The organism is Acinetobacter gyllenbergii CIP 110306 = MTCC 11365, from assembly GCF_000413855.1.
GTDB lineage: Bacteria > Pseudomonadota > Gammaproteobacteria > Pseudomonadales > Moraxellaceae > Acinetobacter > Acinetobacter gyllenbergii.
In genome coordinates, this window is sequence record NZ_ATGG01000028.1 from 57,672 (window position 1) to 115,342 (window position 57,671).

The 57,671-nt window shown below is 43.9% G+C and carries 55 protein-coding genes, 2 tRNA genes and 2 pseudogenes (1 of these 59 only partly in view); 12 read left to right on the forward strand and 47 right to left on the reverse strand.

Annotated elements, in window-relative coordinates:
* Positions 1–22: 22 nt before the first annotated feature.
* The 3 genes from F957_RS04010 to guaA form a co-directional block, all read right to left on the reverse strand.
* A complete protein-coding gene (locus F957_RS04010; RefSeq protein WP_016542563.1) occupies positions 23–952 on the reverse strand; it encodes a LysR family transcriptional regulator in 930 nt (309 codons plus the stop codon).
* A 127-nt stretch (positions 953–1,079) separates the two neighbouring features.
* A complete protein-coding gene (locus tag F957_RS04005; protein ID WP_004656575.1) occupies positions 1,080–1,862 on the reverse strand; it encodes an ANT(3'')-II family aminoglycoside nucleotidyltransferase in 783 nt (260 codons plus the stop codon).
* A 58-nt stretch (positions 1,863–1,920) separates the two neighbouring features.
* Complete coding sequence (guaA, locus tag F957_RS04000; RefSeq protein ID WP_016542562.1) at positions 1,921–3,489, reverse strand: glutamine-hydrolyzing GMP synthase; 1,569 nt, start codon at positions 3,487–3,489, stop codon at positions 1,921–1,923.
* Positions 3,490–3,933: 444 nt separating this feature from the next.
* Here guaA and F957_RS03995 point away from each other — a divergent pair, with 444 nt between their 5' ends.
* The gene (locus F957_RS03995) at positions 3,934–5,160 is read left to right on the forward strand and encodes a DUF445 family protein (protein WP_171061146.1); all 1,227 of its coding nucleotides are present in this window, start codon (positions 3,934–3,936) and stop codon (positions 5,158–5,160) included.
* Positions 5,161–5,209: 49 nt separating this feature from the next.
* Here F957_RS03995 and F957_RS03990 read toward each other — a convergent pair whose 3' ends face one another.
* Together F957_RS03990 and F957_RS03985 are read right to left on the reverse strand one after the other, a co-directional pair.
* On the reverse strand, positions 5,210–5,581 hold the full coding sequence (locus tag F957_RS03990; protein ID WP_016542561.1) for a NirD/YgiW/YdeI family stress tolerance protein: 372 nt from the start codon (positions 5,579–5,581) through the stop codon (positions 5,210–5,212).
* A 133-nt stretch (positions 5,582–5,714) separates the two neighbouring features.
* A complete protein-coding gene (locus F957_RS03985) occupies positions 5,715–6,131 on the reverse strand; it encodes a DoxX family protein (RefSeq protein ID WP_016542560.1) in 417 nt (138 codons plus the stop codon).
* 237 nt (positions 6,132–6,368) lie between these two features.
* On the opposite strand from F957_RS03985, the gene F957_RS03980 reads away from it, so the two are divergent.
* Positions 6,369–7,007, forward strand: coding sequence for a DedA family protein (locus F957_RS03980; protein ID WP_016542559.1), 639 nt, complete (start codon positions 6,369–6,371; stop codon positions 7,005–7,007).
* A gap of 13 nt (positions 7,008–7,020) precedes the next feature.
* Here F957_RS03980 and F957_RS03975 read toward each other — a convergent pair whose 3' ends face one another.
* The 5 genes from F957_RS03975 to F957_RS03955 form a co-directional block, all read right to left on the reverse strand.
* Positions 7,021–7,611 carry a LysE family translocator gene (locus F957_RS03975; protein ID WP_016542558.1) on the reverse strand — a complete coding sequence of 197 codons (591 nt, stop codon included), beginning with the start codon at positions 7,609–7,611 and terminating at the stop codon, positions 7,021–7,023.
* Positions 7,612–7,820: 209 nt separating this feature from the next.
* Positions 7,821–8,210 carry a hypothetical protein gene (locus F957_RS03970; RefSeq protein ID WP_016542557.1) on the reverse strand — a complete coding sequence of 130 codons (390 nt, stop codon included), beginning with the start codon at positions 8,208–8,210 and terminating at the stop codon, positions 7,821–7,823.
* 9 nt (positions 8,211–8,219) lie between these two features.
* The gene (locus tag F957_RS03965; RefSeq protein ID WP_016542556.1) at positions 8,220–9,062 is read right to left on the reverse strand and encodes a ParA family protein; all 843 of its coding nucleotides are present in this window, start codon (positions 9,060–9,062) and stop codon (positions 8,220–8,222) included.
* Positions 9,063–9,146: 84 nt separating this feature from the next.
* On the reverse strand, positions 9,147–9,536 hold the full coding sequence (locus F957_RS03960) for a SirB2 family protein (protein WP_016542555.1): 390 nt from the start codon (positions 9,534–9,536) through the stop codon (positions 9,147–9,149).
* A 9-nt stretch (positions 9,537–9,545) separates the two neighbouring features.
* Positions 9,546–9,854: a BolA family protein gene (locus F957_RS03955; protein ID WP_016542554.1), complete on the reverse strand. Its 309-nt coding sequence runs from the start codon at positions 9,852–9,854 to the stop codon at positions 9,546–9,548.
* Positions 9,855–10,043: 189 nt separating this feature from the next.
* On the opposite strand from F957_RS03955, the gene F957_RS03950 reads away from it, so the two are divergent.
* Positions 10,044–10,116, forward strand: a tRNA-Gly gene (locus tag F957_RS03950).
* A 41-nt stretch (positions 10,117–10,157) separates the two neighbouring features.
* A tRNA-Gly gene (locus tag F957_RS03945) sits at positions 10,158–10,233 on the forward strand.
* A gap of 65 nt (positions 10,234–10,298) precedes the next feature.
* Here F957_RS03945 and F957_RS03940 read toward each other — a convergent pair.
* Positions 10,299–10,670: a rhodanese-like domain-containing protein gene (locus F957_RS03940; RefSeq protein ID WP_016542553.1), complete on the reverse strand. Its 372-nt coding sequence runs from the start codon at positions 10,668–10,670 to the stop codon at positions 10,299–10,301.
* A gap of 222 nt (positions 10,671–10,892) precedes the next feature.
* Complete coding sequence (pdxR, locus tag F957_RS03935; protein ID WP_016660534.1) at positions 10,893–12,398, reverse strand: MocR-like pyridoxine biosynthesis transcription factor PdxR; 1,506 nt, start codon at positions 12,396–12,398, stop codon at positions 10,893–10,895.
* A gap of 288 nt (positions 12,399–12,686) precedes the next feature.
* Between pdxR and F957_RS03930 the strand changes: the two genes are divergently transcribed.
* Genes F957_RS03930 through F957_RS03915 form a run of 4 tightly spaced genes read left to right on the forward strand, consistent with a single transcriptional unit; the run spans position 12,687 to position 16,976 of the window.
* Positions 12,687–13,082: a nuclear transport factor 2 family protein gene (locus tag F957_RS03930; RefSeq protein WP_016542551.1), complete on the forward strand. Its 396-nt coding sequence runs from the start codon at positions 12,687–12,689 to the stop codon at positions 13,080–13,082.
* 12 nt (positions 13,083–13,094) lie between these two features.
* Positions 13,095–14,522, forward strand: a complete 1,428-nt coding sequence (locus F957_RS03925) for an NAD(P)/FAD-dependent oxidoreductase (RefSeq protein WP_016542550.1) — start codon at positions 13,095–13,097, stop codon at positions 14,520–14,522.
* 60 nt (positions 14,523–14,582) lie between these two features.
* Positions 14,583–16,022 (forward strand): amino acid permease, encoded by a 1,440-nt coding sequence (locus tag F957_RS03920; RefSeq protein ID WP_016542549.1) that lies wholly within the window; start codon positions 14,583–14,585, stop codon positions 16,020–16,022.
* Positions 16,023–16,079: 57 nt separating this feature from the next.
* Positions 16,080–16,976: an EamA family transporter gene (locus tag F957_RS03915; protein ID WP_016542548.1), complete on the forward strand. Its 897-nt coding sequence runs from the start codon at positions 16,080–16,082 to the stop codon at positions 16,974–16,976.
* A 111-nt stretch (positions 16,977–17,087) separates the two neighbouring features.
* Here the strand turns inward: F957_RS03915 and F957_RS03910 are convergent, their stop codons facing one another.
* The 7 genes from F957_RS03910 to F957_RS03880 all read right to left on the reverse strand — a co-directional run bounded on the left by F957_RS03910 (position 17,088) and on the right by F957_RS03880 (position 25,688).
* Positions 17,088–18,449: an MFS transporter gene (locus tag F957_RS03910; RefSeq protein WP_016542547.1), complete on the reverse strand. Its 1,362-nt coding sequence runs from the start codon at positions 18,447–18,449 to the stop codon at positions 17,088–17,090.
* A 117-nt stretch (positions 18,450–18,566) separates the two neighbouring features.
* Positions 18,567–19,592 carry an enoyl-CoA hydratase/isomerase family protein gene (locus F957_RS03905; protein WP_016542546.1) on the reverse strand — a complete coding sequence of 342 codons (1,026 nt, stop codon included), beginning with the start codon at positions 19,590–19,592 and terminating at the stop codon, positions 18,567–18,569.
* A 12-nt stretch (positions 19,593–19,604) separates the two neighbouring features.
* Positions 19,605–20,378, reverse strand: coding sequence for an enoyl-CoA hydratase (locus F957_RS03900; protein WP_016542545.1), 774 nt, complete (start codon positions 20,376–20,378; stop codon positions 19,605–19,607).
* 21 nt (positions 20,379–20,399) lie between these two features.
* Positions 20,400–21,527 carry an acyl-CoA dehydrogenase family protein gene (locus F957_RS03895; protein ID WP_016542544.1) on the reverse strand — a complete coding sequence of 376 codons (1,128 nt, stop codon included), beginning with the start codon at positions 21,525–21,527 and terminating at the stop codon, positions 20,400–20,402.
* Positions 21,528–21,537: 10 nt separating this feature from the next.
* Positions 21,538–23,187: an AMP-binding protein gene (locus F957_RS03890; RefSeq protein ID WP_016542543.1), complete on the reverse strand. Its 1,650-nt coding sequence runs from the start codon at positions 23,185–23,187 to the stop codon at positions 21,538–21,540.
* Positions 23,188–23,268: 81 nt separating this feature from the next.
* Positions 23,269–24,159 (reverse strand): 3-hydroxyisobutyrate dehydrogenase, encoded by an 891-nt coding sequence (mmsB, locus tag F957_RS03885; protein WP_016542542.1) that lies wholly within the window; start codon positions 24,157–24,159, stop codon positions 23,269–23,271.
* 11 nt (positions 24,160–24,170) lie between these two features.
* Complete coding sequence (locus tag F957_RS03880; protein WP_016542541.1) at positions 24,171–25,688, reverse strand: CoA-acylating methylmalonate-semialdehyde dehydrogenase; 1,518 nt, start codon at positions 25,686–25,688, stop codon at positions 24,171–24,173.
* Between the two features lie 165 nt (positions 25,689–25,853).
* Here F957_RS03880 and F957_RS03875 point away from each other — a divergent pair, with 165 nt between their 5' ends.
* Positions 25,854–26,735: a LysR family transcriptional regulator gene (locus F957_RS03875; RefSeq protein WP_016542540.1), complete on the forward strand. Its 882-nt coding sequence runs from the start codon at positions 25,854–25,856 to the stop codon at positions 26,733–26,735.
* Positions 26,736–26,800: 65 nt separating this feature from the next.
* Here the strand turns inward: F957_RS03875 and F957_RS03870 are convergent, their stop codons facing one another.
* From F957_RS03870 to F957_RS03855, 4 genes are all read right to left on the reverse strand, one after another.
* Positions 26,801–28,237: an amino acid permease gene (locus F957_RS03870; RefSeq protein ID WP_016542539.1), complete on the reverse strand. Its 1,437-nt coding sequence runs from the start codon at positions 28,235–28,237 to the stop codon at positions 26,801–26,803.
* A 190-nt stretch (positions 28,238–28,427) separates the two neighbouring features.
* On the reverse strand, positions 28,428–28,787 hold the full coding sequence (locus F957_RS03865; protein WP_016542538.1) for a RidA family protein: 360 nt from the start codon (positions 28,785–28,787) through the stop codon (positions 28,428–28,430).
* A 9-nt stretch (positions 28,788–28,796) separates the two neighbouring features.
* Positions 28,797–29,900 (reverse strand): alanine racemase, encoded by a 1,104-nt coding sequence (alr, locus tag F957_RS03860; protein WP_016542537.1) that lies wholly within the window; start codon positions 29,898–29,900, stop codon positions 28,797–28,799.
* A 23-nt stretch (positions 29,901–29,923) separates the two neighbouring features.
* A complete protein-coding gene (locus F957_RS03855; RefSeq protein ID WP_016542536.1) occupies positions 29,924–31,180 on the reverse strand; it encodes a D-amino acid dehydrogenase in 1,257 nt (418 codons plus the stop codon).
* Positions 31,181–31,319: 139 nt separating this feature from the next.
* On the opposite strand from F957_RS03855, the gene F957_RS03850 reads away from it, so the two are divergent.
* On the forward strand, positions 31,320–31,787 hold the full coding sequence (locus tag F957_RS03850; protein ID WP_004773316.1) for an Lrp/AsnC ligand binding domain-containing protein: 468 nt from the start codon (positions 31,320–31,322) through the stop codon (positions 31,785–31,787).
* 62 nt (positions 31,788–31,849) lie between these two features.
* On the opposite strand, the gene F957_RS03845 is transcribed toward F957_RS03850, so the two are convergent.
* From F957_RS03845 to F957_RS03775, 17 genes and pseudogenes are all read right to left on the reverse strand, one after another.
* A complete protein-coding gene (locus F957_RS03845; protein ID WP_016542535.1) occupies positions 31,850–32,215 on the reverse strand; it encodes a ribonuclease E inhibitor RraB in 366 nt (121 codons plus the stop codon).
* 136 nt (positions 32,216–32,351) lie between these two features.
* A complete protein-coding gene (locus F957_RS03840) occupies positions 32,352–32,825 on the reverse strand; it encodes a GNAT family N-acetyltransferase (RefSeq protein WP_016542534.1) in 474 nt (157 codons plus the stop codon).
* A gap of 24 nt (positions 32,826–32,849) precedes the next feature.
* Complete coding sequence (locus F957_RS03835) at positions 32,850–33,515, reverse strand: RluA family pseudouridine synthase (protein ID WP_016542533.1); 666 nt, start codon at positions 33,513–33,515, stop codon at positions 32,850–32,852.
* Between the two features lie 96 nt (positions 33,516–33,611).
* On the reverse strand, positions 33,612–34,064 hold the full coding sequence (locus F957_RS03830; RefSeq protein ID WP_016542531.1) for a hypothetical protein: 453 nt from the start codon (positions 34,062–34,064) through the stop codon (positions 33,612–33,614).
* A 570-nt stretch (positions 34,065–34,634) separates the two neighbouring features.
* Entirely contained in the window at positions 34,635–35,522 is an 888-nt protein-coding gene (locus F957_RS03825) for a DMT family transporter (protein WP_016660536.1), read from the reverse strand.
* Between the two features lie 72 nt (positions 35,523–35,594).
* Positions 35,595–36,296 (reverse strand): hypothetical protein, encoded by a 702-nt coding sequence (locus F957_RS03820; RefSeq protein WP_016542529.1) that lies wholly within the window; start codon positions 36,294–36,296, stop codon positions 35,595–35,597.
* 123 nt (positions 36,297–36,419) lie between these two features.
* Positions 36,420–37,121 (reverse strand): hypothetical protein, encoded by a 702-nt coding sequence (locus F957_RS03815; RefSeq protein ID WP_016542528.1) that lies wholly within the window; start codon positions 37,119–37,121, stop codon positions 36,420–36,422.
* A gap of 42 nt (positions 37,122–37,163) precedes the next feature.
* Positions 37,164–37,739, reverse strand: a complete 576-nt coding sequence (locus F957_RS03810) for a DUF4126 domain-containing protein (protein ID WP_016542527.1) — start codon at positions 37,737–37,739, stop codon at positions 37,164–37,166.
* Between the two features lie 127 nt (positions 37,740–37,866).
* Positions 37,867–38,010 carry a zinc ribbon-containing protein gene (locus F957_RS21290; protein WP_004637424.1) on the reverse strand — a complete coding sequence of 48 codons (144 nt, stop codon included), beginning with the start codon at positions 38,008–38,010 and terminating at the stop codon, positions 37,867–37,869.
* Positions 38,011–38,140: 130 nt separating this feature from the next.
* Positions 38,141–38,559 (reverse strand): annotated as a pseudogene (gene vapC, locus F957_RS22095) (type II toxin-antitoxin system tRNA(fMet)-specific endonuclease VapC).
* Positions 38,559–38,789: an antitoxin gene (locus tag F957_RS03800; RefSeq protein WP_016542525.1), complete on the reverse strand. Its 231-nt coding sequence runs from the start codon at positions 38,787–38,789 to the stop codon at positions 38,559–38,561. The pseudogene vapC and the gene F957_RS03800 overlap by 1 nt, the downstream one beginning before the upstream one ends.
* Positions 38,790–39,017: 228 nt before the next feature.
* Positions 39,018–39,092, reverse strand: a pseudogene (locus F957_RS22145) (hypothetical protein); the annotation flags it as partial.
* A 54-nt stretch (positions 39,093–39,146) separates the two neighbouring features.
* Positions 39,147–39,632 carry a hypothetical protein gene (locus F957_RS03795; RefSeq protein ID WP_016660538.1) on the reverse strand — a complete coding sequence of 162 codons (486 nt, stop codon included), beginning with the start codon at positions 39,630–39,632 and terminating at the stop codon, positions 39,147–39,149.
* 76 nt (positions 39,633–39,708) lie between these two features.
* Positions 39,709–42,327, reverse strand: coding sequence for a Fe/S-dependent 2-methylisocitrate dehydratase AcnD (gene acnD, locus F957_RS03790; protein ID WP_016542524.1), 2,619 nt, complete (start codon positions 42,325–42,327; stop codon positions 39,709–39,711).
* Positions 42,327–43,484: a bifunctional 2-methylcitrate synthase/citrate synthase gene (prpC, locus tag F957_RS03785; RefSeq protein WP_004656677.1), complete on the reverse strand. Its 1,158-nt coding sequence runs from the start codon at positions 43,482–43,484 to the stop codon at positions 42,327–42,329. The genes acnD and prpC overlap by 1 nt, the downstream gene beginning before the upstream one ends.
* Positions 43,485–43,754: 270 nt before the next feature.
* Positions 43,755–44,639, reverse strand: a complete 885-nt coding sequence (gene prpB / locus F957_RS03780; protein ID WP_016542523.1) for a methylisocitrate lyase — start codon at positions 44,637–44,639, stop codon at positions 43,755–43,757.
* Positions 44,632–45,342 (reverse strand): GntR family transcriptional regulator, encoded by a 711-nt coding sequence (locus F957_RS03775; RefSeq protein WP_005186499.1) that lies wholly within the window; start codon positions 45,340–45,342, stop codon positions 44,632–44,634. The genes prpB and F957_RS03775 overlap by 8 nt, the downstream gene beginning before the upstream one ends.
* Before the next feature lie 453 nt (positions 45,343–45,795).
* Here F957_RS03775 and F957_RS03770 point away from each other — a divergent pair, with 453 nt between their 5' ends.
* Positions 45,796–47,010: an amino acid aminotransferase gene (locus F957_RS03770; protein WP_005200881.1), complete on the forward strand. Its 1,215-nt coding sequence runs from the start codon at positions 45,796–45,798 to the stop codon at positions 47,008–47,010.
* A 59-nt stretch (positions 47,011–47,069) separates the two neighbouring features.
* On the opposite strand, the gene dld is transcribed toward F957_RS03770, so the two are convergent.
* The 4 genes from dld to lldP all read right to left on the reverse strand — a co-directional run bounded on the left by dld (position 47,070) and on the right by lldP (position 52,674).
* Positions 47,070–48,776 carry a D-lactate dehydrogenase gene (dld, locus tag F957_RS03765; protein ID WP_016542521.1) on the reverse strand — a complete coding sequence of 569 codons (1,707 nt, stop codon included), beginning with the start codon at positions 48,774–48,776 and terminating at the stop codon, positions 47,070–47,072.
* A 310-nt stretch (positions 48,777–49,086) separates the two neighbouring features.
* Positions 49,087–50,238 (reverse strand): FMN-dependent L-lactate dehydrogenase LldD, encoded by a 1,152-nt coding sequence (gene lldD, locus F957_RS03760; RefSeq protein ID WP_016542520.1) that lies wholly within the window; start codon positions 50,236–50,238, stop codon positions 49,087–49,089.
* Positions 50,235–50,987, reverse strand: a complete 753-nt coding sequence (gene lldR, locus F957_RS03755) for a transcriptional regulator LldR (protein ID WP_004801820.1) — start codon at positions 50,985–50,987, stop codon at positions 50,235–50,237. The genes lldD and lldR overlap by 4 nt, the downstream gene beginning before the upstream one ends.
* Before the next feature lie 19 nt (positions 50,988–51,006).
* A complete protein-coding gene (lldP, locus tag F957_RS03750) occupies positions 51,007–52,674 on the reverse strand; it encodes an L-lactate permease (protein WP_171068323.1) in 1,668 nt (555 codons plus the stop codon).
* A 380-nt stretch (positions 52,675–53,054) separates the two neighbouring features.
* Here lldP and F957_RS03745 point away from each other — a divergent pair, with 380 nt between their 5' ends.
* Positions 53,055–54,425 carry a phosphohexomutase domain-containing protein gene (locus F957_RS03745; RefSeq protein ID WP_016542518.1) on the forward strand — a complete coding sequence of 457 codons (1,371 nt, stop codon included), beginning with the start codon at positions 53,055–53,057 and terminating at the stop codon, positions 54,423–54,425.
* Positions 54,426–54,476: 51 nt separating this feature from the next.
* On the opposite strand, the gene galE is transcribed toward F957_RS03745, so the two are convergent.
* The 3 genes in view from galE to F957_RS03730 are tightly spaced (at most 2 nt apart) and all read right to left on the reverse strand, a layout consistent with a single transcriptional unit that may run on beyond the window.
* Positions 54,477–55,493 (reverse strand): UDP-glucose 4-epimerase GalE, encoded by a 1,017-nt coding sequence (galE, locus tag F957_RS03740; RefSeq protein WP_016542517.1) that lies wholly within the window; start codon positions 55,491–55,493, stop codon positions 54,477–54,479.
* The gene (gene pgi / locus F957_RS03735) at positions 55,486–57,159 is read right to left on the reverse strand and encodes a glucose-6-phosphate isomerase (protein WP_016542516.1); all 1,674 of its coding nucleotides are present in this window, start codon (positions 57,157–57,159) and stop codon (positions 55,486–55,488) included. The genes galE and pgi overlap by 8 nt, the downstream gene beginning before the upstream one ends.
* Positions 57,160–57,161: 2 nt before the next feature.
* Positions 57,162–57,671 carry the 3' end of a nucleotide sugar dehydrogenase gene (locus tag F957_RS03730; RefSeq protein WP_016542515.1) on the reverse strand. Its footprint extends 750 nt past the window's final position, so 510 of the gene's 1,260 nt are visible here — the last part of the coding sequence; the start codon falls outside the window, past its right edge; the stop codon is at positions 57,162–57,164.

The window sequence follows — 57,671 nt, forward strand, 5'->3', positions numbered from 1 at the left end:
TTCGATTTTTCCGAACAGCATTTTATGATGACTGCTGCAAAATGCGCTGAATCTGGCTATCCCAAGGCGTAGGATGGCCTATTTTTCTGGATAGAAAATCGACCAAAGCTTGAATTTTAGGAGAGGCTCGATTCGACATACGGTAAACCACTGAAATATTGCCTCCCGAAGGCGAAAACTCAGGCAAGATCACTTTAAGTTGCTGCTGGCAAATGGCTTCTGCGGCGAGAAAGCTTGGTAAAATCGCAATCCCCAAGCCAAGCTTGGCAGCTTCCAACAATTGATGACCACTATCTGTACGTAGATAAGGTGAAATGCGAAAAAATGCCTTCTTACCATCGACAGGCAGTTGCCACATAGCATGTGGTTCTCGGGACAAATACAACAGACCACGGTGTCGCAACAGTTCATTGGGATGTGTTGGTCTTCCATATACTTGTAAGTAGTCTGGACTTGCACAAATATAATGATGATTCGGTGCTATGGTTTGACTGATTAGATTGGAATCGGGTAACTCCCCCATCCGAATCGCCGCATCATAATGACCATTATTCAGATTGACGAAATGATCACTCGACTCAATATCTAGCTTGAGTTCAGGATACAGTTGCATAAATTCGGCTAAATAAGGCGCAAGATATTGAATATTAAACGCCTGCGGTACCGACAAACGAAAACTGCCACTTAAATGCTCATGCCGAGCGCTGATCGACTCTTCCAAGTCACTTAATTCAGCTAGAATCTTGCTGGACTGCTGATAAAATTCCTGCCCAACCTCGGTGAGCAACATGCTTCGACCACGATGAATCAGTGCGGCAGATAAACGCTGTTCCAATTGCTGAATCCGTTGACTCACCACCGATTTAGTAATGCCCAAACGTTTCGCAGCGTGAGTAATACTACCGGCCTCAACCACTGCAATGAATGTCTGCATTTCAACAATCTGATTCAAAAGGCACTCCCTATCTGGGTTTGATCATAGACGAATGTTAGGTCTAATCACGCCGACTTGAATAGTCTGTTCTTGCAATACTCGGTCTCATCTATGCAACAATTCAAGTACCGTCCCTTAATGTTTATTATTTATGTCTTTTTTGTTCTAAAAGCACTTTTATATTCATACTGAGGAAGTCAACAACAGGACCTAAAGCCTGATGCTGTTGTTGCCAGTTTTGCTTGCCTATCTCACCTTTATATTCTTGGATCATGCGCTGCAAAACGGGTTGATGCTGCGGCGGTAACTGAGTCATTATCCAGTGTGCGGCTTGATCTTTAGGCACAATCTCATTCGTCATCAAGCTAAAATAAATACGGCATAAGGCTAAAATCTGATTACGTTCATCAGCATCCTCATCCCAATGCGCCACAATTGAGGGATAGGTGTCTGCCATTGCCTGCCAGAGTTGCTGTTCAGGAATTGCCGTTGACCACTGTGTCAAACTTGGCCCCAACAAACAACGATGATGTAGTTGTGCTTTCTTCAGCAAAATACTCAGATCGGGGTCTGTATGGCCGCGAAGCAAGGCACCTTGGTTTAATTCCTCCCGTAACCACTCCCCAAATTGCAGTTCGTAGCTGAGTGGGTAACTTCCCGAAAGAATTTGTGCTTTCAGTACAATGGTGACTTCAAGTGCACGCTGTGTAGCCCCAATTGGATACGAAATTTTTAATAAGGTTTCTGCCAGTTGCTGTCGTTGCTGGAGTGTCAGTGCTTGACTCACCACAACCAAAACATCCAGATCACTTTCTGGACCTAGCCCGCCATCAACGGCTGATCCATACAAATAAATTGCAAAGAGCGATTCACCCAAAAGCTGCTGTAAAGACCCTGTTAATTGTTCGAGTTGCAAGGTTTCGGACATGCTGGACCTCTTTTTCAATCGCATAAAAAAAGGCAGGATTTTCATCCTGCCCTTCATCTTATTCCCACTCAATCGTTGCTGGTGGTTTAGATGACACGTCGTAGACAACGCGTGAAACATCTTTAATCTCATTCATGATACGAGTTGAGATTTTATCAACCAATTCATATGGAAGATGTGCAAAGCGTGCTGTCATAAAGTCAACCGTTTCTACCGCACGAAGTGCAATCACCCATGCATAACGGCGACCATCACCAACAACACCCACTGATTTTACAGGTTGGAATACCGCAAATGCTTGTGCAGTTTTGTCGTACCAACCGCTATCACGCAGTTCTTGCATAAAGATGTCGTCAGCAAGACGAAGAATATCAGCGTATTCTTTCTTCACTTCACCCAAAATACGCACGCCCAAACCTGGGCCTGGGAATGGATGACGGTAAATCATGCTATGCGGTAAACCAATGGTTGTACCTAATTTACGTACTTCATCTTTGAACAAGTCACGTAATGGTTCAACCAATTCAAATTCTAGGTCATCAGGTAAACCACCCACGTTGTGGTGTGATTTAATTACGTGTGCTTTACCTTGTTTGCTTGCAGCAGATTCGATTACGTCTGGATAAATCGTCCCTTGTGCCAAGAATTTCACACCATCAAGTTTACGTGCTTCTTCTGCAAATACTTCAATAAATTCACGACCAATGATTTTACGTTTTTTCTCAGGATCAACTTCACCTGCCAAAGCAGACAAGAAACGCTGTTCAGCATCGGCACGGATGACGCGAATGCCCATGTTTTCTGCAAACATTTGCATCACTTGATCACCTTCGTTTAAACGAAGTAAACCATTGTCTACAAATACGCAAGTTAACTGGTCGCCAATGGCTTTGTGCAATAACGCAGCAACCACAGATGAGTCCACACCACCAGACAAACCTAACAGAACTTTTTCATCACCAATTTGTGCGCGTAACTGTTCTACACGTAAATCGATAATGTGTTCAGGCGTCCACAGACCACGGCAACCACAAATCTGATGTACAAAGTTAGACAGTAATTCAGCACCTTTTGCAGTGTGAGTCACTTCTGGATGGAACTGAACACCATAGAAACGACGTGCTTCATCACTCACCGCAGCGAACGGGCAGCTTGGTGTACTCGCAGTCACTTGGAAGCCTTCTGGAATGGCACTGACTTTATCGCCATGGCTCATCCAAACATGAAGTTGGTTTTCACGATCTTGCAAGTTACCAATCAATTGATCACGTACTAGAATATCTACTTCTGCATAACCAAACTCATGTACTGTACCTGGCTCTACTTTACCGCCAAGTTGTTCAGACATGGTTTGCAAACCATAACAGATACCCAACACTGGTACGCCTAATTCAAATACAACTTGTGGTGCGCGTGGGCTTCCTTCTTCATGTACGCTTTCAGGGCCACCTGATAAAATAATCCCCTTCGGATTAAACGCACGAATGTCTGCTTCAGACATATCGAATGCATACATTTCAGAATAGACACCCGCTTCACGTACACGACGTGCAATGAGCTGGCTATATTGAGAGCCGAAATCCAAAATAAGGATACGATCTTCAGTAATTTGAGTATTGGTCGTCATGGTTCATCTTAAAGGCAAATGAATTAAGCGCCATATTCTAACATTTTTCACGCTTTGGCGCATCGCAATTCATCATCTATCTTATTTTTTCATTGGATTGAGCAATCGACACTGATATTTAAACTAAAATTTCACAGCAAAGCACAAAATAAGGAGTATTAAATCAACAATTCTTGCCCATTCTGCTCAACACAAAGCAAAAATTGGTGCTAAGATGACGAGTCAAGATATGCATTACCATGGAAAGGTATTCAATCGACAGCATCGTTGCCTTTTTATACGATCGTGATGTCCTGATTCAAAGGAAAAATAAAAGGGTAACTCAAAAAATTAAGGGTCCTGATGTTTCATCAATGGCCGAAAATATTTCACTATCATCTAGCGCTTGCCCGACCACGAGCAACAATTAGGACTTGAAGGACCAATAAAATAATGTTTCAAGAAATGATTGCGGATTTTCAACAGAATTTCTGGTTATATATTTCAATCCCCTTTATCAGTGGCTTTATTGGCTATGTGACCAAGGTCATTGCCATTCAAATGATGTTTTCACCACTTGAATTTAAAGGATTGCGATTATTTGGGCTTCCACTCGGATGGCAAGGGATTGTTCCCCGTAAAGCAGAGAAGATGGCCACCACAGCAGTGGAGTTAATGACCTCCAAGCTGATTAAACCCGAAGAAATTTTTGCCCGACTCGACCCCAAACGTATTGCCCAAGAAATTGAAAAACCATTGATGGCAGCAGCTGAGGACATTACCCGAGAAGTAGCACAACAATACCAACCTGGCCTATGGGAAGGCATGCCTGAGTTTGCACGACAAAAACTGATTAAGCGTGTCCAAGCCAAAGCGCCAGAAATTGTTGAACATATTATGAGTGAAGTGCAGAAAGATGTTGCCAAGTACTTCGATATCAAACATATGGTGGTCAATAACCTGCTCAAAGACAAACGTTTGCTCAATGAAATCTTTAAGAAAGTGGGCAAACAGGAATTTAAATTCTTTAGTAATGTCGGTTTCGTGTTTGGTTTTGCAATTGGTGTGGTACAAATGCTGTGCTGGATCGTGACTCAAGGTAAATATCCATGGATGCTGCCGATGTTTGGTGGCTTTGTCGGCTTCTTTAGCGACTGGATGGCCTTGCAAATGATGTTCCGTCCGTTATACCCAAAAAAGATCATGGGCTATACTTGGCAAGGTCTGTTTATTAAACGTCAAAATGAAGTGGCTGCCGACTATGCCGCATTGATTTCCAAACAATTACTCACCTCACGCAACATGATGGAAGAGTTGTTCTCAGGCACACATTCAGACAAAGTGATTGAGTTGGTCAGCCGCCAAGTCAAACAAGAAATTGATTTGCAGGCTGGTATTGTGCGTCCTTTGGTGGTCTATGCAATTGGCGGTGAAAAATACCAAAATCTGAAAGCCGAAGTGGCGGAACGTATTCTCAAGCAACTGCCAGACACCATGCGTTATGTCGAATCATATGCTGAAGATGCCATGAATGTGCGTAATACCTTGGTTGAACGTATGCAGAAACTGAGTCCAGAAGAGTTTGAAGGCATGCTACGTCCTGCATTTAAAGAAGATGAATGGTCATTGATCATTGTCGGGGCGGTACTAGGTTTCCTCGTCGGGGAAATGCAAATCCATTTCATGCTCTAAAACATCAGACATAAAAAAAAGGAAGCCTGAGCTTCCTTTTTTTATGTCTTTATCGATGCGCATATTTTTCAATTTTAATGACTTCAATATCAGTTGGCTTATAGCGATGGGTATCCACCTCACCGACTAAACGTACATGATCACCGACTTTCAACCCTGCTTGACGCCAAAGATCATCATCAATTTCGACGCCGATGCTGCCGCTCGAATCTTTAAACTCATAATGATCACTTTGCAGGTGCTTGCTAATTTGGCCAGTCAGGGTAATACCCGTTTCATCGGCCAATTTCGCGACTTGACTCACCGACACTACATTCTTTGCCGCTTCCTGTAGTAATACATGATCATCTTTACCTGCCCATGTCAGTGTCGATAAACTTGTGAAAACTACAATCACGCAACCCAAAAGCATTTTTTTCATTGTCATGTCCTATTTGTTTTAACCATTTATGATCTAAACAGAAATAAGCCGCAATGTCGGCTTTCGTTTGTAAGCAAGATGCTTTAGGCAAAATTTAACCCCGTTGTGAACAACGGGGATTGATCCCGAGCTATTATTTTTCAATTAAATGGTCAAGGCTAATACGACCTGCGCCATAGAGCATCAACATAAAGAAACCACCCGCCATCGCGAAGTTCTTCATAAAATTAATCGCATCTTCTGCACCAGCATGGAAGATAAAGGCTGTAATAATACTAAAAAGACCTAAACCCAAAGATGCAAAACGTGTTTGGAAACCAAATAGTAGAGCCAAGCCACCACCAAACTCAACCAAGATCACTAACGGTAATAAGGCACCCGGAACCCCCATCGATTCCATATAACCCGCTGTACCCGCATAACCTACGATCTTGCCCCAACCTGCAACAAGAAAAATATAAGCCAATAACAAACGCGCAATCAAAGTGACAACATTGGCCACGCCAGACTGTGTTACGATATTTTTTACAACAACATTCGGATTAAACATAATCAATTTCCACACTGTTTGTTTTTTAACATGCTAGCAGTTTATGTAGCTTTAATTTTGCAATAAACACCAATTTAGTTAACATATCGTTCCTTATTTGCAACAATAAAATACCTTTTCTCGCTTTAAGACCCGCTTAATCTGTTCTAAAAAGTTACCAATTAATTTGCTTTTTATACTGACATTCTACAGAGGCACTGCTAGGATTTAGTCCACATTCATAGTGTTAACCCCTCCATGGAACTCATTGATTTTATTCTGCACGTTGACGAACATCTTTTAGAATTTATTACCAATTATGGCGTGTGGATTTATGCCATTTTATTCCTGATTATTTTTGTTGAAACTGGTTTAGTGGTGATGCCATTTTTACCTGGTGACAGCTTATTATTTGCCGCAGGTGCTTTAGCTGCATCTACAGGTGCAATGGATCCATGGGTACTCGGTGTTTTATTGTTTATCGCAGCCGTACTCGGTGATACTTTGAACTATCATATTGGCCGTTACGTGGGTCCACGCGTATTTGAAACCAATTCACGCTTCATCAATAAACAACATTTGCTTAAAACCCAAGCGTTCTTTCAACGTCACGGCGGTAAAACCATTATTTTTGCCCGCTTTGTACCTTTTGCGCGGACCTTCGCTCCTTTTGTGGCGGGTGCTGGCAGTATGAACTATAAATATTTCTTGACCTATAATGTTGTGGGTGCATTTTGCTGGATCGCATCGTTCATTACGCTTGGCTACTTATTCGGCAATATGCCAATCGTGAAAGATAATTTTACCCATCTCATTTTCGGTATCATTATTATCAGTGTGTTACCGGGCATCATTGGCTTTATTCGTCAGAAAATGAAAGCTGCTAAAGCCCAGTAAACCGAAGGTGCTGTTAAAAGAAACGTAATAGCATCGGTAACATACAAATAAGCAATAGCATGGCCGACCCTTTGTATAAATGGTCGGCTTTAATTCCAATCAGGCTTCCTGCCAACAATGCCCGTCCAAACAGCATCCAGAAAATACTGACGGGAATCAGAATAAGACTAAAAATTGCAAATACCAGCGCGGCTTGTTCAATCGAATTCCATGTTTCAGCTGGAAAAATCCCAGAAGCCAATAACACCGTTTTCGGATTTTTAAGCGTTGAGAAAAACAGCTGTCTTTTACGAATATGTTGGTGATGTTGATCTAGTTTTTGTAGATGTGAGCCTTTCCACAAATGGAATGCCATCCAAAGAACATAGAGCAAACTGAGCGTATGTAGAATCGCACCAATTGCAGGCCAAATCGGATCAAATAAATGAATGAAGAGCGCCCATAAACTAATCCCATAGAGATAGCCCAACCACTCAATTGGAATAAACGTGATGGTTTTAGGAACACCGTGTTGGTGTGTTGCACTGGCAAGCAAAGCATTGGTCGGACCTGGTATCAGTAATACCGCCAACATCGCCAAAACAAAAAACCAACTCTCAATCATACACATACCGAACGGCTAGACATGGGCGCCACCTTAAACGAATTTAGGGCAAAAACACAAATTTTCAGGGCATCCTCGAATAAAAAAAATCAATGAATTAGCTGAGTTATAAATTTTAATTATTTGTTTTTTATCATTATATCTTGAAACATTTTGCTATAATTTAGTTACTGATCGCCATCTTAAACGATGACGATCAGTTCTCAAATTTATGATTTCGGACGTTGTTTGACAATGATTGGGCAGCCTTTAAATTTTGCTGCCTGTACGATTGCGTCTTGCTGCCCCATGACATTGGCAAGTTCAGTATTTTTGGTATTCATTGACTGACCCATATTGAGCGAGATCGATGGGCCAAAGCCCCAACCACCTCGTCCCCAGCCACCACCAAGTCCAACACCAACGCCCACACCTGTACGTTTTGGTGTTTGTACGCCATTTTCGATATAGAGCTGAATACGGTTGTATTCTGCTTGTAACTGTTGGCAATTCAATGCTTGATATTGTGTCGGTGACACATAAGCGGGCTTAACCGTTGATGCACATGCACCCAATAACAGACTCGCTGCCAAAACAGGCATCCAATATAAGCGTTTCATAAGATTCTCTTATTTCTTTGATTCAATCTCATTGAACAGGGTCACATAGGCGACGGTCAATTTATGGTCAGATGCCAAATGAATCAAGGGTAAATTCTTTTGATGTGATTCTTTCATCAAGATCGACGGCGGCAACATGCTCTCTAGCACAGGCAAACCTTCATCTTTGAGTTGTTGAACCACTTCTCGGGGTAATTTTGCCTGAGATTGGAACTGATTGACCACAATTCCCTCAATCTCCAAGCGATCATTATGATCATCTTGGGTTTCGAGCACATTTTCAATCAAAGTTTGTAACGCACGTTTCGAAAACACATCGCAATCGAATGGAATCAACACACGATCTGCAGAAATTAACGCCGATAACGTAAAGAAGTTAAATGCAGGCGGGGTATCAATAAAAATCCGATCATAACGTGCACTGAGGGATTGAATCGAATCACGTAATTTATAAATTTTGTGTTTACTTTCTAGTGCATGCTCTAATGCACCCAAACTTGGGCTTGCAGGAATCACATCTAAATTTTCAAAAGTAGTCCGATGTACATAACTGTCCAGTCCTTTGCCACGCGGTGCTTTTAGGATTGAGCCAATGGCATTACCAATTAAGCCCTTTTGCTGCGTACTACCTAAAATATCGTCGAAGAAATTTTCAATGTTTGGCTCTAATGCGGCTTTATCCGCAGAATAGGTTGCATCTTCACCCAACAGGTATTGGCTTGAGTTTGCTTGTGGATCAAGGTCAATCACCAAGGTTCTGAGACCTTGTTTAGCGCTAATCGCTGCTAAATTCACCGTAATACTTGATTTCCCCACGCCACCTTTCTGGTTAAACACAACACGCGTTAACATTGATTTCCCTCTAGCATATTTTTTGTAAACTGCATGCAGTTTAACCTAGTGCAAAAACAATTACTCAAACAATGTGTCGAACAATCAGGCAAAAACTGGCTTAATCATAACGAGACCTAAAATTCCCACCATTGCAACCGTTCCGATCAATAACCCTGCACGACGTTGTTGCAGCAAAATATCACGGTCCTTTTTATAGGTTTTGATCAAAGACGACCACAACACAAAAAATAAAATCACTTTGGCATAGAACCAAGGCTGTACCTCAAAGTTATTCATGAACAGTAAAACTGCACCTGTCACGATAATCAAGCTTAAAGACAGATGTTGCAAACCCACCAAGCTTTTACGGGCTTTGGGATTGGGTTGCTGATCTTGGACACCAACAAAGAGTGTTGAACCACGTAATACAAACGCAATGATCAATAGGCTCACTGCAGACATGTGCACAATTTTAGTGAGGAAGAGCTCCATGATTAATCCTTAGCTTTTTGGTGCATGTGCACATTCAGGACTTGCAGGCGCCTCACCTTGCCACTCACTCGGCACATAGGCATGAATCGCTAACGCGTGGATGCGACCTGGGCTCATTAACTCGGCAGCCACCGCATAAATTTTTTGATGACGTTGTACCAGACGCAGACCTTGGAATTCATCACTCACCACAATCACTTTAAAATGCGATTCTTTGCCTGGAAAATAACCGCCATGTCCTGCCGACTCATTAATGACGTCAAGATGGATCGGTGCAAGCGTGTTTAAACGTTCAATCAACTGTTGTTCTAAGTTCATCAGCCACTCTGTAAGGTCAGATTGAGATAGCGTATTAGTATACATGAGCGCAATCTGAGGGAAACTTTTGTACAAAAATTTGCTTTACCCTACTTTTTTGCATGAAAATGCTTTAATTTTATGCAAATAATCAATTTCTTTGCATAAAATTATTGACCCTATTTTTGCATAATGTATTATACACGGCATGCGGGAATAGCTCAGTTGGTAGAGCATAACCTTGCCAAGGTTGGGGTCGGGAGTTCGAGTCTCCTTTCCCGCTCAAATTTTTTAGTGTAAGTTTTCGTAAAAACTGCTCAATTAGCGGGAATAGCTCAGTTGGTAGAGCATAACCTTGCCAAGGTTGGGGTCGGGAGTTCGAGTCTCCTTTCCCGCTCCAGATTCAAAAAAGCCCTAGTCGAAAGATTAGGGCTTTTTTCTTGTATTTTAGTTTCATATGTAATTTTAAAGCACGGGTTTATTTGCCTCTACCCACGCTTTAAAGCCGCCATCAAGGTGTGCCACATTACGGTAGCCCAATGCCTGCAAGGTCTTTACTGCCAGCGCCGAACGCCCACCACCTGCACAATGTAGAATGGTTCTGCTATTTGGTTGCAATTCAGACTTATACATCGGACTACTCGGATCAGCAGCAAACTCTAAAGTGCCGCGGGAGATATGCAATGCGCCTGCAATTGTTCCAGCAACCCGCTCTTCTGCATCTCGCACATCAATCAGTATGGCCTGTCCTGAAGCTAATTCTTGTTCAACTTGATCTGGGGTCAAATTTTCAATCTCGGCTTTTACCTGTTTAACCCATTCAGCAACGGTATTCATTCTAATCATCCTTCCTTGATTATGGACTCACTCAGAATACTAGCGCATTTCAATTTAAATAAGCCCAAATAAATACACTTTGCAACAAAGCTTAAGAATCAACCAGCCCCTCATATCTAAATATTTGATGCTCCACGTGGAACCTTTTAAATCCTACAAGAGATTAGATATAAATTAAGACCTAACAAATGAAAATATCCATAGAACACATCTCTTGTTATTTCATAGAGAAGCTGGATTATATTTCTGATAGTCAACTACAGCTTGAGACAAATAGTAAACTCCTGCATTAATCTGATGAGCAGGTATTGAGCCAATTCCCAACCTTAAAAAATGTTGATGCTCTTTTTCATCAAAGAAAAATGGCTGACCTGCTTCCATGAATACACCAACATTCGCCGCATATTTCGCTAACAAAGTACAATCCATATCACTTTGTGTGTCAATCCAGCATGCAGCTCCTCCATTTAAAGAATAAGGTCTCCATGTTGGGCAGTATTGATGTAGTGCCGCCATCAATTGCTCCCCTCGGTGCTGATGCAACTGAAACTGTCGCCTTAACATCGCATGGTAATAACCTTGATCTATAAAAAGAGCAAAGACGCGTTGGTTGAATACATTCGGATGTCGTAACATCAAACGGCGTAAGTGACGTAGCTCAACGATTAATTCAGGTGCAGCAACAATGTAGCCAAGTCTTAGTCCAGGTGCTAATGGCTTAGATAAGCTCCCGATATACACCACTCTGCCATGTCGATCTAAGCTTTTTAATGCAGGAATAGTTGTATTTTGAACCAAGACTTGTGCATCGTATTCATCCTCGATAATGATGCTATCCTGCTGTTCAGCCAATTGAAGGAGCTTATTACGACGTGATGGAGACAATGTGACACCTGTTGGACACTGCCTTCCAGGCGTCACATAAATATAATCACAATCTAGAGCATGAGTTAAGGTTACCCCCTCACGATCAACGTCAAGCGGGACGATATGCGGTGTGTGCAGCATAAAAATATTACGAGCATCGGGATAGCCTGGATTTTCCATACCAACAACATGCTCTCCGTGCATTAATAATCGTGCCAACATATATAAAGCATGCTGACTTCCGACAGTCAGGAGGATTTCATTTTCTTGAGCCAAAATTCCACGTGTCGGCAGAATATGCTGCCGTATCGCATTAATAAGATAAAGATCATCCCCTTGTTGTGTCATATCCCGTGCCCAAATAGATGCATCTTTTGCTGACAATGCTTTAATCGAACACTCCCGCCATGCAGAGCCAGGAAAGCTCTCGACATCAGGTTGCCCATATATAAATGGGTAAGCATAATTCATCCAGTCAATCGGCTTAGTAAGATGTCTTTGCGTAGATGGACGAAGCTGAAAACGAGAATTCCATGAGGTTGGTTTGGAGGTTGTTGTGACTGTTTTACTTTCACTACGATCCATCTGGAAACTAGGGTGCACGAAGTGACCACTTCTTTGCCTAGATTCTAAGATATGCTCAGTCACCAATTGTTGATAAGCAATTGTGACCGTATTACGCCCAAGCCCAAGTTGGTCCGCTAAATATCGACTGGATGGAACAGCCATTCCAGGTTTTAGATATCCTTGAACCAAAGCGGTGAACATCATCCGACAAATTCGACCTTGCAAATTTAGACCACTATTTGCAGTATCAGCAAACAAAGCCTTCCATATTTGTGGTACTAGTAAATTTGTCACTCGTTTGTCCTTTTTCCTAGTGCAATTTATGAGCTACTTTGAAGCCACCAACCTTAAAATGGTGCATTTTAGAGATAGAAAAGCCACATTTCTTTTCATCTGGCATCATTAATAACTAAGCAAAACACATTCCATAATTAAAATTTATAATTAATCAATATAAAACAATAAATTAACCCATAAAGTATCTGGCTCCATCAAAACCTCAGTACTGGTACTACGTCGAACACAATCATTTACGTACAGTCCAATCATCAGCCGAGATCTTTAAATATTTGGAGCTATCTAATGAATCCAACTGAACTTCTACAACTCCTTAGCGACTTTTCTGATGCCTGGAACAAACATGATGTTGAAGCCTTAATGGCTTGTATGCATCACGACTGTTGCTTTGAAACGGTTGCAGGCAGTGATGTATTTGGTACTCGCATTCAAGGCTTTAATGCTGTCCGACAAGCATTTGAAAATACCTTTCAAACTTTCCCAGATGCCGAATGGTTGAATGCCAAACACTGGTTAAGTGAAGATGCACAATTTGGTATTTCAGAAACGACATTTACTGCAACTGCACCAGATGGTGGACATATTGAAGCCAACATGGTCGATGTGTTTACGTTCAAAGATGGAAAGATCCTAATTAAAAATGCATTCCGTAAAAATCGGCCCGTACAAGTCGCTGCATAAAGGAGCTTATCTATGAATCAGTCCATACAGCATTTGATTGGCGATTCGGATCAACATATCCCACCCATTCAAAATGTATTCAATACGTACAATACAAAGTTTGACCCTTTAACCGATAAAGGATTAAAAGGTAATGAACAATATGCACCCACCTATTGGGTTGCAACTGCTGGCACTCCACCAGAAGATGACGGTCCGCTTCTAGGTGACATCGAGGTAGATATTGTGATCATTGGTGGTGGTTTCACGGGTCTTTCCACTGCGCTCACCTTAGCTGAAAAATTTGGAACTGCCCCCTTGGTACTAGAGGCCAATCGTACCGCATGGGGGTGTACCAGCCGTAATGGGGGGCAAGGACAAAATGCGTCTGGTCGCCTCTATCGCTCACAATGGATTGATAAATGGGGACTCAATACTGCAAAACGTCTCGACACTGAAATCCGAGAAGGTTTTGATTATTTCAAAGAGCTTGTAAGTGGTATTGACTGCGATGCGCAAGATGGTGGGCATTTATATATTGCTCATCGTGCAAAGAAAATGACCTTTCTCGAGAATGAAGGCAAAGTCATGCGTGAGGTCTTTGGATATCAAACACGAATATTGAGCCGAGAACAGCTACATGGAGAATTCGTTGCAGATCAAGAGGCTGCGGGCGCATTATTCGAACCTGATGGCGTTGGTGTACACCCATTAAAATTAGCTTTTGGTTATTTAAAACGTGCTCGTGCGGCAGGCGCAAAAGTACATACATCGACGCCTGTTCTCAATTGGGAAACACGCAACGGTATCCATTACTTACAGACGCCATATGGCATCGTAAAAGCAAAACGTGTTGCTGTTGCAACAGGTGGATATACGCCGAATGGTTTACACCCAAGTTTGTCTGGCAAAATCATGCCGATTTTATCTAATTCAATCGTGACTCGGCCTTTAACAGTACAAGAACTCAAAGAGGCTGGATTAAATAGCACAACTTTTATTACGGATACACGTACCTTAAGACACTACTACCGCTTACTCCCAGATGGTTCAGTGCAATGTGGCAGCAGAAGTGCACTTACTGGTGCTGATGCTAACAATCCTGCTCATCTTGAAAGATTAAAAGAGGGTCTTTACCGTAAATTTCCTAGCTTACGTGGTATACCGATTGCATATTCTTGGTGGGGGTGGGTTGATGTCAGCCATGACATGATGCCTCGGATCGTGCAACCAAATCCTGATGAAACCATCTATTACGCCATCGGTTATGGTGGTAATGGTGTCTCATTTTCAGCAATGGCAGGCCGTCGTTTGGCAGAGCGAATCATGGGTATTCAACGTCCTCAATTTGAATTACCTATTTATCAATCACCATTGCCATCACATTTATTTCGTCCCTTTAGACGACTGGGTCAAGCCTTGTTATATCGCTGGTATTACTTAAAGGACGAGATGCTTTGAGTGCTATTCCGCAATCAGGCTAACGGTCAAGTTATAAAAAATTATGAGGGATAAGCAGTTATGTATGATTCAAATTCTAATCAAGATTTAAAAAGCACATTGAAGCCTCGGCATGTACAAATGATGGCACTCGGTGGTGTTATTGGCATGGGCTTATTCGTGGGGAGTTCAGTGGTCATTCAAGCTGCTGGGCCAGCAGCTATTTTGTCATTTTTGATCACCGGTATTTTGATCATTCTGGTCATGAGAATGCTTGGTGAGTTAGCAACAGCTTCTCCCGTTACAGGTTCTTTTTATGCTTATGCCCGTTACGCCTTTAAAGACTCTCCATTTTTATCTCGATTGGCTGGTTTTATGACGGGGTGGATGTATTGGTATTTTTGGGTGATTGTAATTGCACTTGAAGCAATCGTTGGTGCGAAACTACTGGCGTATTGGATGCCCGACTTACCCCAATGGATTGTTAGTCTAGTTCTGTTGATCTTACTGACAGCAACCAATCTGTTTTCTGTTCGCTCTTTTGGTGAGTTTGAGTTTTGGTTTTCCTCGATTAAAGTTGCCGCAATTACAGTCTTTATTTTCTTGTGTTCTATTTACTTATTCGGCTTGTGGCCAAATCATCAAGCTGCTGGATTTGGAGAGCTCTTCAATCATGGTGGTTTTATGCCAAATGGTTGGGGGCCTGTACTATCAGGTGCCGTAGCAGCAACAGCGTTCTATTTTGGCGCAGAGATTGTTACGATTGCAGCTGCTGAAACCAAGAATCCTGAAGCGTCCGTAGCGAAAGCAACCCAATCTGTTATCACACGGGTTTTGATCTTCTATGTTTGTTCTATTTTCCTCGTGGTTTGTATTGTCCCATGGAATAGCACTGCGATTGCAACACCTTATGTAAGTGCTTTACAGGTCTTAGATATTCCCTATGTCGCAGACATTATGAACGGTGTGATTTTAGTTGCTGTACTCAGTTGTCTGAACTCTGGCGTTTATGCCGCAAGTCGTATGCTATTTGCTTTAACAAAAAATGGGGATGCGCCTCGTAGCCTAACTAAGCTGTCAAAAAATGGGGTTCCTATGCGTGCCATTTTATTTAGCACTTTATTTGGTTATTTTTCGATCTTAGCATCCTACTTTTCTCCAGACGGCGTATTCCCTTTCCTCGTTGAATCGTATGGAACAGTCGCGCTATTTGTTTATATCATTATTGCCTTTTCTCAAATTCGTTTACGTCGTCATTTAGAACGCGTCGCACCTGAACGCTTGAAAGTTCGGATGTGGTGTTTTCCTTATCTTAGCTACCTTGCGATCATCGCTATGTTATGTATTTTTATAGCCATGGCATTTTTACCAAACCTACAAAAAGCCTTTTGGTTCGGGATCGCAAGTGCTGTAATTATGTTCTGTATCTTTATGATTCGTGACTACTTTGAACTACTCAAGCTACGTCATCGTTATCCCAAATTAGATACGCTTATCACCACAAAAAATCACAAAATCTAATCTCGCTGTCTCTCAACGACCTGCCTCATCGTAGGTCGTCTTGATCAGGAATCCTTTATGTTACTAAAAGATAAGCTCGCTGCTTTGGCAGTGGTGTTCATCTGGGGTATTAACTTTTATTTCATGAAAGTTGGTATAAGTGAAATCAGCCCGATGATGCTTGGATGCCTACGCTATACTTTAGTGTTATTGCCAGCCTTGTTTCTTATTCGCATTCCGCAAGTCGGTTGGAAATGGCTTCTGCTTTATGGGTTTATCAGCAACTTTTCCCAATTTGCATTTATGTTTAGTGCGATTGCTACGGGTATGCCTACAGGGTTAGTGGCTTTAGTGGTGCAATCCCAAGCCTTCTTTACCGTAATCATTGCTACTTTTTTTCTCAAAGAGCAAGCATCTTGGAATCAATGGTTGGCCATAGTGATTGCATCACTCGGCTTAGGACTGATTGCTTTAGGACAACAACATAGCCATGTACCATTGCTCGGTTTGCTCTTGGTTCTATGTTCGGCTTTCTCTTGGGCATGTGGAAATATTGTCGTCAAACGCATGAAGTCTGTTCATCCTATTGGTTTGGTGGTTTGGGGAAACCTACTCACACCACTTTGGTTTTTATTATTGGCTATCCAGACTACTGGTTGGCAAGGCGTCATTGCAGATTGGCATGCTTTAAGTTGGAGAGGATTCGGAGCAGCAGCTTTTCTAGCCTATTTTGCGACAATCGTTGGTTATGGTTTATGGATTTATTTATTAACTCGCTATCCTGCGGCAAAAATCAGCCCCCTCTCGCTCTGGGTCCCTGTGATTAGTATGATTTTCGCTTATCTTGTACTCGATGAACATCTAAATAGTTGGCAATGGTTAGGCTCAATCATTGTAATGCTGAGCTTAATGGTTCATTTACTTGGACAAAAGATCAAGGTGTCTTCTATTCGTAGAAAGATGCTGCAAAGTTAAATTTTTTCATTCTTCTTTACACAAGTTCTTTTCCCCATATCCAGCAGCCTAATAAATTTTAGACTGCTTGATATCAAGCGGCTTAGAGAGAAATCCTATCAAGCAAGACGATTACAAAGGATCAGTGGCATTCTTATCAAGCTTTAAACGATCTTTACTTTGGTAAGGCTGATCTAGTCCAACACTCTGATCCCGTGGCATAAATGTGGTTGCAATAATCGCAACTATAGCCATTGAACCAATGTACAGCATAATCAAATACGGATTTCCTCCACCAACACTGAGTAATTTTGTCGCGATCAACGGCGCGATACCACCCCCCAATACCCCAGCCAACTGTACCGAAATCGAGATCCCGCTATAGCGAATTTCTGCGGGAAACTGGCGAGCAAACAATTGAGCCTGTGGCGCATACATAATCGGGAAAACCACGCCAATCGCCAGCACAATTGCGGTCCAGACCAACACAGGGTCTTTGGTATTGAGCATGCTAAAGAATGGATAGCTATATAAGGCCAGTACACACAAACCGAACATAAACATATTGCGCTGACCCACTTTATCAGACAGATGTCCGCATAATGGCGTCATCACTAAAATCACGGCTGCGCCACAAATGGTGGCAAATAAAATCTCTTGTCTGGCAATTCCGAGTTGTGTGGTGGTGTAGGCCAAAGTAAAGGTCGAGGCAATATAAAACCATGCATTCTCCGCCGCACGTGCCACAATAATGGTGATCAGTTGCTTCGGATGTTTTTTAAAGACTTGCAAAGCAGGGACTTTGACTTCTTCCGCTTGCTGCTTCACTTTTTCAAAGTCTGGGGACTCGGGCACTTTCACGCGAATGTACCAACCGACTGCCAGTAACACGATGCTGGCAAGAAACGGAATCCGCCAGCCCCAACTAAACAGAGCCTGTTCTGGCAATAAAGAGACTAATCCCAATGCAATCGAGGCCAGCATTAAGCCACCGCCAGTACTGGCTTGAGGCAGACTGCCCCAAAAACCTTTTTTGCCATCTGGCGCATGTTCCACCGCCATCAGCACGGCACCGCCCCACTCGCCCCCCATCGCCATACCTTGCACAAAGCGCAAGATCACCAAGCAGATGGCGGCCCAATAGCCAATTGATTCATAGGTCGGTAGCAGACCAATCAGGACGGTTGGAATCCCCATCAACATCAAGGTCAACAGTAACATCGATTTACGCCCGATCTTGTCACCAAAATGCCCAAACACCAAGCCACCCAAGGGTCGCCCAATGAAACCCACCGCATAAGTAGCGAACGCAGCAAGCACACCTGTTAGCGGATCAAGGTTGGGGAAAAACAATTTATTAAAGATTAAAGCTGCTGCAGCACCGTAGATAAAAAAGTCATACCACTCAATGGTGGTGCCTACCATACTTGAGATACCCGCCAAGCGATGAGAGGACTTTTTTGCAGATGAACCGTTTCCATGTATTGTTTGCATCATCATGTTCCTTTCTTGGATCTTCTTGTTTTAGGTTTTTTGCTGATCGTCAATCCTGACCACCAGCATGTCAGACTGCTTAATTCTCCTTAGATGAGTCAATATGCATGATTAGATTTAGCTGAGTTTTTCCAGAATCTGTTCCAGCTCTGAGTTACGTTGTTGCCATTGCGGCTGTTTGTCTTTGTCCACAATTAGGGCACGCACGCCTTCAATAAAATCACCATGTTCAAACCAAATATCTTGTAGATCCCGTTCCAGTTGCATACATTGTGCTAAAGACAAGCCACGTCCTAAATGTTGCAGCTTCAAACTGGTTTGCTTGGCAATAAATGAGCGTTGCTGCAAGATGCTGAGCATTTTTTCTGCCCAAGGCTGCAATTGCTCATCCTGCTCATTCGCAAGGCTGTGCTCAATTTCGTCCAAATGCTGAAATCCAAAATGTTTGCGAATACCATCTGCCAATTGTTTCAGTTCACTTTCAGCAGGTCGGGTAATAAAACAAGCGACAATATGCTCAATATTCTGTTTGCTTAAATTCGGTTCATTGATCAATGCCTCTTGCAAAGCATCTAATTTGTCACTCGGTACGTGATAGTCGATTAAATCTAAATAAAGCGCATCACTACTGCTGATCTGCTCGCCTGTAATCGCCAAATAGACGCCGATGTCATCCAGTCGCGACAGAAAATGGGTGGCACCAACATCTGGAAAAAAGCCAATCGCCGTTTCAGGCATGGCAAATCGAGATTTTTCACTGCTCACCACGATATGACAGGCTTGCGCCAAACCAAAACCACCACCGAGCACATAACCATCCAGCACCACAACGATAGGTTTTTCATATTCACGCAGCAGGTTCAGCATTTTATATTCGGCGCTAAAATAGCCCTTATAATCCGCTGTATCATTCTTATAACTGTCATACAGATAGCGAATATCACCACCTGCACAGAAGGCTTTCGGGCTATTCGATTTAATCAAAACCGCTTGAATCGCTGCATCATAACGCCATAGTTCCAGTTGGCTACAGATGCCCTCAATCATCTCCAGTGACAAAGCATTTAAATGCTTCACTCGATCCAAGCTGATCAGACCCAATACACCTTTCTGCTCAATCATTAACTGATGTTCGATATTCATTTTATTGGTCTCTTATCGATGATTAAATTTGGCTTGTCGTTTTTCCACAAAGGCCTGCATGCCTTCTTTCTGATCCGATGTGGCAAAAATCGAATGGAACATCCGTCTTTCAAAACGCAAGCCTTCGGTCAGATTGACTTCAAAGGCACGATTAATACTTTCTTTCAGCATCATATTGGCCGTTAAAGAGCGTGCAGCAATGCTTTCTGCGGCTTGCAGAGTTTGTTCAAGTAATTGTTCTTTACTAAATACCCGTGCCACCAACCCACTTTGTTCAGCTTCAACTGCACCCATTTGCCGTGCGGTAAAGCACATTTCCATAGCTTTGGCTTTGCCAATTGCATGGGTTAAACGTTGTGTGCCGCCAATCCCAGGAATCACACCCAAAGTAATTTCGGGCAAACCGAACTTGGCATTGTCCGCACAATAGATAAAGTCACACATCAATGCCAACTCACAACCACCGCCAAGCGCATAACCACTGACCGCAGCAATCAACGGTTTACGGCGTTGCGCAATACGATCGGCCAGATGGAAAAAGTCATCAAAATAAATGTCAGGAAAGTTCAGATCCGCCATTTCCTTAATATCAGCACCTGCGGCAAAGGCCTTTTCTGAGCCTGCCAACACCATACAGCCAATCTCGCGATCTTTCTCTAACTCATCTAGCGCCTGATTGATTTCACTAATCAACTCAGTATTTAAGGCATTGAGGGCTTGTGGACGATTCAGGGTAATCAGTCCTACGCCATTGTGTTTTTTTAATAAAATGGTTTGCCACTGCATCATAAATTCCTTGTTATGTGGTTATAAGCTACGTGCGATCACTAAACGTTGAATATCACTGGTGCCTTCATAAATCTGACAAATCCGCGCATCACGATAGATGCGTTCAATCGGAAAATCTTTCAGATAACCATAGCCACCAAACACCTGTAACGCAGCCGAGCAGACGCGCTCGGTCATTTCTGAAGCAAATAGCTTGGCCATGGAAGCTTCATTGAGACAGGGTTGCCCTGCTTCTTTAAGACGTGCAGCGTAGTGCACCAGTTGTCGAGCCGCTTCGATCTCGGTCGCCATACTGGCAAGGCGGAAAGCCAGTGCTTGATGCTCAAAAATTGGTTTGCCAAAGGTCAGACGCTCTTTGGCATAGTGTGTGGCTTCTTCCAATGCTGCACGTGCCAAACCCACCGCCTGTGCCGCAATGCCGATACGTCCCCCTTCCAGATTGGCAAGGGCGATTTTCAGCCCCTCACCTTCCGCACCCAACATCAGACTTTTATGAATACGCACATCGGTGAGGGCAATCTGACAGGTATCCGAGGCATGTAAACCCAGTTTTTCTTCGACTCGAATCACCTCATAACCCGGTGTCTCGCGTGGCACGAGGAAGGCACTGATACCCTTCTTGCCCGCACTGGGATCAGTCACGGCAAATACGATAATCACGCCTGCATTATCACCCGAGGTAATAAACTGCTTGGCACCATTGAGAATATAGTCATCGCCATCTTTGACGGCACGGGTTTTAATCGCTGCCGCATCTGAACCCGTATGCGGTTCAGTCAGGGCAAAAGCACCGATCATTTCACCTTGTGCCAAGGGTTTTAAAAAGCGTTGTTTCTGTTCATCGGTACCAAATTTTAAAATCGGCACACAGCCCACCGAGTTATGCACGCTCATGATGGTTGAAGTGGCACCATCGGCTGCGGCCACTTCCTCAAGCGCCAGTACATAAGCAAGATTGCCCGTATCTGAACCACCCCATTGTTCAGGAATCAGCATGCCCATAAAGCCAAGCTGTCCCATCTGTGCCAGTGCTGCTTTTGGGAAAGTACCCTGTCGATCCCAGTCACTGGCATTCGGTTTAATCTGTTCTTGGGCGAAGCTTTTCGCCATATCTCGAATGAGACCTTGTTCTTCAGTCAATTGCATCATGACATCCTTAAACTGCTTTCGCTTGCTGTTTGGCAATTTCCTGATTGCGCAATAAAAAGCGCTGAATTTTACCGCTTGGGGTTTTTGGTAGTTCGGTAACGAACTCGACCAAGCGTGGGTAAGCATGCGCAGACAGACGTTTTTTCACAAACTGACTCAGTTCTTCCGCCAGTTGTTCCAAGGGCTGAATCCCTGCTGATAAAATCACAAAGGCTTTTACCACCTCGGTCCGCTCTGGATCAGGCACCCCGATCACTGCCGCTTCAACCACGGCATCATGTTCCAGCAAGGCACTTTCCACATCAAAGGGGCCAATCCGATAACCCGACGTGGTAATCACATCATCACTGCGTCCGACAAAACTCATGCTGCCGTCGGCATGCAACTCGGCAGTATCACCCGTCAAATAGTACTGACCAATAAAAGGCGATTTACGGGTTTCATGGTAGCCACCAAACCACATCATCGGTGACTGGCTAATATCCACGGCTAAAATTCCCGGCGTATCTGCGGGCAATTCTTCGCCCTGTTCATTGACCACGGCAACACGATAACCTGCACTGGCAAAACCTGCTGAACCAACACGAACCTCATGGCTTAAACCATGATGATTACACACCACCATACCCACTTCAGTTTGCCCATAATGATCATAAATCGGTGCATCCAACACCTGTTTAAACCAGCGAATCACTTCTGGATTCAATGGCTCACCTGCACTGCTGACCACGCGGAACTGACCTTTTAACGCGGCCATCTGGGCAGGGTCTGCTGCCATCATCATGCGGTACGCTGTAGGTGCTCCCGCCAGATTGGTAATCTGATAATCCCTGACAATCTGACACAGGCTGTCGGTACTAAAACCACCGTCATAGAACAAGATGGCATGCCCCAAAAATAAGGGGCCAGTAATACCGAAGTACAGGCCATATGCCCATCCTGGATCGGCAATATTCCAGAATGAATCCTCCTCCCTTAAACCAACCGCATCTTGCATATAGCGAGCAAAGGCCAGTAAGGCTTTTAACGGCACTTCTAATGGTTTGGCGGGGCCTGTGGTCCCTGACGTAAACATCAATAAAAATGGATCTTGCAGGGTTCGCATGACCAAGTCACAGTGCTCAGGTTGCTGCTGTACTTCATCCCAAAAATTAAAGTCTTCTGGATTTAACGGTGTGGCTTGCTGATCTGCAACCGTGACAATCGCTGGACAATGCTCAACTTCATCGAGTTTGCTGCGGTTACCTGTATCCGTCACCACCAGCTTACTTTGGGCCAGTTGCAGACGATGCTCGATCGCCTTGGGGCCAAAAGCAGTAAACAAAGGTTGATATACCGCACCAATCCGCCATGCCGCAAAAATCGTCACCAACAGCTCGGGTGTTCTCGGCAGTAATCCTGAAATACGATCACCTGCTTTTACACCCTGCGATTTTAAGAAGTTGGCAAATTGGCTCGACCATTGCTGTAACTGGCGAAAGGTATACTGTTCTTTTCGACCATCTTTGCCTTGCCAATACAAGGCGATCTTGTCGTCATGCGCATGGCGATCACAACATTCATAACAGGCATTTAATGCATCGACTGAACCTGACAGCATTTGTGTTGCTGTACTGTGCAGATCAAAAGCCTGTACCGTCTCTTTATAATTCAACATCTGTGTTCCCTCAGTCTGCTTTGATTGTTATTCATGACAGGGTTTAATTTTTTGATAAAAGCCATCCTTTGGCTGTAGCTGTTATGCCTCTGGCGGCAGGTATTGCTGAATAATGCTGGAAAAATCGAGATGCGCATTGCCCCGCATACACATTTGCTGATACAGCTGTTGCACCATCCCACCCAACACAATCGGTTGTTTGACCTGTCCTGCCGCTTCTACCGCAAGCCCCAAGTCTTTCAACATCAACTGAGTCGCAAAACCATCTTGATAGCCACGCGAAGCAGGTGCATTTTCATTAATCTGTGGCCATGGATTACAGACTTCCGAACTCCAGCAACGACCACTTGAGGTGTTAATCACCCCAGCCAAGGCTTTTGGATCAATACCCAGTTTGGCCCCTAGCGCCATGCCTTCGGCTACGGCAGCCATAGAAATTCCGAGAATCAGGTTATTGCAGATTTTGGCAATTTGACCTGCACCTACCTCACCGCAATGCACCACGTTTTTGCCCATGTGACTGAGTACAGGTTTGACTTCATCAAAAGTCTGATCATTGGCACCGACCATAAAGGTCAAAGTCCCTGCTTGTGCGCCAATGGTGCCGCCTGAAACAGGCGCATCGCAAATATGGATATTTTTACTTTGGGCAACCGCTGCAATGTCCTTGATGGTTTGTGGGTCAATGGTACTGCTATCGATGCATAAGCTGCCTGCTTTCAGTACTTCAAGTACGCCATTTTCACCGAGATAGACTTCTTTGACATGTTTGGCCGCAGGTAACATACTGATCAGCACATCGGCTTGTTTGGCAGCCGCTTGAGGGCTGTCGCACACTACACCACCCGCCTCGGCAAAGTGCTGAATGGCCACTTCGCTGAGGTCATAACCATAGACGGTTAGTCCGGCTTTAAGCAGATTTTGGGCCATTCTGCCGCCCATATTCCCTAGACCGATAAAGGCGATATTCATCCGTGATCCCCTTAACGTAAATTGATGGTGGTGTTGACACTACCCACTTCGTGACTGTCTTCAAACCAGCGGCTGGTAATGGTTTTGGTTTGGGTATAGAACTGCACCGCCTGTTTACCATAAGGGCCCAAATCACCCAGTTTAGAACCACGTGAACCGGTAAAGCTAAAGAACGGTACAGGCACAGGAATTGGAATATTGATACCAACTTGGCCGATATCAATCAGGTTCTGGAAAGTACGCGCAATCGCACCACTTTGCGTAAATAAACCGACACCATTACCAAATGGATTGGCATTGATCAGGGTAATCGCTTCTTCAAGCGTATCAACACAAATAATCGCCAGTACAGGTCCAAAGATTTCTTCTTTATAAATCCGCATATCCGTGCTTACACCACTAAAGATGGTCGCACCGACAAAATTGCCGTCCTCATAACCCAACACCTGAACATCACGACCATCCAGCAATAGTTCTGCACCCTGCTCGACCCCGCTAGTAATCAAATCTAGTACACGGGCTTTGGCACGTTTTGAAATGACCGGGCCAATATCAGTATTCGGTTCATGGCCTGCATTCACGGTTAAGGTTTTGGCTTTTTCAACCAACTCGGGAATCCAGTGTTTACTTTCACCAACCATCACGGCGACCGACAACGCCATACAACGTTGCCCTGCTGCACCAAATGCCGCACCGACTAAAGCATTTAAGGTTTGTTCTTTATTGGCATCGGGCATTACCGCCACATGGTTTTTCGCGCCCATCATCGACTGCACACGTTTGCCATGTTGCCCTGCAAGGTTATAGACATGGGTGCCCACTGCGGTCGAACCGACAAAGGAAATGGCTTTAATCTCTGGATGCGTACACAAGCGATCAACCACTTCTTTACCGCCATGCACCACATTCAACACCCCTGCTGGAATACCGGCCTGAATCGCAAGTTCCACCAACATCATGGTCGAAAGCGGATCTTGTTCAGAAGGCTTCAACACAAAAGTATTGCCACAGACAATTGCCATGGGGAACATCCAGAGCGGAATCATGGCGGGAAAATTAAATGGGGTTATCCCTGCACACACGCCCAAAGGTTGCTGTACGGTATAAGTATCGACGCCACGCGCCACACCTTCAACGTATTCACCCATTTGCAAGGTACCAACCGAACAGGCATGCTCAACCACTTCCAGACCACGTTGAATATCACCTTCCGCATCTGCCAAAGTCTTGCCTTGTTCAGCCGTCAGCACCTGTGCAATTGCTTTCATATTGGCACGAATCAAGTCTTGCAGCTTCAGCATGATACGCATACGCGCCTGAATCGGGGTCTGACGCCAAGAAGCAAATGCTGCTTGTGCAGACTGAATTGCCGCATCGACTTCCTGCACCGTCGCAAATGGCACACGACCAATCACCTCCTGTGTAGCAGGATTAATAATGTCTTGCCATTGTTGGGTTTCAGATTCGATAAAACTGCCATTAATGAGTAACTTGGCTGTTTCCAATTGAATATTTTGGATTGTGTTCATAACCTCTCCATAGGCCGTATTTTTATTGTGTTCAGTGTTCAGAAAATATCGATCGTCGTATTTTCTTTATTCAGGTTTTATTCGAGACTAGCAAAGAAAGCTTTGACCACCAACGCAAATTAATGCACGATCGTTGTGCAAATATGCACAAGGAAGACCATAACAATGAAAGTGGATTGGGATCATCTACAGTTTTTTTTAGTACTGGCACGCACCAAAACATTGACCAATGCGGCACGGATTATCGGGGTGGAACACAGTACCGTGGCACGGCGGATTCAAGCCTTAGAACAAGCTTTAGGGGTGACCTTATTTAAACGTGAGGCCTCTGGTTATGAGCTGACGCTGGAAGGCATGGCGTTAGTGCCACGGGTTGAGCAAATGGAATATGCCTTTCTGCAAATTGAAAAGCCCGACCAACCTTTGCAAGGCCGTGTGCGAATTGGCACACCTGAAGGTTTTGGTACTGCCTTTCTGGCACGCTTGTTAGCGGAGTTTTCCATTCAATATCCCTCGCTGACCATTGACCTGATTCCAGTGCCGAAAATGATCAAGTTGTCGCATCGTGAAGCCGATATTGTGGTTTCAATTGAACGACCCACCTCTGGTCCCTATATCATTACGCGCTTGTCCGACTATTGTTTAAAAATTTACGGCAGCAAAAGCTATCTGACGCAGCATCCCCCAATTCGGCATTTGCAGGATTTAACTCCACATCGTTTTGTCAATTATATTGATGATCTGGTCTATAGCCCCGAGCTGTACTGTCTGGAACGTTTACCTTTGAAACTGAATGCCAACTTCCGCAGTAGTAGTATTTTAGCGCAGCAAATTGCCGTAAGTGCAGGTGCAGGATTGGCCATTTTGCCCAAGTTTTTGGCCGATGATAAACCCGAGCTTGAAACGGTATTAGAGCAACAGGTGCGCTATACCCATACCTTTTGGATGCTGACCTTTGTCGATTTGCAACATGAACCCCGTATTAAACTGGTCTGGGATTATCTACGTAAACAGGCCGATCAATATCAGCATTTATTGGTGGATTAAACACAATCGCTAGACCATAAAAAACCGATCAATGGAGATCGGTTTTTTACTCCTATCAGCATAGGCTATTGGGTCAATTCACGCCCCAATTTTTTCATGCGGGGTTTATACATCAGCTGGTAGGTCACTGCCAAAATAACCACCCACAATGGGCTAACATACAGTGCTTTTAAGGTATCTGGTTCAAGTGCCAAAATCACCAAAGCAAATAACAAGAAGGCAATCACGATATAAGACATGAATACACCACCCGGCATTTTGAACTTGGATTGTGCATGCAGTTCTGGACGTAATTTTCGGTAGCGCAGATAACACACCATGATCAGACTCCAGACACTAATGAATAGAATCACACACAGTGAACTCGCCAAAGTGAAAGCCTCAAGGGTATTCGGCACAAAGTATTGCAACACCGCCCCGCCCATAATGAACACACACGAGAAGATCAGACCATTGGCAGGCACGGCACTTTTGGATAAACGACCAAAGGCATTGGGTGCCTGACCATCTTTAGATAAACCAAACAGCATCCGACTGGTCGAGAACACACCACTGTTCATGGAAGACATCACTGAAGACAGGACGACCAAATTCATGATGATCGCTGAGGTCACAATCCCTGCATTCAGGAACAACTCGACAAATGGACTCTTATCGGCACGGATAATGTTCCAAGGTGTCACTGACATCACCACCAACAAGGCCAACACATAGAACAAAATAATCCGAATCGGAATCGCATTAATCGCCTTTGGTAAATTCTTATGCGGATCTTTGGTTTCAGCAGCGGTAGTTCCTATCAATTCCACACCGACAAAGGCAAAGACTGCGATCTGAAAACCAGCCAAGAAGCCATCCAAACCTTTTGGAAACATACCACCATGCGACCAAACATTACTGAGCGAAGCGACAGCACCATGCGGTGCATGGAAATGGCTAAAGATCATATAACCACCAACACCAATCAAACCGATAATCGCTAAAATCTTGATCAGGGCAAACCAGAATTCAATTTCACCAAATAGGCGCACGGTGAGCAGGTTTAAGAACAGCACAAACAATACACAGCCTGCGCTAATGGCGGCCTGTCCAATTGGAGTAAACATGGTGCCTTCGGGCAACCAAAAGGTGAGATAATTGATTACGGCAGCCAGATCGGCAATCCCGACCAGCACCCAACCCAACCAATAGGTCCAGCCCATGTAATAACCTGCCCATGGTCCAATCAGATCATGCGCCATATCGACAAAGGATTTGTAATGCAGGTTGGCAAGTAATAACTCACCCAGTGCACGCATTAAAAAGAAAAACATGCCCCCAATGATCATGTAAATAAACAGAATCGATGGGCCTGCCAAAGAGATGGTTTTGCCTGAGCCCATGAATAGGCCCGTACCAATTGCACCGCCGATGGCGATTAACTGCAAATGGCGATTGGAGAGTTTACGTTGTAAGTCTTGGGGCGACTGTTCGCCTTCTGACTGTTGAGATGTAACCGTCATATAAAGTTCCTTTTACTATTTTCCTAAATGAGTCAGCCTTGATTTATACGCCATACCCTAGCTGTCTTTTAAAGACGGCTGACTCATTTCGATTGCAAGAAAATACGTATCTGACTACGTTTTATCTACTGCAAATACGTTACTTTTCTTCTTTTTTTATATTTTTTAAACAAAAATAAAGCGGATCGCTTTATTTTTGTGCTGCAACGACTGCAATTTCGATTAACCACTTCGGATTGACCAAGTCTGCCTGAATAGTCGCGCGCGAAGGTGCAACATGACCTTTTAACCAGTCAATCCAAATGGTATTGACCACAGGGAAATCTGAAAGATCTTTTAAAAATAATTGCGCAGACAATAAACGTGATTTATCCGTCCCTGCTGAAGCGAGTAGTTGTTCGATGGTTGCAAGTATTTCACGGGTTTGCCCTTCAATATCTAGGTCCGCATTTTTAGGCACCTGACCTGATAAATACACCACCTTATTGAATACCGTTACAGCACTCATCACTTCATTGGTATTGAGCTTTTGAATATCTGAATGAGACATAAGAAATCCTTATTCCTGAGTAATAAATGAAACACGTGCAGTCACGCCACACATCAGTTCATAACCGATAGTGCCTGAACCTGCTGCCACTTCATCAATGGCTAAAACTGAGCCTGAACTGGACTGGCCCCAAAGCACCACTTCACTGCCAACATCGGCATCGCTGATCGGGCTGAGGTCTACCGCCAACATATCCATGCTGACCCGTCCAATGATTTGGGTACGAATCCCATTGACCAAAACTGGGGTGCCTGTTGCTGAAATGCGTTGATAACCATCGGCATAGCCACAGGCCACAATGCCGATTCGGATCGGTTGCTCGGCCACATAGCTGGAACCATAGCCAACACTTTCCTGTGCATCGAGCTGTTGCACGGCAATAATTTCACTGCGCAAGCTCATGCTTGGCGCAAGGCCCCAGTCCTGAATGGTATGCTTGGGATAATCGGGAGAACTACCGTACAGCATGATGCCGCCACGTACATAGTCCGACTGTAGTTGAGTTTGATATCTTAAGATTGCAGCACTGTTACTGACCGATCTTTCCCCTGGCAAACCTGCAATCGCGGCGTCGAACTGCTGCAGTTGATAGTCAATACCTGTTTCACCAAAACGGTCACCATCGGCATCGGAGAAATGCATCATATGGGTGATGCTGGCAATGTTGTTCGACTGGCTGAGCTGCTGCCAAATGTCACGATATTGCGGTGGCTTGAAACCTAAACGGTTCATACCACTATTCATTTTGAGGAAAATATCGAACTGGGCTGGATAAGCATGCTGCTGTATCCACGCCACCTGTTGCGTATTGTGCACGGTAAAACTGAGTTGGTATTGAGCACAATCAAACAGGTCTTGGGCAGAGAAAATCCCTTCCAGCAATAAAATCGGCCCTGTCCAGCCCAAAGCCCGCAGACGTTTAGCTTCGTCCAGATCGAGCAAGGCAAAACCATCGGCGCTTTTAAAAGATTCGTAAACACGTTCAATGCCATGCCCATAAGCATTGGCTTTAACCACCGCAAACACTTTGCTGTTTGGCATTGCTTGCCTCACCACCGCGAGATTTTGGCGTAAGGCTTGGGCATGGATCACCGCAGTAATTGGACGAGGCATAATTCACTTCCTTGTCTGTGCAATTAAGCAGCGTGTGAATAACGTTGAATCGACAAACCATCGGTACTGATGTCAGGACGGTGGTTCATAACCAGATCACTGATCAATTTGCCTGAACCACAAGCCATGGTCCAACCTAAAGTCCCGTGTCCCGTATTCAGGAACAGGTTCTTGTACTGAGTTGCACCAATAATCGGCGTGCTGTCTGGGGTCATTGGACGTAGGCCTGTCCAGAATGAAGCCTGAGCGAGATCACCACCTGGGAACAAGTCCTGAGTCACCATTTCCAAGGTGGCACGGCGATCTTGATTCAATCCGAGATTAAAACCACTGAGTTCTGCCATACCCCCAACGCGGATACGTTGATCAAAACGGGTAATCGCAACTTTGTAGGTTTCATCCAAGACCGTAGATTGTGGTGCAAATTTTGGCTCTACAATCGGAATCGTCAGTGAATAACCTTTGACTGGATAAACTGGTAAATTCAGTTCCAATGGTTTTAAGAAATCACGCGAATAACTGCCAAAGGCCAAGACATAACGATCCGCAGTGAGAACCTCACCATTGACCTTGACGCCTTTGATTTCATCGCCTTCAACAATCAGGTTTTCGACATTTTGATCGAATTTGAATTCCACACCCAAATCTTGCGCAAGCTTTGCCAAGGCATTGGTAAATAAATAGCAATCGCCCGTTTCATCATTCGGTAAATGTAAGCCACCGACCAGTTTATCGGTATGGGCTAAAGCCGGCTCTACACTCGCCAATTCTTGGGCATTCAATAACGCGAAGTCGACACCACATTCTTGCAATACTTGAATATCACGTTGTACCGCTTCAAGTTGTGCATCGCTACGGAACACTTGTAAGGTGCCCTTTGAACGGTTTTCGTAGTTGATGCCGGTTTCTGCTCTTAAATCACGTAAACAGTCACGACTGTATTCTGCCACACGCATCATGCGTTCTTTGTTCACCGCATAGCTTTGTGGATTACAGTTTTTTAGCATCTGTGCCATCCACTGCAACTGCCACATACTGCCATCAATATTGATGGCTAATGGCGCATGATGCTGGAACATCCACTTAACGGCTTTGAATGGAATACCCGGTGCTGCCCACGGGGTTGAGTATCCTGGGGAGATTTGACCTGCATTACCAAAACTGGTTTCTTTGGCAGGTCCTGATTGACGGTCAAGTACCGTCACTTGCGCACCTTGTTGTGCAAGATAATAGGCACTTGCCACACCGATGACGCCACTTCCTAAAACGATTACGCGCATAATAGATCCCTCAAGCACACACTAGGTTATTTAACTAGTATATTTTTGGATCAATAGTTTTTTTCACTGATTTTATGGGTATAATCTAGGTAATTTCATATTTTCGTCACGAAAAAATGAAAATAAAAGGAAATAAATGATGCGTAAATTAGACCGTATTGATCGCCTGATTTTAGACATTTTGCAGCGTGAAGGCCGGATTGCCATCAGTGAGTTGGCATCTCGGGTCAACCTGTCTACCACCCCCTGCTCAGAACGGGTCAAACGTTTGGAACGTGAAGGTATCATCATGGGCTATTACGCCCGACTCAATCCTGAATATGTGGATCGCAACTTGTTGGTGTTTTTGGAGATCAAGCTCTCGGCCAAATCGGGTGATGTATTTGATCAGGTGGCACGAGATTTAGTCGATATCCCCGAAGTACTGGAATGCCATTTGATTTCAGGTGAGTTTGATTATCTGGTCAAAGCACGCTTAAAAGAAATGAGTGCCTATCGCCGTCTGTTAGGTGACTTATTAAAAAAACTACCTGCCTCAGCCTCTTCACATAGCTATGTGGTGATGGAAGAAGTCAAAGAGTCTTTATATTTGGATATGGGCGTTTAAACTCTGATTTATAATCAATAAAAAAAGCTCTGAACAGAGCTTTTTATCCCACAGAACAAGGGTTATTCATCTTCGTCATAAATATAGCTCATACAGCCCCAGCCATCATACTCGCCATTGAACTCTTGAGCGATCTTGGTCATCCATTCTTCCAAGTCTGCGATATCCTCATATTCCAAAATCATATTCACATGGATATTCAGTACCCACAGATCTGAACCGTCTGAATGGACTTCTTCCTGAAAAAAAGAAATTTTTTGTTCTTGGTGTAACAGATGCAAGGCACATTTTTCAACTTGTTCCTGCTTCTCAAAAACAATCGAAAATTCGACTTCATGCGGCTCACTCAGGTCATTGCCATCCTCAACCATCTGCCACAGCACATTGCCATTATCATTATCTGGGAATTGGTCATAGTCGCGTGTCATAGAAATATCCTTTGTTGTGTTTTGGACTTGATATTTGGCTATAGATTAACCGATTTTTATGTCAGTTTTTAGACGCATTAATATAAATATTGTAGTCAAAAGCAATCAAAACAAGAATAACAGACGAAGCCTGTATTCAATCTAATCCCAGACGCAGGACCACTTGGTCGAGACAGCGAATGCCATGTTCATAGATAGGTTCTGGATAATCTCTAAATACGTCTGGCTCTATATGCGACAAACGAAAGCCACATTTCTGATAAAGCGCCAATTGATCCAGACTGGAATTACCTGTTTTGACCCATAAAATTTGGATATTTTGACCTTTACTCTCTGCAATAGCAGATTGAATCAGAGCCTTGGCAAGACCTTGTCCTTGATAACATGAATCTACAGCTAGATTTTTAATTTCAGCTTGATCATCTGTTTTGAACAAACAAAGTTGCGCAATGATCTGCCCCTGATCATTCAATATAAAGAACAGATTCGACTGCAATAAATAGGTTGAGACCTGCTGCCAACTAGGATCAGCTTCCAATAAAAGTGCCTTGAGTTGCAGTTGCTGTATCGCAGAGAGTGCTGTCCATTCGGATTGTTGAATCGAATACATGCGCTGGCCTATTGATGGTCGTGCTTAGAACTTTAGCTCAGAATGGAGTTCAACTGCATGCTTTTTTAAAGGATGCTGAAATGCCAAATAAGCCGCATGCAGCGCCATGCGTTTTAAATGGAATTTGGCGGGCTCAGGATGATAAAGCTTATCGCCCAAAATTGGATGGCCGATATGCATCATATGCACGCGCAGTTGATGGGAACGCCCTGTGACAGGTTCTAAGCGAACACGACTTTGATCCGTTACTGCATCATAGTGCATCAGTTGAAATAAGGTCTTGGCAGGCTTACCCAATTCAAAATGAACCATCTGACGCGGACGGTTTTCCCAATCGGTGATCAGGGGGACTTCCACACTACCCTCGCGCTGAATCTGTCCCTGTACCAAGGCCACATAGTATTTTTTGACAGTACGCGCCTGAAACATTTTACTGATCGCCACTTCTGCATCACGATGTTTGGCAAACATGAGTAAGCCCGAAGTTGCCATATCCAGACGATGCGTGACTTTGGCCGCAGGATATTTTTCTAAAACCCGTAAATAGGCACTGTCCTGATGTTCAGGTAAACGCCCCATCACAGACAATAGCCCAGCAGGCTTATTGATCACCAGCAAATCGTCATCTTCATAGACGATCTCTAAAGCATCTTGTGGCGGGGTATAAATAAAATTGTCGTTTAGAGCCATGGCAACAGAACAAATGCAATCGGATACAGGATGGGAAGTGATTATAGTTGCGTCAACGGCTTTCGCAACTGCTGATTTTCCTCATCGCTATCACGATCAAGATGGTGTTTTTAGTCCTTTGCCCAAGCCTTGTTTATAGAGTTGTTCTAATGTGGCAATATCCCGATTTAAAAACGCAATCAGGTAGTCTTTGACTCGGGTAAGGCTGAGTTGTTTAAACGAAATACTGTCTTTGCTTTTACGTGTGACCAAACCAAACAGATCCTTTTTAGGAATGATGACGGGAATATCACTGTCCAGTTTAAATTCAAGCTGTTGTGACTTGGCATAGGCATCCAGAGTAATTGCAATGGTCTGTTCAGTACGATGATCCGTCACCATAAAACGGGTATCTGCACCATTGAGTTGTAATTGACGAACCAACTGCTGACGCCATGTCATCTCGTCAAATTTGGTTAAAATCGTTGCCAAATCGAAGGTACCGACATGATCGATGTCATTATGATTCATTTGATGTGGATAGCGAATTTTAAGCTCGAACTCATTCATGCGGGTGCTGACCTATTAATGTGATTTTTTTGATTTATTAATATAAAAACAATTATATCACCTTGTTTTTTAATATAAAAATATCGACTTATATTCACAATTGAAGAATTTCAAGATTTACTTCACATTCAATTTTGGTTTTATTGATCTAGTTTTTATTATTTAGGTCTGATTATTCTTTTCTATTTACTTAAATTTTTTAGGGTATCAAGGGAAAACAGAGGTTGTTTACTTCAACACCTATGACTTTGTAAGCCATAACCTTTGCCTATAAACTTTTGATCTATAGCGTCCTAAGCCGAATCGAGACCTTTTGGGTTCGTACACACTTGCTTTATAAGCGTCGGTGCATGCTACTCTTTTCGATCCCTTTCACACCCTTGAGACATAGTTTAGGCAGATCACGGTGGGATTGTTTTCCTAAAAACAGCTATTTTTGGTGATCAATGAAATAATTTTGCACACTCTATTCTAAAAGTTAAAATATTTCCCACATCTAATAAAAAACCACGATTTATATTCCGATAAATCCAAATTTACATGTGTATTTTTTCAAAAATAAATTTTGATTTATGCCCAAATCACCATAATCGCTGCCACAATCACCAGCCACAGGCCTAAATGATCAGTTTTGGCGAGCTTTTCTTTAAAAAAGAAGGCTGAGATTAATAGACTAAATAGAATTTCGACCTGACCCAGCGTTTTCACAATCGCCACAGTCTGCATACTCATGGCGCTAAACCAGCCGACTGAAGCCAAAAAGCTACAGATACTCACTCTTAAGGTTAAGCCAACACGTTGCCACATTTTAAACAATGTCGGGCGGCTGAAAAATCCGAGATAGACCAACAGTACGATGCATTGAAAACTGATCAGACTACACAGTACCCAAGCCGCACGATGTAAGAATGGCAACATGCTCAGTTCTAAACTGGCTTCGCGCACCAATAAAGAGGTAATCGCAAAACACAGGCCACTCCCAAGTCCAATCATCAAGGTTTTAAAGGACAGATCGGACTGTTGCTTGCCTTTGCTCAGTAAAAATACCGCAAGTCCACCAATCGCTACCCCAACCCAGCCCCATGTGCTGAGATGTTCCTGTAAAAACAAAACACCGACCAAAGCGGCCAAGATCGCTTCACTTTTGGCCAGTCCCACCCCAATGGCATAGTTCTTTTGCTGGAATAGTTTCACCATTAGAGCAGTGGCATAGATCTGACTAATGCCTGCAATCACGATATACAGCCAGAATTTATCGGAAAAATGCACCGATGTTGTGACAGGCTGATGCCAATAGAGAAAGGCCAAATAGCTAAAAGCAAAGATCGGTGAAAAGATAAAGCGAGCAAGTGTGGTGCCATAGACATCCACGCTGGTACTGAGTTGTTTTTGAAATGCATTGCGCCAAGCCTGCATAAATGCAGCCATGAGCGTGAACAGAATCCAAGTAAGCATCATAAGCTTGAACGCAATATTGTCAGTGCCGCTAATTTACGCTGTTCTGACTGGTTTTTCGATAGGTGTCAGTGCTTAAAAACTTAAATCATCAAAGTCCTTCACTTTGGATAGATAGATGGGCACCTGATTGATTTTGCTCCATGTTTCTTTAAACCGTGGATCTTTTTCTGGGTCTTGGCTTAAATTTTCACGAAAAACCTTTTTGCCTGTTAAAAAATTAATACTGGTTTCACTTTGAATGAGCGGGCCATGATTGCTTGAATTATCATATCCAATCAGGCGCAGATCATTGCCTTCCAAGCGAAATAGATAACGCCAATAACCATAACGTCCATGCGAATAATAAACCCTCAGCACATTATTTTTAATTTCCATCCATAGCTCGGGCGGGAAATAGACACCGCCATCTTCATTTTCAGAGCTAAAACAATTGAGATTGCTGACAATAGCTTTGTATTTGCCTTTTTGATTCAGCAATACAATCACGCCACGACGGTTGCGGTCTAAATGTCCATAATATTCATGTTCAACCAAGGCTTTGGGATCGGTGGCTTTGACGATCAGCACCACATCCTTCAAGCCATCTTTATTCAGATCGCCTTCAATGGCTTTAAAGAGTTGGTATTTTGCAGGGATATAGGCTTGATAGGTGACTTTATCTTGACCTAATTTAATTTCTTCCTCTGTCGGTTGTTCTTGGGCAAAGCTGACTTGCGGCAGTGCAGATAGGCTTAAAAAGCCGAATAAGGCGGCAATGAGCTGGGTCTTTATCATCTTTTTATCTCATCATTCAGGTGGTTATTGATGCTATTTCTTTTATAAACAATGACTGAATTTCTCTTGGCATTTTGTGCGAATTCAACCTGCGGCAACAATCTTCAAACTTGTGACCCTTTCTTAAAAACTTAAATAATCAAACTCTTTAATTTTCGATAGATAGATTGGGGCTGGATTAATTTTACTCCACTTTTCCTTAAATTTTGGTTCACCTTCAAAGTCTTGACTTAAATTGTCACGAATAACTTTCTTTGCTGTTAAAAAGTTAATACTGGTTTGGCTTTCAATATAAGGCCCATGATTGCTTGAATTGTCATAACCAATCAGACGTAGATCATTGCCTTCCAAGCGAAATAGATAACGCCAATAGCCATAGCGTCCATGGGCAAAGTGTACATTCAGCACATTATTATTAATTTCTACGCGTATATCAGGGGCGAAATAAACACCACCGTCTTCATTTTCCGAGTAAAAACAACTTAAATTACTAACAATTTGCTTGTAAGTGCCTTTTTCGTTGAGTAATACAATCACGCCGCGGCGGTTAATATCGATACGACCACGGTACTCATGTTCAACAAAATCTTTGGGATCGGTTGCTTTCACCATCAGCACGACATCGTTTATGCCATCTTTATTCAAGTCACCTTCAATGGCTTTAAATAAACGATATTTTGCAGGGATATAGGCTTGATACGTGACTTGGTCTTGGCCTAATTTAAGCTCTTCCGCTGTCGGTTGTTCTTGAGCAAAGCTGAGTTGTGGCAGTATCGCTAAGCCTGATAATACGAATAATGCGGCAATCACTTGCGTCTTGATCATCTTTTTATGTCACCATTCAGGTTGTTATCAGACTTATTGCATTTATATGGAATGGCTGAGTTTCTCTTGTTTTTTTGAACGAATCCAGCGTGCGGCATCAATAATAAAAACAATCACCAAGACAGTAATTAGCACAGGCATGATAAAAGCCAAAATCGACAATACGATCGAGCCAATCAACTCACCGGTCGAGATCACAAAATTCCCCAATCCACCTGTGGTTGCCGTCGAGACACCACGTGCTGCAACCGTACTCATTTGCACCACACCAGCGGTTCCGCCACCGACAATCAATGCCGCTGCCCAAGTGGCAAACTGGGACATTTCTCCACTACTCACCGCCATCGTTGTGACCGTTCCTGCCACCACAGCCGCAGGTGTGGCAATGGTATCTAATAAGTTATCCACCCATGGCACATAGTAGGCTGCGATTTCACAGATTGTGGCGAAACCCAGTGCCATACAGACTGATGGGATGGCTAACCATTCAAAGCCTTGGGCAGGTTGATACCAACCCAATAAGGTCGCAATGCTCATGGCCAACAAGGGAACAAAGACGCGAAAGCCACAAGCTGCGCTGAGCCCAACGCCAATACAGAGTCCTAAAATTGTTTCCATCATGGATTACCTTTCTATGCCTATGACAGGTCTTGTTATTTACATCTTATTTTTAAGGTAACAAAAAGCCCTATCAAGGGATAGGGCTTTTATTCAAACAGTGGGTAACTGTTTGGTATTTTGCGGCTTAGGCATTCTTACTGTTGAATTGATTGCCAAGGCATTTGGTACACGGAGGTAAACGATCAGTACCAATTTCTAAATAGGTGCGGTGTCCGCATTGAACACAAAAATAGAAGCCTGTTCCAGGTTTTTCGCCAGCAGTGACCATCTTTGTTCTCCATAGATTTTAGAAATGGTACATATACTATAGCGTGATAGTTTTGATTATTTATTGACCTTTCCGACAAGTGGTGATGTCGGAAAGGTGAAGAATGATGCTTAACTAAAATTTAAACGAGTTATAAGGGATTCGATACCCAATTCTCCACACGCAATCCATCAACACGTAAAAACTCTTTTTCATTATTGGTGACCATTACCCAATTATTTGCTCTGGCGTGCGCTGCAAGCCATAAATCATTAGATCCAATAATCTGACCTTTGGAAGAAAGCGCTTGACGTATTTGTGCATAATGATCCGCGACATCTTCATCTAATTCAGCGACTTGAATTATTGAGGTAAACTCATCAATGACGTTTAAGGCTTTTTCTTTGCTTTGACTATTTCAGCACCAAAACGTAGTTCACCCAAGGTAATTACCGAGATTAAAATATTCCGATGGGGAAGATGTTTTTCAAAATGCTGGCGGACACTTTCAGGCTGATGTTTGCTGATATAGATACAAATATTGGTATCCAATAAATATTGTGTCTGCATTAAAACTCTTCTCGTTCTTGTGGTGGTTGATCCACTCTTTCTTCTGCATAAAAATCATCTGGCATTTGTGCTAATACATTGAATAAGCGTTCTGCAGTGATTGGTTTTTCACGTAGGATCACTTCATCGCCACGGCGAAATATTTCAACTTCTGTGCCTTCAAATCGAAACTCTTTCGGTAAGCGAATCGCTTGACTACGACCGGCCATAAAAACTTTTGCGGTAGACATTGTCGCGACTCCAATCGTTCTGATATATACCTTATGATAGGTACTATTTGATCACTTTAGCAACAATATTTGATCAAAATAAATAAAGCCAAATACAGCTAAATATTTAACGTCATTCATCTTCAAAATTAAAAAAAAGATGAAGCCAGATTTATTTTATATAAAAATAAAAGACCCTACACAAAGTAGAGTCTTTTAATCACACTATGATCGCTTTTAGCTAAGGTATTAAGCCACTTGGCCTTCTAAAAAGTCTTGTGCAAAACGCTGTAATACCCCACCCGCTTCATAAACAGAAACTTTATTAAACAGTTAGTAATATATTCTTCATCAATAACATACATGCATTATCAAATTTTAATTTGCATAAACGCTAAGATTTCCACTTCGCCAATGCTCACCATCCCAACATAATACATCAGCTAAATCCTTCATTATTGAATGCTGACGTAATCGAGGTGACCCATCTTTTTTGTACCATTTATTAACAAGCGTTATAGGCGTAGGTGGATACACTTTTTTTCTATCATTTAAATTAGGTTGCCAAAAATAAACTATTATTGATTCCGCCTTTTCTAAAAAAGTTCTAGTAACTTCAACTGGATATTCAACTTTTGCTAACCAAATTTCTTGTTCTCGTGTTACTAATGAAGCTTTATGATGGTTCTTCAACCTATTATAGAAACTGCCTTCCGTTATTCCACAATACTGAATATCTATACATCTTTCGTACTTACCTTTGCCAGTAATAATATACAATCCGTTAGATCTTTGCTTATTTTCTAGAACTTCGTCCAAGGTAAAAGGACCTTCCCAGTTCAAAATTATAGTATGTTGTTCCATTCTTATCTCAATAAAAAACCCCATCATCAAGATAGGGTCTTTATTAAACAGAATCAATTACTTTCAGATCAAAGTATTACGCCACTTGACCTTCTAAAAAATCTTGTGCAAAACGCTGTAATACCCCACCCGCTTCATACACAGAAACTTCTTCTTCTGTATCTAGGCGGCAAGTCACAGGCACTTCAACAATCTCTTCCTTACCATCCGCTGTGGCACGTTCGATCACTAAAGTTAAAGTCGAACGCGGTGCAATATTACCAATCACACTATAAAGCTCAGTACCATCTAGCTTTAAGGTCTTACGGTTCACACCCGGCTTAAACTCAAGCGGTAAAACACCCATACCCACTAAGTTAGTACGGTGAATACGCTCAAAACCTTCAGCAACAATCGCTTCAACCCCTGCAAGACGTACACCTTTTGCCGCCCAGTCACGACTTGAACCCTGACCATAATCCGCACCCGCAACAATGATCAATGGTTGCTTACGGTTCATGTAGGTTTCAATCGCTTCCCACATCCGCATCACTTCACCTTCTGGCTCAACACGTGCTTTTGAACCTTGCTTAATGCTGCCGTCTGAACGAACCACCATTTCATTAAACAGTTTCGGGTTGGCAAAGGTGGCACGTTGTGTGGTTAAGTGATCACCACGATGGGTTGCATAAGAGTTAAAGTCTTCCTCAGGCACACCCATTTTCGCCAAATATTCACCAGAAGCACTGTCTAACACAATCGCATTCGATGGAGACAAGTGATCGGTAGTGATGTTGTCACCCAAGATCGCAAGCGGACGCATGTTGGCTAAAGTACGTGGTGCAGCCAACGCCCCTTCCCAGTATGGAGGACGGCGAATATAAGTACTCATTGGACGCCAATCATATAGTGGGCTCGCCGCTTCTTCATTAACACCCAAATCAAACATTGGAATGTAGATTTTACGGAACTGTTCAGGCTTCACTGCTTCTTTCACCAGCGCATCAATTTCAGCATCCGAAGGCCAGATATCTTTCAGGTAAATTGGATTACCGTCTTTGTCATTTCCGAGCGAATCTGTTTCGATATCAAAACGAATGGTTCCTGCAATCGCATACGCTACCACAAGTGGCGGAGATGCCAAGAACGCTTGTTTTGCATAGGGATGGATACGACCATCAAAGTTACGGTTACCCGAAAGCACGGCAGTCGCGTATAAGTCACGCTCAATGATTTCTTGTTGAATCACAGGATCAAGTGCGCCTGACATCCCATTACAGGTAGTACATGCATACGCTACGATACCAAAACCAAGTTTCTCCAGATCGCCTAATACGCCTGCTTCTTCAAGATACAGCGCAGCCGCCTTAGAACCTGGTGCAAATGATGATTTCACCCAAGGTTTACGTACCAAGCCGAGTTCATTGGCTTTACGTGCCAATAGACCTGCGGCAACCGTGTTACGTGGGTTAGAGGTATTGGTACATGAGGTAATTGCAGCAATAATCACAGCACCATCAGGAATTAAACCTTCTGCTTCTTGTGCCTTGGCAAGCTCTAAATTCCCTGCAATGCCTTTGGCTTTCAAATCAGCCGTAGACACACGTGCATGCGGGTTTGATGGGCCTGCAATGTTACGAGTCACCGTTGAAAGATCAAAACGAAGTACACGTGGGTACTCAGCTTGGGTCATATCTGATGCCCAAAGACCGATTTCTTTGGCATATTGCTCAACCAAAGCCACTTGCGTATCTTCACGACCGGTCAGGCGTAAATAATCGATGGTGTTCTGGTCGATATAGAACATCGCCGCAGTTGCGCCATATTCTGGGGTCATATTTGAGATGGTGGCACGGTCGCCCACAGACATGCTGTCAGCACCTTCACCGAAGAACTCTAGATATGCACCGACCACACGTTCTTTACGTAAGAACTCAGTCAATGCCAACACGATATCGGTTGCAGTAATGCCTGCTTGACGCTGACCGACAAACTCAACCCCGATAATGTCTGGCAGACGCATCCAAGACGCGCGTCCGAGCATCACATTTTCAGCCTCTAAACCACCGACACCGACTGAAATCACGCCAAGCGCATCGGTATGTGGGGTATGTGAATCGGTACCGACACAGGTATCAGGGAAAGCCAAGCCGTCACGGTTTTGAATCACTGGAGACATTTTCTCCAAGTTGATCTGATGCATGATGCCGTTACCCGCAGGGATCACATCGACATTTTTAAAAGCGGTTTTAGTCCACTCAATAAAGTGGAAACGGTCTTCATTACGGCGGTCTTCGATTGCACGGTTTTTCTCAAATGCATCAGGGTCAAAGCCACCGAACTCCACTGCCAAAGAGTGATCCACGATCAACTGAGTTGGTACCACAGGATTGACCTTGGAAGGATCACCGCCTTTGTCTGCAATCGCATCACGCAGACCTGCAAGATCCACCAATGCGGTTTGACCCAAGATGTCATGACAGACCACACGTGCTGGATACCATGGAAAATCAAGATTCTGACGGCGTTCGATCAACTGGGTTAAATAGGCTGTTAAATTCTCGGCATCCGCTTTACGCACCAGCTGTTCAGCCAACACTTTCGAGGTGTATGGCAGCTTTTCGTATGCGCCTGGCTGAATATCTTCAACGGCTTGACGCACGTCATAATATTCGAGCTGGGTACCTGCCAGCGGTTTACGATATTTTGTGTTCATTAACCACGCTCCGCCAATGGTTTGAATTCAAGATTTTCAGGACCGGTATAGTTGGCACTTGGACGAATGATTTTACCGTCCTGACGCTGTTCAATTACGTGTGCAGACCAACCCGCAGTACGTGCAATCACGAATAATGGCGTGAACATTGCCGTTGGCACACCCATCAAGTGATAGCTCACCGCACTGAACCAGTCGAGATTCGGGAACATGTTCTTCACTTCTTTCATCACGGCTTCTAAACGTTCAGCGATCACATACATCTTGGTATTTTCTTGTGCTTCAGCAAGTTCACGCGCCACTTGCTTGATCACTTCGTTACGTGGATCAGAAACGGTATAAACTGGGTGACCAAAGCCAATCACCACTTCTTTTTTCTCAACACGGCTACGGATATCCGCTTCTGCCTCATCTGCATTGTCATAACGTTGTTGAATCACGAACGCCACTTCATTGGCACCACCGTGTTTAGGTCCACGTAACGCACCGATACCGCCTGTGATTGCTGAGTACATGTCTGAACCTGTCCCTGCCACCACACGTGAAGTAAAGGTCGATGCATTAAACTCATGCTCTGCATACAGAATCAAAGAAGTGTGCATCGCTTGAATCCATTCTTCCGATGGCGCTTCGCCATGAAGGAGATGCAAGAAATGTGCAGCAATCGAGTCATCATTGGTTTCAACTTCAATACGACGACCGTTGTTGCTGAAGTGATACCAGTACAACAACATTGAACCCAAGCTTGCCATCAATTTATCAGCGATGTCTTTTGCGCCCGCTTCGTTGTGGTCTTCATGTTCTGGGGTTAAGCAACCCAATACAGAGACGCCAGTACGCATCACATCCATTGGGTGTGCAGATGGTGGCAGTTGCTCAAGTGCTGTTTTCAATGCTGCGGGTAAGCCACGCAGCGCTTTTAATTTTGCTTTATAAGCTTTGAGTTCGGCTTTATTTGGAAGTTTGCCGTGTACCAGAAGGTGTGCCACTTCTTCAAACTGGCTGCCGACGGCAAGGTCAAGAATGTCATAGCCGCGGTAGTGTAAGTCGTTGCCGCTGCGGCCTACGGTACAGAGTGCAGTGTTGCCTGCCACTTGTCCGCTGAGTGCAACTGATTTTTTTGGTTTGAAGCCTGTTGGCGTTTCATTACTGCTCATAAGATTGTCCTTTTCTATCTATTTAATTTATTTTTGAGCAACTCAACGGAGTCGTGCCGAGTTCTCATCCTGTTTCAGGATAAACCTTCGGTTCGACCTACTTTTCTTTCGGGAAAAGTAGGCAAAACCATTGTCATCTGCAAAACCTGTCCAATAACACCATTTAATCAATCTATCGCAGAAACAATATCTTGTTTAAACCACACAGGTTGCAGATGACTTTTCTGCATAGCAAATTTCAACCTAAATTCTTATGAATTAAGGGTTTACTTATTTATTCTTCGCAAAAGTTCCATCAAGATATTGTTCAAACGCATGGTAGTTAATGCGTTCATACAGTTCTTGGCGGGTTTGCATGGTGTCGACCACATTCTTTTGCGTACCTTCTTTACGCAAAGTCTCATAAACATTTTCTGCTGCTTTATTCATGGCACGGAATGCAGACAGTGGATAGAGCGCAATGCTGACATCGGCAGAAGCCAATTCTTCCGTAGTAAATAATGGCGTTGAACCAAATTCGGTGATATTGGCTAAAACGGGCACTTTAGTCAGTTCCGCAAATTGCTTATACATGGCCAATTCAGTGATCGCTTCTGGGAACAGCATGTCTGCACCTGCTTCGATATACGCCCCTGCACGGTCAATCGCAGCTTGTAAACCTTCAACCGCGAGCGCATCGGTACGTGCCATGATCACAAAGCTGTCATCGGTACGTGCATCGACCGCGGCTTTAATACGATCGACCATTTCTTGTTGGGTTACGATGGCTTTATTCGGACGGTGACCACAACGTTTAGCACCGACTTGGTCTTCGATATGCATTGCAGCAGCACCGAACTTGATCATCGACTTGGTGGTACGTGCGATATTAAACGCGGAAGCACCAAAACCTGTATCCACATCGACCAATAACGGCAGATCACAGACATCAGTAATACGGCGTACATCAGTCAATACATCATCAAGGTTACTGATACCCAAATCAGGTAAACCCAAAGAACCTGCAGCCACACCACCACCTGACAAATAGATCGCCTTGTAGCCAGCGCGTTTTGCCAATAACGCATGGTTGGCATTGATTGCACCGACCACTTGTAATGGTTTTTCATTTGCGACCGCGTCGCGGAATAGCTGACCAGCAGACTGTTTAGCCATGTTGTTGTTCTCCTTGATTTTGTAGCAATGTTTGCTCAACAATTTTGTAAGATGCATTGATGTGACGGTGCATTAGCATTTCGGCAAGCTCACCGTCACCTTCAGCAATCGCATCTAATATGCGGATATGTTCATCCCAAGCTTTACTTGGGCGATCTGGGGTATTTGAAAACTGGATTCGATACATCCGGATGAGGTGATACAGCTCATCGCATAACATTTTTTCTAAGGTTTTATTGCCACTGCTTTTGATAATGCAGTAATGGAAATCATCCTGACCTTCTTGCAGATAGTAACCCTTACCTGCTTTAAAGTTTTCATCCTCGGCATGCATACGCAATACATCACGCAAGGCCAGAATCTGTTTTTTATCAATATGCTGTGCAGCGAGTTTACAGGCCAAGCCTTCTAAAGAGGCACGAATTTGATAGAGTTCTTGAAACTGTTGCAGTGACAGTGATACCACACGGGCACCGACATGCGCAGTTCGCTCCACCAGTTTCTGCCCTTCCAGACGATGAATCGCCTCACGTAAAGGCCCGCGACTGATGCCATAAATACGCGCGAGTTCAGGTTCTGAAATCTTGCTGCCCGCAGGAATATGCCCTAAAACAATTGCCGACTGAATTTGCTTAAATACGTGTTCCGTCAGGGTCATTCCCTGACTGGTGCTGAGGGCTTGAGGAACAAGGGTATCTTGCATATTGTCGACAATCTCTACAATTTTTATGATTTTATAACCAGATAACAGAAAAAATGCAATAGGATTGTCGACAATAAATCTGACTGGTGCTGCCAATTCGGCTAGCGAGATATAACCAGCTTGCTGATCAACACACTTGCAAAAATCTTATATAAAAACAGATAAAACAATAAATTAACAATATTCACACTCATTATTCAGCCCTGCGCTTTGATCTATTGGGCAGCCTTATAGTTTTAATACTACGACCATGGTATGACAGCTTGATTGTAGACAATCTTTATAATCAGCTCGTAGCGACAAATTTTGTAAGTAAATACTGCACCAAAATGTAAATAACAGCGTGCTTCATGCAGCCTTTATTGATACATTATTGGGCATCAAAGGTTCCGCTCCTGAAGCGCCAACCTCCCCAGACATCTATGCACTTTGTTGAAGAAAAGGACATTGTTAATGTTTCAACATATCCCACCTTATGCAGGCGATCCGATCCTTTCATTGATGGAACAGTTCAATGCTGATCCACGTGCTGAAAAGGTCAACCTCAGTATTGGTTTGTACTATAACGAAGACAGTATCGTTCCTCAGCTTGATACCATTATCGAAGCACAAAAACGTATTGCACCTAAAAATACGCAAACCAAGCTTTACTTACCAATGGAAGGTTTCAAGCCTTACCGTGATGCGATTCAAGCCTTATTGTTTGGTGCCAACAGCCCTGCAATTCAACAAGGTCGTGTTGCAACGATTCAAACGTTGGGTGGTTCTGGTGCATTAAAAGTCGGTGCAGACTTCTTAAAAACCTACTTCCCAAATTCAGAAGTTTGGGTCAGCCAACCAACTTGGGATAACCACGTTGCCATCTTCAATGGTGCTGGTATCAAGAGCAACTTCTACCCATACTTCGATGCTGAAACACGTGGCGTTGATTTTGATGGGATGTTGTCTACGCTGAAAACATTGCCAGAACAAAGCATTGTGTTATTGCACCCATGCTGCCATAACCCAACAGGCGCAGACTTGAATCCAGCACAATGGGATCAAGTGATTGTGGTATTAAAAGAACGTAACCTGATTCCATTCCTCGACATCGCGTATCAAGGTTTCGGCGACGGTATGGAACAAGATGCCTATGCCATTCGTGCTTTAGACCAAGCAGGTCTAAACTTTATTGTCAGCAACTCGTTCTCTAAAATCTTCTCACTTTACGGTGAGCGTGTTGGCGGTTTAACGTTCGTATGTGACGATGCTGAAGCAGCAAAATGCACATTCGGTCAGTTGAAAGCAACGGTACGTCGTATCTACTCTAGCCCACCAACAACAGGTGCATGGTTGGTTGATCAAGTGTTAAATGACGCTGATCTGAATCAACAATGGCAAGGCGAAGTCAAAGAGATGCGTGAGCGTATTATCAAAATGCGTAGCATCTTAAAAGATGAGTTGACTAAAGCCCTTCCTGAGCGTGACTTTAGCTACCTTGTGAATCAAAAAGGCATGTTCAGCTATACCGGTTTAACCGCTGAGCAAGTGGACATTCTTCGTGAAGAATATGCAATCTACTTGGTACGAAGTGGTCGTATCTGTGTTGCAGGCCTGAACATGAACAACGTATACAAAGTTGCCAAAGCAGTGGCTGAAGTTTTAGCAAAATCTGCTGCAACCGCTTAAGTTATCACGCATAAAAAAGGCGCTTGAAGCGCCTTTTTTATTTCCTGTTTTATTTAAAGTCAGGACTTGGCCTTGCCCCAATATTTTAATTTAGAAGTCTGTCCAATCCCGACATTAAAACAATTATTCGGATCAAGTTTCTGGTAGAAATTGGCCAATGCAGGCTTGGCAATATACAAATGACCGACATTATGTTCGGCAGGATATTCCGCGCGGCGGGCATCCAGCAAATGCCACATTTTGTGCTCCATCGCTAAAGGATCATTGCCTTTTTTAAGGATGTAATCCTGATGAAAGACATGACAGAAAAAGTGCCCATAATAGAGCTTATGTATGATCTGCTGTTCCATCTCCACAGGCAATTGCTCGACCCATTCACGGTCATTGCGGCGTAAAGCGATGTCTAGCGCCACAATATCCTCAACCTCATCCCGATGGGTATCACGATAACGAATTGCGGCACCTGCCACGGCAAAACGATGCAAAAAGGCTTTACGCCCTTCATCCGCATCACAGACAAAGAAATTGCCCGAAGCATGCACCGCAAAATAGTCTTGTAAAAATTGCTCGGTCTGGGCTTTGCAATTATTTTCAACGCGTAACATCAGATGATGCTCATAACGATCGCGATATTCGGTCATCCGTTTCGGTAAATGACTCGGTAACAAGGTCGTGACCGCTTGTAAAAGATGATCGGTGAGTCCTTTGATTTTAAATTTTTCTAAAAAGCCATCGAGCTTGTCTTTTAATGCAAAAGCTTTCGGCACATTGGCGGTGCCAAATTTTTCAATAAACAGAAAGGTATCTTTGCCATATTTTTCACCAATATGATAGGCATCGCGGTGAATATATTCCCCTGCAATCGGCAAGCTTGGCAATGAAGTCAATAAATAACGGCGAATCGCGGTCAGGTCGTCGGCATCATTGCTGCCGATATAAAAGACATTGCTCTCGACCTTTTCATAGGTATCCAGACGTACCGCAAACACGCAGATTTTCCCTGCCGAACCTGAGGCTTCAAACAAACGCGATGGATCAGCATTAAAACGTGCAGGGCTATCGGCATCGACTTGGGTAACATCTTGCGCATAACGCTGATCGGATGCCTGTTTTTCTGCATCATCTAAAATATCTGTGGCTTGATATTGTTGTTGCTCTAAACGGGTCAGGATTTCTTCTGGCGTTGCGCCCAAGTTCACCCCCAGATGATTCACCAATTCCAGCTGACCTTGCGCACTCACTTGCGCATACAGTGCTAACTCCGTATACGCAGGCCCACGACGCACCAAGGCACCACCTGAGTTATTACAGACCCCACCCAACACCGAAGCACCGATACAGGAAGAACCAATCACCGAATGCGGTTCACGATCATAGCCTTTCAGGATTTGTTCCAGATTGTCCAAGGTCGCCCCCGGCAAGCAAATCACCTGCTGACCCTCATGAATCACTTGAATGCCTTTTAAACGGCGTGTACTCATCACCAACACAGGGCGGTCATAATCATCGCCATAGGGGGTTGAACCACCAGTCAGGCCCGTATTGGCCGCTTGCATGATGACGATACAATCCGCTTCAATCGCTGCTTGTAATACCTGCCACTGTTCTAGCAAGGTGCCAGGGATCACTACTGCAAAGACTTTACCCTCACCAAAACGACGACCTTGCCGATACTGGCGGGTACTTTGATCATCGCTCAGTACATGCTGACGTCCAACAATCTGCTGTAAACGACCAATCACTGCTTTGGGAGAAAATGTTTGCATGATGGCTCCTTTGGGTCATTCATATAAAATCTAGCTATATCTTATGCATGCTAAAACTAGATCAACACGACAGGGACTTACGGTTTGTGGACTAGCTGATTCTCTAATTTGAATCAGCCCTTTATTTGCTATCGCGGTTGGCGGCAAGGATGCCGCCTGTTCCGATGCGGTAGCAGGGAAGTACCGTCATCGCAATAGAGGATTTTTGGTTACTTTTGATCCTTCAAAAGTGACAAATGCCTATACCTCAGACATAAGCATGTCACCAGACTTGGAGGCCGTGCCTACTGCATCACTTAGCAAATTATTTTTAAAAACCTTGTTTGATTGCCTGTACCAAACAATCCGCATTAATCTCTTGAATCGACTTAGCCCCTGTTAAGGTCATCGCCACCCGCATTTCCTTATCAATCAGATCGAGCAAGTTAGACACCCCTTGCCCACCTGCTGCTGCCAAGGCATAAACAAAGGCACGACCCAATAACACCGTATCCGCACCCAAGGCCAACATCCGCACCACATCCAGACCATTACGAATACCTGAATCAGCCAGAATCGCCAGATCACCCTTCACCGCGTCAGCAATCGCAGGTAAAGCCCGTGCAGAAGACAGCACCCCATCCAGTTGCCGCCCACCATGATTGGATACCACGATGCCGTCTGCACCAAAACGGACTGCATCTTTGGCATCTTCAGGATCCAGAATCCCCTTAATCACCATCGGGCCATCCCAAAACTCACGAATCCACTCCAGATCTTTCCATGAAATCGACGGATCGAAATTAGAACCTAACCAGCCGATATAATCTTCAAGCCCAGTCGGTTTACCTAAATATTTCGAGATATTGCCCAAATCATGCGGACGACCACACATCCCGACATTCCATGCCCAATGCGGATGAAACATAGACTGCACATAACGACGCATCGCCGCATTTGGACCACTCATCCCTGAATGCGCATCGCGATAGCGCGCACCCGGCACTGGCATATCCACGGTAAACACCAGTGTCGAACAACCTGCCGCTTTAGCACGTTCCAAGGCATTACGCATAAAGCCACGATCACGCAACACATAGAGCTGGAACCACATTGGACGCTGAATTGCAGGCGCCACTTCTTCAATCGGACAGACCGAAACCGTCGATAAAGTAAATGGAATCCCTTTTTGATCTGCTGCCACTGCCGCCTGAACTTCGCCACGACGTGCATACATACCCGTTAAACCCACGGGTGCCAATGCCACAGGCATCGACAAGGTTTCATTAAACAGTTTGGTTTCCAGACTCAGCGCGGACATGTCATTCAACACCCGTTGACGCAAGGCGATGTCAGAAAGATCCTGCACATTACGTTTTAAGGTATGTTCTGAATAGGCACCACCGTCGATATAGTGAAATAAAAACGGCGGTAAACGACGTTGTGCCGCAGCACGATAATCATTGCCAGAAGAAATAATCATTTTGAGTCCACTCTCGTTAAACGTGTTGCACGTTTCTGGCGCGCTTCATCTTCGCCCAGAGCACGTACATGATTAATCACAAATTCAATATGCCCACACACCGCTTGGCGTGCAGCTTCGGGATCTTGACGATCAATCGCATCCATCACCTGAAAATGCTGCTCGCTGAGCAAGTCACCATTGACAGGATGGTTATAAACTTTGTTACGCCCGAGCAAGACGTTGTATTGCAGCAAGTCAAACAAACTACGCATCATTTGGATCAGCACAATATTGTGTGAGGCCTCCGCAATCGCTAAATGAAATTCTGCATCCGCCACTGCCGCCCGAGCTGAATCGCCTGCATTTTGATAACGGCTGATCTCATCAAAACAATGATGAATTTTGGCACGATCTTCAGGTGTTGAACGCAATGCGGCGTACCATGCAGTGCCGCCTTCAAGCAACAAACGCGCTTCCTGTACATCAAAACGGTACAGTGGATCTTCTTCAATCAAATGACTGATCGGATTGACGATGAGCTGTTGCGGCCACTGCTCGGGTAATTGTTGAATATAGGTCCCATCACCACGGCGGCTACTCAACACCCCCTGACTATTCAACTGTTGAATCGCTTCACGCAAGGACGGACGAGATACGCCTAAGCTGGTCGCCAGTTGGCGCTCGGCAGGTAAGCGATCACCTTGTTTCATCTGGCGTTGCTCAATGAGTGCCTGTAATTTCATGACCACTTGATCGGAGATTCTCATCACATTTCCTTGATTAGCGTTATGGAATCATCCACGGCACCAGATAAGCCTGAACCGTGACAATGATGCCGACAAAGACAGTAAATATGATGCTATGTTTTACCGTGAAACGAAACAAGTCCGATTCTTTTCCAACCAAACCCACCGCGGCACAGGCAATCGCAATCGATTGCGGTGAAATCATCTTGCCCGTTACGCCCCCACTGGTATTGGCAGCCACCAGTAACACTTCGGGAATACCGATTTGCTGCGCTGTGGTGGCTTGCAATGCCGAGAACAAGGCATTGGATGAGGTATCGGAACCCGTCAGGAAGACACCCAGCCAACCCAAGAAGGGTGAGAAAAAAGTAAAGGCATGCCCTGTATGTGAAAGTGCTAAAGCCAAGGTCGCAGACAGGCCTGAGTAATTGGCAATAAAGGCAAAGGCCAATACCATGCCAATCGAATAAATTGGGGTTTTTAACTCATTTAATGTTTCAGCAAAGGTACTGACCGCGTCACGGGTTTTCATTTTCAGGAAAATGATGGTGATGATCGCCGCAATAAAAATGGCAGTGCCTGTGGCAGAGAACCAATCGAATTTATAAATCGCTTCATAGGCCGTGGTTTCAGACACAATCGGCGGCATTTTTTCCACCAGTTTATGCAGATACGGCACTTCGATTTTAAAAATCCAATCCGCCAAGGCACCGTCTTTGGCAAATAATGACTTGAATGGTTTGATACTCCAAATCGTCACCATCAGCGTCAAAATCATAAACGGCGACCATGCTTTGGCAATCTGTGCAATGCTATAACGCTGTTGTGATGAGGCCGCATAGCTAGCTGCTTGTTCATCAGTCATTTCAAAACGGAAAATATGTTTCGGTTTCCAGACACGGAACAGCAAGGTCAAACTGACCAATGAGGCAATCGCAGCGGTAATATCAGGCAGTTCGGGTCCCAAAAAGTTCGAGGTCAGGTATTGTGCAATGGCAAAAGCACTACCACCGACCAGTACCGCAGGCCAAGTCTCTTTCACGCCACGCCAACCGTCCATGATCGCCATAATCCAGAACAGCACAATGATGGTTAAAAAAGGCAATTGGCGACCGACCATCTGGCTGATTTCCATAGTATCGACACCAGATACCTGTCCAGCCACGATAATCGGAATCCCCATGGCACCGAAGGCCACAGGCGCCGTATTCACAATCAGACAGAGGCCCGCAGCATATAGCGGTTTAAAGCCTAAGCCGACCAATAGGGCTGCTGTAATGGCGACTGGTGCACCAAAGCCTGCCGCACCTTCTAAAAAAGTCCCAAAGGCAAAACCGACCAACAGCATCTGTAGGCGCTGATCTTCAGTAATCGATAAAATACTGGAGCGAATCACATCAAACTGCCCTGTTTTTACCGAAATTTTATACAGGAACACCGCCCCAATAATAATCCAAGAGATCGGCCATAAACCGTAAAAAAAGCCATAAACCACGGAAGCAAATGCCATTTCTACTGGCATCTGATAAAACACTAAAGCGATGACAAGGGCAAGAATGACCGTACAGGTCCCCGCAATACTGCCCTTTAAACGAAATACCGCCAAAGCCAGAAAGAAGAAGATAATCGGAATCAGCGCAACGGCACTGGATAACCAAATATTATTCAAAGGATCATAAAGTTGTTGCCACACATTAAGCATTCTCATCTCCTTGAAATGCTGGGCGCTATTTTGTTTTCACTTCGAGACAAAACATCATCACGAATATTGGTATGACCAATATAAATTTTATTGGTAAAATTTATCCATTTACACAAGTCGCTTATCTTAATTACATGAATTATCAGGCGCAACCATCAATCGCCCACCAATATTGGTAAGACCAATAATAATTAAAATCAAATCAACCCTTTTCTGTTGCTGTGGACTTTTAGCATTCGACTAAAGTCTGATAAAAAATATCCCGAGCAGTATTCCATTTGTGTACTTCGGGTTACCAATCGCGAAAGACAAAACTATAAATATGACTTTTAGACGATATCTGTATAATCTGTTCACAACTCAAAACAGCAATTGAATTGAAAAATATGACGCAACTGACTTGCTTTAAAGCCTACGATATTCGCGGCAAACTCGGCACAGAACTGAATGAAGAGATTGCCTATAACATTGGTCGTGCCTATGGACAAATCTACCAACCAAAAACGGTTGTGATCGGTTGTGATATCCGTTTAAGTAGCGAAGGCCTAAAACAGTCAACCATTCAGGGTTTAAATGATGCAGGAGTAAATGTACTTGATCTCGGTATGACAGGGACTGAGGAAGTCTATTTCGCTGCCTTCCATCTCGATGTACAAGGTGGGATTGAAGTGACTGCCAGCCACAACCCAATGGATTACAACGGGATGAAATTGGTGCGTGAGAATGCACGTCCAATCAGTGCAGAAACGGGATTAAAAGAAATTCAGGCATTGGCTGAAACTGGCCAATTTAACGAAGTATCGCAAAAAGGCACAACGCAAAACTATAATATTTTGCCTGAGTTTATTGATCACCTTCTGACCTATATTGATCCACAAAAAATTAAACCGCTTAAACTGGTGGTCAATGCAGGCAACGGTGCAGCAGGTCATGTGATTGATGCCATCGAACAAAAATTCCAACAACTGAACATTCCCGTTGAGTTCATTAAAATTCACCATGAAGCAGATGGCACTTTCCCGAATGGTATCCCGAACCCAATCCTCATTGAAAACCGAGACAGTACGCGTGATGCCGTACTTCAGCATCAAGCCGATATGGGCATTGCCTGGGATGGCGACTTTGACCGTTGCTTCCTGTTTGATGAAAAAGGGCAATTTATCGAAGGTTATTACATCGTTGGTTTATTGGCACAGGCCTTCCTGATCAAACAGGCTGGTGAAAAAATTGTGCATGACCCACGTTTGGTCTGGAATACCTTTGACATCGTCGATCAATACCAAGGCATCGCAGTACAATCTAAATCTGGACATGCATTTATTAAGGATGTCATGCGTGAACACAATGCCGTGTACGGCGGTGAAATGAGCGCGCACCACTATTTCCGTGATTTTGCCTATTGCGATAGCGGTATGATTCCTTGGTTACTGACTATTGCCCTACTCTCGGAAACAGGTCAATCACTCTCAACGCTAGTTGAAAACATGATTGCCAAATTCCCATGTAGTGGTGAAATCAACTTTAAAGTGGCAGATACCCAAGCCACCGTACAAAAGATCTTTGATCATTATGCCGATCAAAATCCGCAAGTAGACCGTACTGATGGGGTGAGCCTTGATTTTGGTGCATGGCGTTTAAATGTCCGTGCTTCCAATACCGAGCCTTTACTGCGTTTAAATATTGAAAGCCGTGCCGATCAAAACCCGCAACCGATGCAACATTATGTTGATGAATTAACTGGGTTAATTCAGGGTTAATTCAGCCCAATAAAAAAGGAGCATATTGCTCCTTTTTTATTGCTTTAGCATTCAGTTAAAGCCGTTGGGATTCTGCTTCTGCCAATTCCAGCTATCCGCCAGCATATCTTCCAAGGTATATTGAGGCTGCCAACCGAGCTCGCCCAATGCACGCGTATTGTCTGCAAATGAAGTGGCAACATCACCTGCACGACGTGGTGCAAATTCAAACGCAACAGGCACACCATTGATTTGCTCAAAGGTATTTTTGACTTGTAATACCGATGAGCCATTGCCCGTGCCAATGTTCCAAGCACGACAGCCTTGTGTAGATAAACGATTATTCAAAGCACACAGATGAGCATTGGCCAGATCCACCACATGGATATAATCACGAACACCAGTACCATCTACAGTGTCATAATCATTGCCATAAATGGACAATTTTTCACGACGGCCCACTGCGACCTGTGTGACATACGGCATGAGATTATTTGGAATCCCCTGCGGATCTTCACCAATCTGACCGCTTTTATGCGCGCCAACAGGATTAAAATAACGAAGTAAAGCAATCGACCAGCGTGCATCTGCTTGTGCGAGTTTTTGCAGCATTTGCTCAACAATCAGTTTGGTATAACCATAATTGTTATTTGGCATTCCCGTTGGCATATCTTCATTCAAAGGCGACACATTGGCTTCGTCATAAACCGTTGCAGATGAGCTGAATACCAGGCTAAATACACCTGCGCGCTCCATCGCCTTGACCAACTGGATACTACCCGCAATATTATTATCAAAATAAGCCAATGGAATCTGCTGGCTTTCACCAACCGCTTTCAGACCAGCAAAATGAATGACTGCATCAATCTGATGGTCTTGGAAAACTGAATCTAACTCAGCCTGATTGCGAATATCACCCTGCACAAACACCAAACTTTTATTTGCTAATGCTTGTACTCGACCTAAAGATTCATCTGAGCTGTTTGAGAGGTTATCGAAAACAATCACCTCGTGACCTGCAGTAAGCAACTCTAAACAAGTATGGGAGCCAATATAGCCCGCACCACCCGTCACTAAAATTTTAGCCATCTGTTTTTCCTAATAATATTTTCAACAAACCTTGTGTTGATGCATCAAATTTAGAGAGATCATCCTGTTCACGGTTCAAAATCGGTAACAGCTGATTGGCAATTTCTTTGCCTTTCTCAACGCCCCATTGGTCAAAGGGATTAATATTCCACAACACCGACTGCACAAAAACCTTATGTTCATACATCGCAATCAGCATCCCTAAGCTATAAGGATTCAGCTCTTTGAGTAAAATAGTGGAGCTGGGTTGATTGCCTTCATATTGTTTATACGTTGGTAAATCTTCCAGTTCATCTGCTGCCAAGGCTTGATTCCCAAAAGCCAACAGGCGCGACTGTGCTAAACAGTTGGATAAAGCCAAATGATGCTGCTCAGCCAAGGCCTCTGCACTTTCAGCATAGGTAAACTGATTAGCATTATAGCGTTTCACAGGGGCAATAAAGTCACAACTGACGGAGTGCGTGCCTTGATGCAGCAACTGGTAAAAGGCATGCTGTGCATTGGGCCCAACCTCTCCCCACACAATTGGGCAAGTGGCTGAACTGACCTTTTCTCCATTGCGTTGAATCGATTTACCATTAGATTCCATTTCAAGCTGCTGCAAATAAGCTGCAAAATATTTGAGACGGCCATCATACGGTAAAACTGCATGGGTCTGGATATCCAGAAAATTGTTATTCCACGCACCTAACAGACCCATCAAAACAGGAATATTCTGCTGAAATGGTGCGGATTGAAAATGCTGGTCAATCGCATAAGCCCCTGCTAACAGTTGCTTAAATCCCTCAACGCCAATGGTCAGGGCAATTGGTAAACCAATACATGACCACAGTGAATAACGACCGCCGACCCAATCCCATAACAACAGCTGTTTATCAGCAGCAATGCCCCACTCTGTCATCTTGTCAGGCTTAGTCGAAACCCCGATAAAATGATTTTGCAGAATCTTGTCATTATGCCCCAATGCCTTTTCTAACCATTGACGCACGGTTTGTGCATTGGAAAGTGTATCAATGGTGCCAAAGGATTTTGACGAGATAATAAATAAGGTTGTTTCAGGACGGAGTTGATGCAATAACTCAGATAGCTGGCTGCCATCCATGGTCGAAACAAAATGCACATCTAAAGCTTTTGTGGTCGCGACCTTAAAGTCGGAGAGTGCATGCGTCACCATGAGTGGGCCGAGATCAGAGCCGCCCACACCAATATTGACTACATCTTGAATCACCTCACCCGTCGCACCACGATACTGCCCTGCATGGATTTTATCCACCAAGGCATACATACGTTCTAGCTGCTGCTGTACCTGATGATTCACTTCAGTAAAATCTGAACTCGATTGTGGTAAGCGTAAAGCCCAATGCATCGCTGCGCGGTGTTCGGTATAGTTAATCGGTTCAGATGAAAAGAGCTTTTTGATCCAGCCTTTTAAATCTTGCGCCTGAGCCAAATCCACCAAACCATTTAAAATCGTCTGGTCTATACGATGCTTACTAAAATCTAAAACGATTTGATCATATTCAACTGAAAAACGTTTAAATCGTGTTGAGTCTTCTGCAAATAATGCTTTTAGATGGATCTCTTTAAATTGCTGTTTTAAAGATGACAAATGCTCAAGCACTGAAACCTGCTCCTTGACTGCAAAGGGCTGAATCTGCTTTACCATCATTAACGTCCCACCCCCATATATGCAAAACCTTGTGCTTTAACATAGTCCGGATTATAAATATTACGACCATCCAAAATTAAAGGATGCGCCATGAGCTGCTCAAGTTGTTTAAACTCTGGGCTCCAATACTGTTTCCATGCGGTCAGCACGCAAAGACCATGCACATTTTTGACCGCATCATATTGATCTTCACAAAGAATCAAATTATCGCGTTGTCCATACATCTGTTTTATTTCATCTAAAGCTTGCGGATCATGCAGATGAACCGTTACGCCTTGAGCCCAAAGTGCTGCAAGCATTTGATGAATTGGGGACTGCTGAATACTTGAGGTATTTTCCTTAAAAGAAGCTCCCCAAATCGCAACAGATTTCCCTTGTAAATCACCATGGTAATAATTCCATAGCTTACGAAATAGGATTTCTTTCTGTTGCTCATTAATTTCCCAGACCTGACCCAGCAACTGGCTTTTTACCCCAGTATTTGCAACGGTATTGGAAAGTGTCAAAAT

Bases quoted from the DNA above. Each gene is read 5' to 3' on its own strand.
- F957_RS03915 (WP_016542548.1), top strand. From the start codon at position 16,080: ATGTTACTAAAAGATAAGCTCGCTGCTTTGGCAGTGGTGTTCATCTGG.
- F957_RS03875 (WP_016542540.1), top strand. From the start codon at position 25,854: ATGAAAGTGGATTGGGATCATCTACAGTTTTTTTTAGTACTGGCACGC.
- F957_RS03960 (WP_016542555.1), bottom strand. From the start codon at position 9,536: ATGGAGCTCTTCCTCACTAAAATTGTGCACATGTCTGCAGTGAGCCTA.
- F957_RS03775 (WP_005186499.1), bottom strand. From the start codon at position 45,342: ATGCAAGATACCCTTGTTCCTCAAGCCCTCAGCACCAGTCAGGGAATG.
- F957_RS03825 (WP_016660536.1), bottom strand. From the start codon at position 35,522: ATGATGCTTACTTGGATTCTGTTCACGCTCATGGCTGCATTTATGCAG.
- F957_RS03745 (WP_016542518.1), top strand. From the start codon at position 53,055: ATGACGCAACTGACTTGCTTTAAAGCCTACGATATTCGCGGCAAACTC.
- lldD (WP_016542520.1), bottom strand. From the start codon at position 50,238: ATGATTATTTCTTCTGGCAATGATTATCGTGCTGCGGCACAACGTCGT.
- lldR (WP_004801820.1), bottom strand. From the start codon at position 50,987: ATGAGAATCTCCGATCAAGTGGTCATGAAATTACAGGCACTCATTGAG.
- F957_RS03905 (WP_016542546.1), bottom strand. From the start codon at position 19,592: ATGAATATCGAACATCAGTTAATGATTGAGCAGAAAGGTGTATTGGGT.
- F957_RS21290 (WP_004637424.1), bottom strand. From the start codon at position 38,010: ATGGTCACTGCTGGCGAAAAACCTGGAACAGGCTTCTATTTTTGTGTT.
- F957_RS03920 (WP_016542549.1), top strand. From the start codon at position 14,583: ATGTATGATTCAAATTCTAATCAAGATTTAAAAAGCACATTGAAGCCT.
- F957_RS03800 (WP_016542525.1), bottom strand. From the start codon at position 38,789: ATGTCTACCGCAAAAGTTTTTATGGCCGGTCGTAGTCAAGCGATTCGC.
- prpB (WP_016542523.1), bottom strand. From the start codon at position 44,639: ATGGCTAAACAGTCTGCTGGTCAGCTATTCCGCGACGCGGTCGCAAAT.
- F957_RS03815 (WP_016542528.1), bottom strand. From the start codon at position 37,121: ATGATCAAGACGCAAGTGATTGCCGCATTATTCGTATTATCAGGCTTA.
- F957_RS03990 (WP_016542561.1), bottom strand. From the start codon at position 5,581: ATGAAAAAAATGCTTTTGGGTTGCGTGATTGTAGTTTTCACAAGTTTA.
- F957_RS03975 (WP_016542558.1), bottom strand. From the start codon at position 7,611: ATGATTGAGAGTTGGTTTTTTGTTTTGGCGATGTTGGCGGTATTACTG.
- F957_RS03900 (WP_016542545.1), bottom strand. From the start codon at position 20,378: ATGCAGTGGCAAACCATTTTATTAAAAAAACACAATGGCGTAGGACTG.
- F957_RS03845 (WP_016542535.1), bottom strand. From the start codon at position 32,215: ATGACACGCGACTATGACCAATTCCCAGATAATGATAATGGCAATGTG.
- acnD (WP_016542524.1), bottom strand. From the start codon at position 42,327: ATGAACACAAAATATCGTAAACCGCTGGCAGGTACCCAGCTCGAATAT.
- guaA (WP_016542562.1), bottom strand. From the start codon at position 3,489: ATGACGACCAATACTCAAATTACTGAAGATCGTATCCTTATTTTGGAT.
- F957_RS03770 (WP_005200881.1), top strand. From the start codon at position 45,796: ATGTTTCAACATATCCCACCTTATGCAGGCGATCCGATCCTTTCATTG.
- F957_RS03870 (WP_016542539.1), bottom strand. From the start codon at position 28,237: ATGACGGTTACATCTCAACAGTCAGAAGGCGAACAGTCGCCCCAAGAC.
- mmsB (WP_016542542.1), bottom strand. From the start codon at position 24,159: ATGAATATCGCCTTTATCGGTCTAGGGAATATGGGCGGCAGAATGGCC.
- F957_RS03830 (WP_016542531.1), bottom strand. From the start codon at position 34,064: ATGAATGAGTTCGAGCTTAAAATTCGCTATCCACATCAAATGAATCAT.
- F957_RS03965 (WP_016542556.1), bottom strand. From the start codon at position 9,062: ATGTTAACGCGTGTTGTGTTTAACCAGAAAGGTGGCGTGGGGAAATCA.
- F957_RS03940 (WP_016542553.1), bottom strand. From the start codon at position 10,670: ATGAATACCGTTGCTGAATGGGTTAAACAGGTAAAAGCCGAGATTGAA.
- prpC (WP_004656677.1), bottom strand. From the start codon at position 43,484: ATGAGCAGTAATGAAACGCCAACAGGCTTCAAACCAAAAAAATCAGTT.
- alr (WP_016542537.1), bottom strand. From the start codon at position 29,900: ATGCCTCGTCCAATTACTGCGGTGATCCATGCCCAAGCCTTACGCCAA.
- F957_RS03820 (WP_016542529.1), bottom strand. From the start codon at position 36,296: ATGATAAAGACCCAGCTCATTGCCGCCTTATTCGGCTTTTTAAGCCTA.
- F957_RS03835 (WP_016542533.1), bottom strand. From the start codon at position 33,515: ATGGCTCTAAACGACAATTTTATTTATACCCCGCCACAAGATGCTTTA.
- F957_RS03980 (WP_016542559.1), top strand. From the start codon at position 6,369: ATGGAACTCATTGATTTTATTCTGCACGTTGACGAACATCTTTTAGAA.
- F957_RS03880 (WP_016542541.1), bottom strand. From the start codon at position 25,688: ATGAACACAATCCAAAATATTCAATTGGAAACAGCCAAGTTACTCATT.
- F957_RS03795 (WP_016660538.1), bottom strand. From the start codon at position 39,632: ATGGAACAACATACTATAATTTTGAACTGGGAAGGTCCTTTTACCTTG.
- F957_RS03855 (WP_016542536.1), bottom strand. From the start codon at position 31,180: ATGCGCGTAATCGTTTTAGGAAGTGGCGTCATCGGTGTGGCAAGTGCC.
- F957_RS03810 (WP_016542527.1), bottom strand. From the start codon at position 37,739: ATGGAAACAATTTTAGGACTCTGTATTGGCGTTGGGCTCAGCGCAGCT.
- F957_RS03955 (WP_016542554.1), bottom strand. From the start codon at position 9,854: ATGAACTTAGAACAACAGTTGATTGAACGTTTAAACACGCTTGCACCG.
- lldP (WP_171068323.1), bottom strand. From the start codon at position 52,674: ATGAGAATGCTTAATGTGTGGCAACAACTTTATGATCCTTTGAATAAT.
- F957_RS03850 (WP_004773316.1), top strand. From the start codon at position 31,320: ATGCGTAAATTAGACCGTATTGATCGCCTGATTTTAGACATTTTGCAG.
- galE (WP_016542517.1), bottom strand. From the start codon at position 55,493: ATGGCTAAAATTTTAGTGACGGGTGGTGCGGGCTATATTGGCTCCCAT.
- pgi (WP_016542516.1), bottom strand. From the start codon at position 57,159: ATGGTAAAGCAGATTCAGCCCTTTGCAGTCAAGGAGCAGGTTTCAGTG.
- F957_RS03890 (WP_016542543.1), bottom strand. From the start codon at position 23,187: ATGTTGAATTATAAAGAGACGGTACAGGCTTTTGATCTGCACAGTACA.
- F957_RS03995 (WP_171061146.1), top strand. From the start codon at position 3,934: ATGATTGCGGATTTTCAACAGAATTTCTGGTTATATATTTCAATCCCC.
- F957_RS03840 (WP_016542534.1), bottom strand. From the start codon at position 32,825: ATGTATTCGATTCAACAATCCGAATGGACAGCACTCTCTGCGATACAG.
- F957_RS03930 (WP_016542551.1), top strand. From the start codon at position 12,687: ATGAATCCAACTGAACTTCTACAACTCCTTAGCGACTTTTCTGATGCC.
- F957_RS03970 (WP_016542557.1), bottom strand. From the start codon at position 8,210: ATGAAACGCTTATATTGGATGCCTGTTTTGGCAGCGAGTCTGTTATTG.
- F957_RS03865 (WP_016542538.1), bottom strand. From the start codon at position 28,787: ATGTCTCATTCAGATATTCAAAAGCTCAATACCAATGAAGTGATGAGT.
- F957_RS04005 (WP_004656575.1), bottom strand. From the start codon at position 1,862: ATGTCCGAAACCTTGCAACTCGAACAATTAACAGGGTCTTTACAGCAG.
- F957_RS03895 (WP_016542544.1), bottom strand. From the start codon at position 21,527: ATGCAATTGACTGAAGAACAAGGTCTCATTCGAGATATGGCGAAAAGC.
- F957_RS03985 (WP_016542560.1), bottom strand. From the start codon at position 6,131: ATGTTTAATCCGAATGTTGTTGTAAAAAATATCGTAACACAGTCTGGC.
- F957_RS03925 (WP_016542550.1), top strand. From the start codon at position 13,095: ATGAATCAGTCCATACAGCATTTGATTGGCGATTCGGATCAACATATC.
- dld (WP_016542521.1), bottom strand. From the start codon at position 48,776: ATGCAAACATTTTCTCCCAAAGCAGTGATTGGTCGTTTACAGCAGATT.
- F957_RS03910 (WP_016542547.1), bottom strand. From the start codon at position 18,449: ATGCAAACAATACATGGAAACGGTTCATCTGCAAAAAAGTCCTCTCAT.